The organism is Kribbella sp. CA-245084 (genome assembly GCF_050942355.1).
GTDB lineage: Bacteria > Actinomycetota > Actinomycetes > Propionibacteriales > Kribbellaceae > Kribbella.
Genome location: NZ_CP192053.1, coordinates 6,730,918 through 6,788,588 on the forward strand (window position 1 = coordinate 6,730,918; position 57,671 = coordinate 6,788,588).

Genomic DNA, 57,671 nt, shown 5'->3' on the forward strand with positions numbered 1-57,671 from the left:
AGATACCTCAGGACGATGCCCTCGGAGCGCGCGAGACCGTAGTACTGGATGTATTCGCCGAACGTCATCGCCCGCTCGAACATGTCCCGGACGACCGACTTCGGCGACAGGCCGGCCTCGGCGATCCACGGGTGGGTCTGCCGGTACATCTCCAAAGTTGCCTCGAGCAACTCTTCGAGCGGCTTCGGCCAGCTGATGTCCTCGAGCAGCTCCATCCGTTCCTCGTACTCGATGCCGTCGGCCTTCATCGAGTTCACGGCCTCGCCCTTGGCGTGATGCAGTTGCGCCATCAGGATCGCGCGTGGATCCTCCAGCGTCGCCTCGACCACCGACACCACGTCGAGCGCGTACAACGGGTCCTCGGGGTCGAGCAGATCCAGCGCGGCCAGCGCGAAGGTGGACAGCGGCTGGTTCAGCGAGAAGTCCTTCTGCAGGTCGACCGTCAGCCGCAGGGAGCGGCCGAATTCGTCGGGCTCGTCCAGGCGCTCGACGACCCCCGCAGTGAGCAGGGTGCGGTAGATCTGGATCGCGCGGCGAATCAGCCGGATCTGCGCCCGGGAGTCCTCGTGGTTGTCCTGCAGCAGGTGCCGCATACTCGCGAACGCGTCGCCGTCGCGGGCGATCACGTTCAGCAGCATCGCGTGGCTGACCCGCATCCGCGACTGCAGCGGCTCCGGATCGGCGGCGACGAGCCGGTCGAACGTGTCCTCGCCCCAGGTGACGAAACCCTCCGGCGGCTTCTTGCGCTGCACCCGGCGCTGCTTCTTCGGGTCGTCGCCGGCCTTCGCGAGCAGCCGGACGTTCTCGACCACGTGGTCCGGCGCCTGGACGACGACCGTGCCGGACGTGTCGTACCCGGCCCGGCCCGCCCGGCCTGCGATCTGGTGGAACTCGCGGGCCTTGAGGATCCGCTGGCGGCGTCCGTCGTACTTGCTCAGCGCCGTCAGCAGGACGGTCCGGATCGGCACGTTGATCCCGACGCCGAGGGTGTCGGTGCCACAGATGACCTTCAGCAACCCGGCCTGCGCGAGCTGCTCGACCAGCCTGCGGTACTTCGGAAGCATGCCGGCGTGGTGGACTCCGATCCCGTGCATGATCAGCCGCTGCAGGGTCCGGCCGAAGCCCGAGCCGAACCGGAAGTGCCCGATCAGCTCCTTGATCTTGTCTTTCTCTTCCTTCGTGCAGACGTTGATGCTGGTCAGCGCCTGGGCGCGTTCCAGGGCGGCGGCCTGCGTGAAGTGGACGACGTACACGGGAGCCTGATGCGTCACGAGGAGCTCGACGAGCGTCTCGTGCAGCGGGGTCGTGACGTACTTGTAGATCAGCGGCACCGGGCGTTCGCCGGACGCGACGATCGAGGTCGGGCGGCCGGTACGGCGGGACAGGTCGATCTTGAACCGCTCGACGTCGCCGAGGGTCGCGGACATCAGGATGAACTGCGCCTTCGGGAGCTCGAGCAGCGGGACCTGCCAGGCCCAGCCGCGATCCGGCTCGGAGTAGAAGTGGAACTCGTCCATCACCACCTGGCCGACGTCCGCGTCCGATCCTTCGCGCAGGGCGATGTTGGCGAGGACTTCCGCCGTGCAGCAGATGATCGGGGCGCCGGCGTTGACGGACGCGTCGCCGGTCAGCATGCCGACCTTGTCCGCGCCGAACACGTCGCACAACGCGAAGAACTTCTCCGACACCAGCGCCTTGATCGGGGCCGTGTAGAACGTCCGCTGCCCGTGTGCGAGCGCCGCGAAGTGCGCGCCGGTGGCCACCAGGCTCTTCCCGGAGCCGGTCGGCGTCGACAGGATCACGTTCGACCCGGTCATCACCTCGATCAACGCCTCTTCCTGAGCCGGGTACAACGAGATCCCCTGCTCCCCCACCCAACGCGCGAACACGTCGTACAGGTCGTCAGGCTCGGTCGTCCCCGGCAGTTGCTCAGTCAGCGTCATCGCTACCCATTGTCCCTGACGATATCGACGGCACCCGCGCGACCCGTCTCAGTGGCTGAGTCACGGGCATCTAAGTTGTAGACCACTCGCGCTCGCCGTGAGATCTTTCGTGCATGCAGGCCGCGGGTCGCGAATTTGATTTCTTCGTCTCTTACACACAATCCGACCGCGACTGGGCCGAGTGGATCGCTTGGACCCTGGAGGATGCCGGACATCAGGTACTTATCCAGGCATGGGATTTCGTCCCTGGCAGCAATTGGCTCGCCTATATGCAGCAAGGCGCGTCACGTGCGGACCGGATCATCGCCGTGCTCTCGGATGCCTACTTACATTCCGAATTCGGCGAAGCGGAGTGGCTTGCCGCTTGGGGGCAGGACGCACAGGGGACGGTACGAAAGCTGGTGCCGGTCCGGGTCGCCGACTGCGATAGACCTGGATTATTGAACGGCGTGGTCAGCACCGACCTCTTCGGACTCAACGAAGTCAAGGCCCAAAGACGCTTGCTCGACGCAGTCGGCAAGGCCATCTCCGGCCGGGCCAAACCAGCGAGTAAGCCAGGGTTCCCGAGCCAGGACCGCGCACGGATTCCTCCCGGTCGGGTTCCTGATGCACTCCCGACCGTGTGGAAGGTTCCGTCGCGCACTCCGACCTTCATCGGCCGGCAGGAGGAGCTCGATCGGCTGGCGTCCGAGGTGGCTGCGGAGTCACGGGTCGTCGTCCAGTCGATTCGAGGTCTAGGCGGCGTCGGGAAGACGCAACTGGCGATCGAGTTCGCGCATCGCCAGGCCGGACAGTATGAACTCGTCTGGTGGATCGATGCCGAGAAGGAAGCCACGATCCCCGGCCAGTTCGCGAGGCTGGCAGAGGAGCTCGGCCTGGAACCGAACACCGACCCTGAGAAGCTTCGGGCACTCGTCCACCGAGCACTCCAGGGCCTCGCAGGCTGGCTGCTGATCTTCGACAACGCCGACCGGGTCGAGGCAGTGCAACCGTGGCTGCCGACGATACCGCTGTCCACCGGCACACCGGGGCACGTCATTGTGACTACCCGACGCAGCGGCTTCGGCGCGCTGGGCGAGGTCCTGGAAGTCGATGTGCTCGACATGGATGCCGCAGTCGCTCTGTTGTCGGCGCGCGTGAGCAATCTCGACCAGCGCCTGGCCGCGCAGATCGCGGAAGCGCTCGGTCGACTGCCACTGGCGCTCGAGCAGGCGGCTGCCTTCCTCGTCCGTAGCCAGATGCCGGCCGGCGAGTACCTGACACTGCTCGACCCCAGCACCACGATCGCGACGGTATGGACGCTCAGCTTCGAACGGATCCTGAACGAAAGCGCCGCGGCCATGCAGCTGATGGATATCTGCGCCTACCTTGCACCGGAAGCGATTCCGCTGGATCTGTTCACTGGTCATACCGATTTGCTGCCCGGCCCCCTCTCCGACGACGCGCAGGACCGGTTGGCCTTCGGCGAGGTCATCGCTGTTCTGGTGGACTACTCGCTGGTGAAACGCACCGGGAACAACCTCCAGATTCACCGTCTTGTTCAAGCGACGCTTCGCTCCCGACACCGAGCTGGAATCATCGCAGACAGTACGAGCAGGCCCCAGACGCCCTCGGCGGTAGACCAAGGAGTGCCGCGGCCGAATCCGTGGATGGACGCCCTCCAGTTGCTGCACAGGGACACGCCGACCACTATCATCGGTGCGCCGGAGAACTGGCCGCGGTGGGAGCAACTTCTGCCCCACGTTCTGGCGGCGACCGGCTACGCGGAGGACCTCGCGGCCTCGGCCGGTGCGCAGGCCACTATGCACACCGCATGGCTGCTGGCCCGCGCGGCGATCTATCTCCAGGTCCACGCCAGGCCCTCGGATGCACAGCCCCTGGCGGAGCGAGCTCTGCAACTCGTCGAGCAGACGCGCGGCCCCGCCGACCCCGACGTCGGGAAGATCCTGAGCCTGCTGGCCACCATCCTTCGTGATCTGGGTGACGTGGCAGGAGCGGAACCTTTGATGCGACGCGCGCTCACCATCGCCGAAGCCACCTACGACTCCGAGCACATCGACGTTGCAACCCGCCTAGGCCTCCTGGCGCGGATCTTGCGCGACCTCGGAGACGCGAACGCGGCGAAACCTCTCATGGAGCGCGCCCTACGCATCACCGAAGCCATCCACGAGCCGAACCACCATGCGGTGGCGACTCGTCTCAGCAGCCTGGCAGGGGTACTGCGCGATCTCGGCGAGGCGGAGGCCGCGAAGCCGTTGATGGAGCGATCGCTGCAGATCAATATGGGTAACTTCGGTGCCGAGCATGCCACCGTAGCTTCGGACCGGAACAACCTCGCTCTGATCCTCCGCGACCTCGGCAAAGCCGCTGAAGCGAAGCCGCTGATGGAACAGGCGCTCCGGATCAAGGAACTCACCTACGGTCCCGACCACCCGGACGTGGCCAGCGGGCTCAGCAGCCTGAGTCAGATCTTGCAGGACCTCGGCGAGACCGAGACAGCACGCGAGTTGATGGTACGAGCGCTTCGGATCCGGCAGGAGACGTACGGCCCCGAGCACCCCGAGGTGGCAAGCAGCCTGAGCAAGCTGGCTTCCATCCTGCAGGATCTTGGTCGTCAGCACGAAGCAACCGAGCTGATGAAGCGAGCGCTGGAGATTCATGAGCGGACCTACGGGCCCGACCATCCCACTGTGACCACGTTACGAAACAGCTTGGCCGGCCTTGCGGACAAGGAGGACGAGGATGGCTGAATCGGCGGACGTGGTCCTGGCGTACTGGTCGGAACACCGCCAGCAGCTCAGGCAGTCGGAGTCGCAGCGGGCGGTTCTGACCAACTACGTCCTGTTGATCACAACCGCAGTCAGCGGCTTCGTCGTACAACAGAACTTCAGACCGTCCACGGTCGCCTTGTCGCTCTTCATCATCGTCATCGGCATCTACGGAGCGATCTCAGCCGCCAAGTATCACGAACGCGCTGAGTACCACCTCTCTCAGGCACGATCACTGACGCGCGCACTCGTAGCTCTCGGCGCCCTGGGCGATCACGCGGGAGCCCTAGAGGCAACCCGAGAGGTTCACCGAACTAACTACCCCAGACTGAGCCGGCTTCGCCTCCACAAGTTGTGGACCGGTCTGCACCTGGCGATAGCCGCTTACGGCGTGGTCTTGACCATCATCACCTTGCTTCTCGCTGCCCGGTAGAAACCGCCCGAAGACGTCTTCGAGCGGGGCGATCCCTGGCCGGCGGTGCTGGGGCTTTCGACCGTTCGGCTCGGGGAAGGGGCCGTTCGTCGCCTAAAGCTGTGCAAACGATTGCATGTATGGATATTCGGGAGTGACTTGATGAGCATGACTTCTTCCACGTGGCGCCGGATGGGCGCGAGTTTGCTGGTGACGGCGATGGGGGCGGCGGGCCTGGTGGCTGCCGCTTCACCTGATGGAGACCCGATCGGGTCGGGGCCGGTGACGACCTGGGGCGCGGCCGACGACATCGCGGGTGGGACGTTGAGCGATGTGACGGTGCGGAACGTCCTGCGTACTTCGGTCGGCGGGAAAGACCTGCGGATCCGGATCTCGAACGGCAACGGTGATCAGCCGCTGGTCTCGGACTCGGTGTACGTCGGCCGGCAGGACGCCGGTGCGAGCGTGGTGCCGGGGTCGAGCCGCCGGCTGACGTTCGGCGGCAGTACGTCGGTGACTGTGCCGCCGGGGGCGATGGCGATCAGTGATCCGCTGCCGGGGAACGTGCCGGCGGTGACGAGTCTGACCGTGAGCCTGCATGTGGTCGGGACGACGGGCGTGATCACAGCGCACAACCGGGCGATGCAGCACAGCTACAAGTCCACGTCCGGCGATCACGCGGCCGACGAGACGAGTACGGCGTACCAGACCGAGTCGTCGGCGTGGTACTTCGTGAACGCCGCGATCGTCGAGGCTCCGCAGCAGGTGGAGACGGTGGCGACGCTCGGCGACTCGATCACCTCGTCGGTCGGTACGACGATCGACACGAACCGGCGGTGGCCGGATGTGCTGGCGGATCGGTATACCAAATTGCCGGAGCCGCGGCGGTTGGCGATCTCCAACGAAGGGATCTCGGGGAACCGGGTGCTCGGTGGGGTGGCGAAGGCGGGGAGCGCCGGGGCGAGTGCGCTGGCCCGGCTGGACAAGGACGTGCTGACGAAGCCCGGCGTACGCACCGTGCTGGTGCTCGAAGGGATCAACGACATCTACGCCGGCGCGACCACGGATCAGCTGATCGCGGGGTACCGGCAGTTGATCGAGCGGGTACACGCGTCCGGGCGCTGCATCGTCGGCGGGACGCTGACGCCGATGGGGAGCTCCTTCGTCTACACACCGGAGAAGGAGGCGATCCGGCAGGCAGTCAACACGTTCATCCGCAGCAGCCGTGAGTTCGACGGGGTAGCCGACTTCGACGCGGCGACACGTGACCCCGCGGATCCGTCACGCCTCGCCGCGGCGTACGACGGCGGGGACGGCCTGCACCCCAACGATGCGGGCAACAGGGCGATGGGCGAGGCACCAAACCTAGATTCCCTTCGCTGCAAGTAAAAGAACCGCGTCCACCGCCCTAGCGGGCGGTGGACGCGGGGTTGAGAGAGCAAGCCTGCGCCGAGTCAGTTCTCACCGAGCCGACGTCCGACCCGGCCAACCGCCGACCCCCGACCGCCGACCGACCGCGCGGACCGGCCGGCGGCCGGCAGGCGGGGGCCGGCCGGCTGGGGGGCGGGCTACTTTCTGCCTTGGATTGCTAGGGCTTGTTCGTAGTCGTGGCGGATGGCGTCGGCGCCGGACTTTCGGTAGTCGGCTACGGCTTCGTCCCAGGAGTTGAGGTCGGCTCGACCGAGTTGGATGTCCTTGGTGATGGCGTCCATGCGGGTGTCGAGGATCTTGCCCTTGGTCGACTGGGTGGGTGAGTACAGACCGTACGTCGGCGACAGGATCGCCGTCGGCAGCACCGCCTTGAAGTGGCCGTACGCAGTGTCGACAGCTTCCGGATGGCCCGGGAAGTACGCCGGGTACGGCCCGTCGGCGAGGTACTGGATCGGGAACTCACCGAGACACACCTCGCTGCCGCCCTCCTTGGTCAGCACCGGATCGGTCCCGTTCAGCGTGTAATGCCGCCCGGGCAGACCGAACTTGCGGAACAGGTACTCCTCCGTCCCGAACGGCGCCGCCATCCAGTTCAGGATCCGCAGCAGCAGCTTCGTGCGCTCCGGCGAACCCGGCCGGATCGCGGCGATCGAGTTGTTCGGCGAGCCGAGCAGTACCCGTCCGACCTTGCCGTCGTCGGTCCGCGGTACCGGGATCGAGATGCTGAAGCTGTCGTCGGTGGCACGCCGGTAGAAGCTCTGGATCGACGAGTACGTGTCCTGCGTCATCACCGCCGACCCCTGGGTGAACCAGACCTTCTGGTTGTTCTTCGCGACGCCGTCCGGATGGATCACGCCGTCCTTCACCATCTGCCGGGTGATCGCCAGCATCTCCTTGTGTTCCGGCAGTTCCCGGCTGTGGACCAGCTTCCCGTCGCGCACCTCCCAGCCGTTGGGCAGGCCGAGCATCGCGCTCACGGCCGCGGTCGGCGGCACCGCGAAGCCCCACCGGTTCTTCTTCCCGTCGGTGACCGCCTTCGCGACCTTCTGCAGCTCGTCGACGTTCGGTGAGCCGAGCTCGACGCCGAGCTTGTCCAGCAGGTCCTGCCGGGCCAGCAAGGTGTTGGTCGACATCACCCCGCGCTGGATCGGTACGGCGCGGATACCGCCGGAGAACACGCACCCGCGCCACGACGCCTGCGGCGCGTTCGCCAGGAACGGATACTCGAGGATGGCGTCGCCGGACAGGAACTCGGTCAGGTCCTGCGCCCGCGCCTCCAGGAACTGCGGCAGGTACGCGAACGACCCGTCCACGTTGAACACGTCGCCCAAGGTGTCGCCGGCCACCGACGTGGCGAACTTGTTGACGTAGTCGGTCGCCGCCGTGATGGTCAGCTCGAGTGGCGACCCGAGCCTCCGGTTCAGTTCCTGCCAGTACTTGTTGCGATCGGCGGTCGGCGGAATCGGGTTCGACGTCAGGGTCGATCCCGCCACTTCGCTCCCGTCGCCCGGTACGGCGCTGGTCACTTTCTGCGGATCGGCCGGGAACCGGTAGAAGCAGTCCGGCATCAACGGATGGCTCCGCGGCAGGTCGGGCTTCGGCCCGTCGAACCGCTTGTACGTCGGCAGCGCGACCGGCTTGTTCAACGCCGCGATGTCGTCCGAGCGGGTCACCGTGGAGCACCCGGTGACGCTGACGGCGGCCGCTGCCAGCGACCCGCCGAGGAGGGTCCTTCTGCTGACGTTCATCCCTTCACCGCCCCGGTCAGCATGCCCTTGGCGAAGTGTCGCTGCAGGAACGGGTACACGATCAGGATCGGGACGAGCGATACCACCAGGATCGCCATCTGGATCGACTCCTGCGGTGGCAACTGATCGGCCGCCGCGCCACCGAGATCACCGCTGCTGAGCTCGGTGTTGTTGATGACGTACGTCCGCAGTACCAGCTGCAACGGCCACTTCGCGGTGTCGCTGATGTAGAGCATTGCGTTGAAGAATGCGTTCCAGTACCCGACCGCGTAGAACAAGCCGACCACCGCGAGCACCGCCCGGGACAGCGGCAGCACGATCGACCAGAAGATCCGGAAGTCGCCGGCGCCGTCGATCCGGGCCGAGTCCAGCACCGAGTCCGGGATGCCCATGAAGAACGACCGGAGCACGATCACGTTGAAGCCGCTGATCGCCGTCGGCAGGATCAGCGCGAACAGCGAGTCGAGCAGCCCGAACTGCTTCACCACCAGGTAGTTCGGGATCAGGCCCGGGCTGAACAGGATGCTGAACAACACGATCATCAGGATCGGTCGCTGCCCGAACGACCCCTTCCGGCTGAGCGAGTACGCCAGCATGGTCGACCCGGCGAGACTGATCAGCGTGCCGCCGACGGCGATCACCACGCTGACGAGCAGGGCCCGCTGCACCACTCCGCCGTTGAAGATCGCCTTGTACGCGTCCAGGTGCAACGCGTCCGGCCACAGCACGAACCCACCAGAGTTCGTGACGTGTTGCTGGCTGGCGATGCTGGTCGAGATCACCCCGAGGAACGGGATCACGACGACTGCACAACAGACGACCAGTACGACGGTCTTGAGCACCCGCGACGACATCGCCGGTCCGTCGTCAATACCCTTCTGACTGTGCACATTTATTTGGGTACTCATTTCTGGTACACCCCCGCCTCACCGAAGATGTGCGCGATCTTGTTGGCGCCGACCACCAGGACGACGGCAACAAGTCCCTTCACCAAACCGACCGCGGCGGACACACCCCATTGGCCGGCCAGTACGCCGTTGTTGTAGACGTACGTGTCGAGTACTTCGGAGGCCGGTCTGCCGACCAGGTTCTGCTGCAGGATGATCTGCTCGAAGCCCACGGTCAGCGAATCGCCGAGCCGCAGGATCAGCAGCAGGATGATCAGTCCGCGGATACCGGGCACGGTCACGTGCCACAGTTGCCGCCATCTGGAGGCCCCGTCGACCCGGGCGGCCTCGTACAACCCGGGATCGATCTGGGTCAGCGCGGCGAGAAACAGGATCGTTCCCCACCCGGTGTCCTTCCAGATCACCTGGCTGGTCAGCAACGCGATGAAGCCGTCCGGGTTGCCGAGGAAGTCGATCGTGCCCATCCCGTGCGAGCGCAGGAAGTTGTTGATCAGGCCGCTGCCGCCGAGGATCTGCTGGAAGATCGCGATCACGATCACCCAGGACAGGAAGTGCGGCAGGTACAGCACCGACTGCACGATCCGCTTGATCCGCTCCGACAGCAGGCTGTTCAGCAGCAGCGCCAGCGCGATCGGCGCCGGGAACACGAAGATGACCTGCACCAGGGTGATCAGCAGCGTGTTCTTGAGGGCGTTGAGGAACTCCTGGTCGCCGTTGAAGATCACGGCGAAGTTCTCCAGGCCGACCCACGCACTACGTCCGAACGGGACGAACGGCAGGTACTCCTGGAACGCGATCAGGTTCCCGAGCAGCGGCAGGTAGTGGAACACCAGCAGCAGGACCAGCCCGGGAAGAGCCATCAGCAACAGAATCTTGTCCCGGCGGGCCCGCGCCCACCAGGACAGCGGCTTGCCGCTGGACCGGCTGCCGGACCTACTGTCCGTAGCCGTGCCCGGTGGACCGGATCCCGGCCCGGCGGCGCCTTCTTTCGATGTGGGGCGGCCGGTCCGAAGACCGGACATTGCATCGGTTCGAGTCACGCGAGACTCCCTGGATGGTTGCCGTCGCTCCCGGACGGGAGAGCGCTTTCCGTTCCCCTTTGTTCGATATTGTCGCGTCTTGGGGTGGAGCGCAGCTCCGGGCGGTGCGTCACGCGGGAATCGGCAGTGTCTACCGGAAGTTCGGCGGATCGGGCCGGTTCGACGGGTCAGTCCCGGGAGTGCCAGCGAGGCTCGGCGGCCCCGCGCCTCGCCAGGTGCTCGAGATGCGCCCGGGCCATCCGGACGGTCTGCAGGTTGATGCCGCCGTACGGCCCGAGATCGGTGCCGATGGCACCGGCCAGGTCACGGACAGTCAGCGAACCCTGCGTCCGCAGCAGCTCCGCGGTCAGGGTGTCGACGTCGTTCACCCAGGCCAGGCTCGCCTCGATCAGCGCGCGGCCGGCGGTCGCGTCCACCGGGTCGCCGTGCGACGGCACGAGCGCGTCGAAGTCCAACTCGAGGAGCCTGCGCAATCCGTTGGTATACCGAATCACATCGGTATAAAGCGGCGCGAGCCACACCGCACTATCGAGGAACGGCCGGCCCCGCCCCTGCACGTCGTCGAAGGTGAACAAGGTCCGCGACGGTTCGTCCAGTACGGCGATGTGTCCCGGACTGTGCCCGCTGGTCGTGATGACCTGCAAGGGACGGTCACCGGGCAGCCGATCCCCGTCGCGCAGCAGAACGTCGATCCGGACCCGGTCGTCCAGCATCCCGAGCAGCTCGGACCGCTCGTCCTCCGACAGCTCCATCGCGTCCGGGTCCGAACCCCACAGCTCGGTCAGCAGCCGCTCGTTGTCCTCCAACCACCCGGCTTCCAACGCCGGCGCGGCGAACCGCGCCCTGCTGTGCTTCTGCAGTACGGCGTTCCCGCCCATGTGGTCTGGATGCGCATGACTGTTGACCACCAACGTCAGATCCGACAGTCCCATGCCGAGCGCCGCCAGCTCGGGCGCCGTCGACGACTCCGGGGTCGACGCGATCCCGGAGTCCAGCAACACCACCTCGGAACCCGCGTCGATCACGTACAACCAGAGCGGCAGTCCGCACACATGCGGATAATCCGTCGCCAGCCGGTGAATGGCCGGCGCGATCTCGTCAGGCACAAGCTCACCGTCCTTCGAAAGTTCCGGTACGCCGTTCCGCGAAGGCAGCCCGTCCCTCGGTGGCGTCCTGCGTGCCTAGGGCAACAGCCTGCAGCTCGCGCTCGTACTGGATGGCCGACTCCAGGCCCATCGACCAGGCGGCGCGCAGGTTCGCCTTCGCGGCGGCGGCCGCGACCGGTGGCCGCGCGGCAATCCGGTGCGCCAGCTCGGTTGCGGTAGGCAACAATTCGCCGGGCCCGACGATCCTGCTGACCAATCCGATCCGCAACGCCTCGACCGCGTCGACCGGATCGCCGGTCAGCAGCATCGCGGCCGCGTCGCTGGCCGGCACCGAGGCCGCGAGCAGCGCCGTCACTCCCCCGCCGCCGATCCACCCGAGCTTGATCTCGGCCGCCGCGAAACTCGCCGTCGACGAGGCGAGCCGGATGTCGCACGACAGCGCCAGCTCGAGCCCGCCGCCGTACGCGTAACCGTTGACCGCGGCGATCACCGGCGTACGGAGCGAGCGCAGGGCGTCGCAGTAGTCGCGCCGGTTCCGGAAGTGCCACGGGCCGTCGTACCGGTCGAGCTCGCCGATATCGCTGCCGACCGAGAAGGCGCGCTCACCGGCGCCCGTCACCACGACCGCGCGGATCGACGGGTCCTCGTCGATCCGCGGAATCAGGTCGAGCAGCTCGGTGCTCATCGAGCGGGTGGCCGCGTTCAGCTTGGCCGGCCGGTCGAGGGTGAGCAGACCGACGTACCCGTCCTGCTCGAAGCGAATCCGCCCGTCATCCATGACGCACCTTCCCGTAGTCCTCCTCGATCCGGTCGACCGCGCGAGCCGGGTCGTCGTCACTGTCCAGCAACTCCCGCACCCGCTCGGACAGCTCGTCCTGGAATCCGATCCAGCCGTCGAACCGCGGCCGGACGTACGACGTCCGCAGGGTCCCGAGCGTCGCCGAATAGTGCCCGTTCCACGCCCGATCCACCGCCTCGGACTCCCAGACCGCCGCCGTCGCGGACTGCCCACCGACCGCGGACACCAGCTCCAGTTGCGTACGCACGTCGAGCAGTCCGCGCACGTACTTCGTCACCGCGAGCACCTTGGAATAGGCGCGCGGCGTCACGGCCAGCCCGGTCCCACCGAGCGTGCCGTTGCCTACGGCATCGTCGGCTCGAAGCCGAGGTGCAGCGGACCACGCCAAGGCGACACGGTCCGGTGTGGTCCGGCCGTAGTACGCGTAGCTGTAGACCAGCGGGCAGCACGCCGGCTCTCGGCCTCGGCCCGCTACAGCCAGGAGCTCATGGATACCGATCGGGTCGAGGTCTGCGAACGCCTGCTCGCTGCGGGACCAGACTGCGCGCAGTACCTCCAGCGCTTCCACGGCACGCCGTCGATCGAGGAGGTGCTCACCAGTGCGATCACCAGCCATGCCCAGCAGCATCAGCCCTGCATGCGGCCCGGCAACGCACAGTACGACGCTCGATAGTTCCAGCACCTCGGACCAGGTAGTAGGTGGTCCCAACCGGTCCGGTCGGTAGAGGCAGGCCTGCGTCGCCGCGTCGAGTGGGAGTGCCCACCCGTGCCCGTCCACCTGATAGCTCTCCCAGGTCGGCTGCACCGCCCGCGACTGCCACACCGCCAGGTCCTCGGCCGAGAACACATCCTCCACCGGCAGTACGGCACCGGCTTCGATCGCCGCGCCGAGACCGGGATGATCGATCACCAACAGGTCGTACCGCTCCGCCAGCTCCATCAACGGCGTGGACTCGAAGCCTGACAACAGCTGCCGGTCCCACTCCACCTCGACACCTGGACACGAGTACTCCGCCAGCGGCCGGTAGCCGCGTGGATGATCCCAGGTCAGTCCGCGCAACCGCACTGTCACGGCGACACCACCGCGCCGCGCTCGAACAGTGCTCGGCGTTTCGCCGGGGACAGGCCGAGCTCGGTCAGCAGTTCGTCCGTGTGCTCACCCACCAGCGGCGCCGGTCGATGTACTTCGGCCGGCGTCCGGCTGAAGCGGTACGGGAACCCAGGGGTCGTCACCGTGCCCTCGGTCGGGTGCTCGTACGTCACGAATGACTCGTTGTGCAGTACCTGCGGGTCGGTGCGCAGATCGTCGTACGAGAGAACCGGGCCGCACCAGACGCCGCGTTCGCGCAGTTTGAGCAGCCAGTGCTCGGTGGTCTCCCTGCGCAGCGCGGCCGACACCGCTGCCGCGATCTCGTCGCGACGGGCGAACCCGTCGCGCTCCGCGTCCAGTCCGGCGAGCTGTGGAGCATCCAGCACTTCGGCCAGCACCGGCAGGTTCGCGAACGCCAGCGAGATATACCCGTCAGCCGTCGTGAAGATCCCGTACGGCGCTCTGATGTAACTGTGCGCGTGGACCTCGTCGGACCGCGTCTGCGGTACGCCGCCGACAGTGTGCACCGACAGCTCCTGCATCTGCAGTGCGATCACCGCGTCCAGCATGTTCACCTGAACGAGCTGTCCTTCGCCGGTGCGCTCACGGTGTAGCAGAGCGGCCAGCACACCTTCGAAGGCCGTGTACGCCGTGACGGCGTCCGCGAGGAAGTACGGCGCCGCAACGGGCGGCTCGTCCGGTCGGCCGGCGCTGAACAGCGCACCGCTCATGGCCTGGACCAGCAGGTCCTGTCCGGGCCAGTCGGAGTACGGACCGGTCTCGCCGTACCCGGAGATCGAGACGTAGACGAGCGAGGGCTTCAGTGCGCGCAGGGTCTCGTAGTCGACCCCGAGTCGTGCGGCCACACCGGGCCGGTAGTTCTGCAGGAACACGTCGGCCGTGCGCACCAGCTCATAGAGGAGCTCGCGCCCCTCCTCCGACTTGAGGTCGACGGCCAGACTGCGCTTGTTGCGGTTCAGGGACAAGAATGACGCGTTCACCTCGTTGCCGACGGCACCGCCGGCGGACGTGTGCCGCTGCCACTCACCGGACACCGGCTCGACCTTCACGACGTCCGCGCCGAGGTCACCGAGCCGCATCGCCGCCAGCGGCCCGGCCATCGCCACGGACAGGTCGAGCACCCGGTAGCCGCCGAGGATGTTCATTGCGCCGTCCATCCCGCGTCCACCGGCAGCACCGCACCCGTGATGAACGACGCGTCGTCACTGGCCAGGAACGCGATCGCCGCCGCGACCTCCTCCGGCTGCCCGATCCGGCCGAGCGCATGGTGCCGGTCGACCATCGCCTGCATGGCGCCCGGGTCGCCCTCGCCGCCCACCTTGCCGTTGCGGATCAGCGGCGTGTCGATCAGCCCGGGCGCGACACAGTTCGCCCGTACGCCGGCCAGGCCGTGATCCAGCGCCATCGCCCGGGTCAGGTTCTCCACGCCGGCCTTCGCCGCGCAGTACGCCGACCTGTTCCGCTCGCCGACGGTGCCGATCGCGGACGAGATCGTCACGATCGCACCGCCGCCCTGCTCGACGAACCGCGGCAGGACGGCCCGGCACGAGTTGTAGACGCCGGTCAGGTCGACGTCGAGGATCGTCCGCCACTCGTCCGGGGACGTGTTCGGGACGGTGTCACAGACGTCGACACCGGCCGCGCTGACCAGTACGTGCACGTCACCGACCTCGGCGACCACCTCCAGCGTCCGCTCGAGGTCGGTCACGTCGAGCTCGTACGCCTTGCCGCCGACCTCCGCCGCGACCTGCTCGGCCGCGGCGAAGGAACGATCGCAGACGATCACGGTGCCGCCCTCGGCGGCGAACCGCCGGGCACTGGCCGCGCCGATCCCGGAGGCACCTCCGGTGATCAGCGCGACCTTGCCCGAGAATCTCTCGGTATCCATAGAACTCTCAGAACTCTCAGGGCTTCTCGTAGGGAAAGGACGGCAGTACGCCGATCTGGTCGTACTGCATCAACGAATCGTCGAACCCGGCTTCCCAGCTCACGTTCGCGAACGTGTCGCACGGTCCGGCGGACGGCCCGTGGTACGGGTCGCTCGCGATGTTGGTCACCTTGATGTCCGAGAACGCGAACCCGCAGCCGCCGAAGTCCATGTGCACGCCGTACGGCTTCGCGTCCGGCATCGACGGATCGGCGTTCGCGTCGTCGACGATCAGCTGCGACACCTTGGCGTCCGGCGTGTACGGCGGCTCGTTGCGGACGCCGTACGCGTAGAACGGACCGGTGTCGCCGCTGTCCTGTGCCAGATGCGACAACCGCACATGGTGGACCGTGTTGCCGCCGGTGTAGTTGTCCGCGTTCGGGATCTCCGGCCGGGACTCGATGCTGATGCCGTACCGCGCGCCGTGTTCGACGACGGTGTGACTGACCTCGTTGCCGCCGCTGTTCATGATCTCGACGCCGGCCGAGTCGCCCGGCACCAGCTCACCGATGTGATGGATGTAGTTGTTCGTGAAGGTGTTGCCATGGGCAACATCACCTTCGCCCGGGTACCCGCCCTCGACCTTGATGCCGTCGTTGCCGAGATGCTCGAGCAGACTGTCCGAGACCGTGGTCTTCTCGTTCGCGAACAGCAGCTCGATCGCGGTGAACCCGGTCTGCTGCAGATGCAGTCCGGTGAGTTTGACACCGCGGGTGTTGGTCAGGGTGATCGCGCCCCACTGGTTCCGCGGCATCTCGATCTGGGTGTCGTACTTCGGGTACTTGTGCTTGATCCCGGAGTCACCCGTCCCGTTCCAGCCGTACCGGTACCAGTCCATGAAGTCGGTGTGCTGGATGGTCAGACCGTCGAGTGTCAGGTTCTCCACCCGCCGGTTCACCGACGCGCCCTCGATCGAGAACACCTGGGTCTGGGTCGGCCGGTAGACCGTCACACCGTCCATCGTGCCGCCGGCCGGCTTGTAGTACAGCGTCTTCGCCGGGTAGTCCAGGTAGTACTCACCGGCCTGGTCGAGCAGGCTCAGCGAGTTCTGGACGTAGTAGCGGGAGCCGCCGCCGGAGTTGATGAAGCCGTACCGCGCCGGATACACCAGCGTGGTGCGCTTCTTGGTGAAGTTGATGTCGAGCATCGGGATCGTGTCGGTGAACCACGACCACGAGCCGCCGGACCAGACCGTCACCTGCGCGGGCCACGACGTACCGAGCCGGAGGTCCCAGGACGGGTCGATGTCACCGGTGTTGAACCCGAGCTGGTCGTGCACCGCTTCCTTGGTCGGGTCGAACAGGATCGACCGCAGGTACGGCGCCCACTTCTCGTCGGACTCCCGGTTCGGGTACCGGGCAGTGGTGGCCCGCTTCCCGTCGGCGTACAGGCTGTAGAACGGCTGGCTGACGTCGACCGGCGCCTTGAAGATGCCGTCCTTGTACGGCGTCCAGCTGGTCACCTCCCGGCCCGCCTCGAACACGGCCTTGCCCGGACCGTCGACGCTGCGATACGTCACGTTCGAGTCGCGGTCGTCGAAGGTGATTGTCCTGTCGACCTGGTACGTGCCGGCCTTCAGGTTCACGACCGTGGTACAGCCGGCGTGGCTGCGCATCCGCAAGGTGTCGCGGGCGTGCTCGACCGTCTTCCAGGGCTTCTTCTCACTGCCCGGGCCCTGGTCGTTGCCGTTCGGCGAGACCCACAGCGCGTCACACCGGGTGGCCTCGTTCTTCGGGCCCGCTCCCAGTGCCGAGCCCGCACCTATCACTGCCAGGGCGACTCCGACGACTACCCCGCCGAGGACCTTCATCCGCGTCACCGGCCCGCTACGTCGTACGGGAAGGTGGGTAGGACGCCGATCTTGTCGTACTCCATCTTCGACGCGTCGAAGCCGGTGTCCCAGTCGGCGTTGGTCACCTGGTTGCACTGGTAGGACTGGTACTTCTGGTCGGTCACCTTGCCCACCTGGACGTTGCTGAAGGCAAATCCACACCCACCGGCGTCCATGTGGACACCGCGCGTCCCGCCGGCGTCCGGCATCGACGGGTCCGGGATGACGTCGCCGATCACCATCTGGTCGACGCTGTTCTGGATCGGGTGCGGCTCCTGGTTGTCCACGCCGTAGGTGTAGAAGGCGCCCATGTCGCCGCTGTCGAGGCCCATCTCCTCCAGCTTGATGTACTTGAACGTGTTGCCGTTCGCGTACTGGTCGCCGTCCTTGACCTCAGGCCGCGACTCCAGGCTGATGCCGTAGCGGGCGCTGTGCTTCACCTCGACGTTCGTCACCGTGTTGTTGCCGGTGTCCATCAACTCGATGCCCGAGGCATCACCGGGGACCAGCTCACCGATGTGGTCGATGAACACGTTCGAGATCGTGTGGTGGTTGCTCAGGTCGCCTTCACCCGGCCACCCGCCCTCGACCTTGATGCCGTCGGCACCGATGTTCTCCAGCAGGCTGTCGGTGATCTTCGTGTGGTCGTTGGCGAACAGCAGGTAGATGCCCGTGAACCCGGTGTCGGACAGGTGCAGCCGGCTCAGGTCGATGTTGCTCGTGTTGGTCAGCGTGATCGCACCGAAGCGGTTCCGCGGCATCTCGATCTGCCGGTCGTACTCCGGGTACTTGTGTTCGACACCGGCGTCCCCACCGGCCACCCAGCCGTTGCGGTACCAGCTGACGAAGTCGGAGTACTGGACGCCTAGACCGTCGAACGCGACGTCGTGCAGCCGGTTCTGTGCCGACTCGCCCGCCAGGTTCAGCACGGTCTTCACCGTGGGCCGCAGCACCTTGACGCCTTCCATCGTGCCGCCGAGCGGCTTGTAGTAGACCTCACCGGCCTTGTAGTCGAGGTAGTACTCCCCCGGCTGGTCCAGGAAGCTCAGTGAGTTCTGGAAGAAGTACCGCGAGCCGCCGTTGCTGTTGACCATGGCGTAGCGGGTCCAGTACTTCAGTGTGGTCTGGGTCTTCTTGAAGTTGGTGTCCAGCAACGGGATCGTGTCGGTGAACCACGACCACGAGCCACCGGACCAGATCGTCACCGACGCCTGGCTCATGTCCCACGTGGGGTCCCAGTCGCCCGGGTTGCCGTAGAGCCAGTTGTGGACATCCATCTTGTCCTCTTCATAGAGGACGGAGCGCAGGTACGGCGACCACTGCTCGTCGCTGCCGCGGTTCGGGTACCGGGCGTTGGTGGCGCGCTTGCCGTCCTCGAAGAGCGTGTAGAACGGCTTCGACGCGTCGACCTTGGCCTTGTAGATGCCGTCCTTGTACGGCTCCCAGCCGGTGATCTCCTCGGCGCCTTCGAGGTTCGCCTTGCCGGGACCGTCGACGCTGCGGTAGACGACCCGATGGCCGTTCTTCCCGGAGTCCTGCTCGTCGAAGTCGACGGTGTTCGCGACCGGGTAGTCGCCGGCCTTCAGGTTGACGGTGATGTCGCAGTTCATCCGGTCGTTGAGGTGCTTGTTCCGGATCTCGTCACGGGCCCGGGTGATCGACTTCCACGGGCTCTGCTCGGTGCCTTTGGCGGAGTCGTTGCCGTCGGTGGCGACCCAGAAGGTCTTGCAGTCGACGGCACCTGCGGGTTGGGCGTTGAAGTTGATGGCCGCGACGGTCACCAGGGCAGCCGCGACCACCCCGGCGCCGACGCTGAGCGCCGTACGCCTGGTTCTGTTGGACATGTTGGGCGGGGTCCTCTCCTCGGAGGTCAGTCGCCGGCGTTGCCGTTGTGGCTGCGCCAGCGCTCGTACTCGAGACGGGTCTTCTCGGTCAGGGGGTAGTAGTCACGCAACGGGGCGCCCTCGTCGATACGGCGCCGGCTGAACTTCTCCCAGGCGTCGTGCTCGGCCGCCGCGTCGACGACCGACTGCGCACGCTGCCGGGGTACGACGACCGCACCGTCGTCGTCGGCGAGCACCAGGTCACCTGGCAGCGTCAGGACGCCGCCGACCGCCACCGGGACGTTGTACGCCCACGGGAACAGTTCGGACTGGGAGGCATAGTGCGGGGTGGCGCCGGTCGACCAGATCGGCACGTCCAGCTCCGACACCCTAGGCAGGTCGCGGATCCGGCCGTCGACGACGATGCCGGCCCCGCCGCGGAGCTTGAAGTAGCGGACCAGCATGTCGCCGAAGCAGCCGGTGGTGTGGCTGCCGTAGGCCTGGACCACCAGGACGTCGCCGGGCTGGATCTCGTCGAGCACGGCCCACAGCGCCGTACTGCGCTCGATGTACTCCTGGGTCTGCCCGTCGGCGATGTCCTCACGTTGCGGCATGAACTGCAGGGTCAGCGCGCGGCCGACGACCTTCTTGCCGGGGAACATGCTGGTCGGACCGTCGACGAAGGTCCGGCGGATGCCCTGGTTGTGCAACCGGGCGCAGGCGGTGGCCGACCCGATCGCGGACAGCCGCTCGACCAGGCCGGGATCGGATGCCGGCGGGTTCTCGCCGCGCACCGGTAGGTCCCAGACCGGCGTCACCGGGGCTTGCTCCGTGCTGCTCATATATCTCCTCAGTAATCTCTATTGGCCAAGCGCCAGATGGGCGGCGCGGTAGGTGTTCGGTGTCAGCCGCAGGTCCAGCCGGATGCTCCGGCCGGGCGGCATCGTCACGTCGAGTCTGTTGCTGCTGACAACAACCGTGCGGCTGCCGACCGCCGGCGGGGTCGAGGTGTACGCCGGTGACGGTCCGGGGTACTCCCCGGTCGCAGTCGAGATCGTTGCCTCGTCGATGCGGTCTGTTCCGAAGCTCCCGGCCTGAACGACCACTCTGCGGGTCTGGGTCGCGGACAGGTTGACCAGCTGCAGACCGGTCCGATCCGGCTCGACCGTGTCGACCAGTGCGGCCACGTCAGGTGGCAGACCGGGTCGTCCGCGGTCGGCGTCCAGGTAGAGCACACGCATCGGCAGCAGTCCGCCGTTGTACAGCAGCTGCGGCGTACCTGTGGTCAGCTGGAGCAGCGCCTCGGTGGCGACCGGGTTGTGGCGTTGCCAGTGGTGGATGTTCAGGTCGGCCGGCTCGACGGTGTCGACAGCCATCAGGTCCATCCGGCGTTGCACCTGCGACAGTGCGACGCCCAGCATCGCCTCCGGGTAGCCGGGGTTGTCCCCGGCCAGGTAGGCGAGCCATGGTGCTTCGTGGCCGGCGTCCTCCTTGTTGCGGAAGTCGCGGACCGTCCGCCAGTCGTAACCGCTGCGCTGCCGCAGCTTGGTCAACCGGTCGCGGTCACCCGACTCGAACGCGGCCTGCCACAACCACATCGGCAGTCCGAGCTGGGGTGGCTGATAGTCGAACCAGCCGTCGTCGTTGTGCCGGTTCGGGATCAGCAGGGTCGGGCTGGCGCAGTCCTCACCGAGCTCAGCCTCCCAGCGGTCCCGGATACTCAGCTCGGTGTCGTCGACGGCGCCGCTGATGCCACGCTCGTACAGGTGGTCCAGCAACTGCCGGGCGAAGTCCAGCCGCTTCTGGTCACCTGTCAGTACGACGCCGTTCAGCGCCGCGATGCACGCGGCCGAGCCGACGCTGTAGACGCCGTGGGGCCAGTTCCAGCCGTAGTTGCCGCCGTACCAACGTCCGTCGTGGAGCTCGCCGACGATGCCGTTCGGGCCGACGTTGTCCGGAAGCAGTCCGCCGTTCGCCTTGGCCCGCTCCTCCCAGGCGTCGAGGTACTCCAGCGTCCACGCGGCGAACCGGTCGCTGTGGTCGTAGAGCCAGGCGTTCGCAGTCAGCGTCGTCGCCGCCAGGTTGACCGCGGAGTCACCGGCACCGAGCCGGCGGATCATCTCCGCGCCCATCAGGTCCGCGTTCGCCGGATCCTTCAGGTCGTCCCAGCTGCCGATCCCGGGTACGCCGGACAGCGGCAGCCCGAAGATCGACATCTTCGCCTGGTCGGCGCCGAACGTGTGCCACTCGTCATTGATGCCCCAGCGCGGACCGCCGGCACCGTTGTGCGGTGCGCGGATCGTCCGCGTCGCCGGGTCGTAGTTGCCGGCCGGCGAGCCCGGCAGGTAGAGCTCGGCGAACCGGTACGCGCGTTCGCGGAACACCTCGTCGGTCGGGTCGGCGGCACACAGCGAGTAGAAGAAGATCATCGACTCGCCGATGTGGAACCAGTCGTACCCGCGCTCGAACTCACCGGTCAGGAAGCCCAGGTCGGTGAGCTGTCGGGTCACGCCTTCCCAGTGCCACTTCGACACGTCGATCAGGTCGTCGGCGCCACCGAGCTGGTAGAGCACCGGCCAGTTCACGAACGCCTCGTAGAAGTCGTCCGCGCCGTCCCGGCTCTGCATCGGACCGGCGTACCGCAGGCTGCCGTCCGGCAGGCAGTAGCGCTCGCGGAAAAGCCACCAGCCCTCGTCCATCACGTCGAACAGGCGGCGCTGCATGATCGCCCAGGCGGGCGGCGTACCGATCGGGGTCTCGGCGACAATCGGTTCGGCTATCGGCTCGTTCATCCCTTGGTCGCCCCCGCGGTCAGGCCGCTGATCACGTGCTTCTGGAGCAGCACGAAGACCACCAGCAACGGAGCCACCGCGAGCAGCAGCGTCGGGAACACCACCGTGTAGTCGGTGGAGTACTGGCTCACCGCGGCGTACACGCCGGTCGTCACGGTGTAGAGACCGCTGCCCGGGCCGAGGATGATCTGCGGATTCACGAAGTCGTTCCAGACCGAGAACGTGTTCAGGATGACCATCGTCACCACGGCCGGTTTCATCAGCGGGAACACGATCGACCAGAACACCCGGTGTTTGCCGGCTCCGTCGACCGCGGCCGCCTCGTCCAGGCTGACCGGGATCGTCATGATGTAGCCGGCGTACAGGAAGATCGAGAACGGCAGCGTCAGCGTGGTCTCGAACAGCACGAACCCGGGAATCGTGCCCATCAGCCCGAGGAACTTCAGCGTGTAGACCACCGGGATCACCAGCACCTGGCTCGGGATGAACGTGCCGGCCACGAACAGCAGCAGAAGCATCCGGTACCGGCGCTCGCTGCGCCGGGCGATCACGTACGACACCGGTCCGGCGAGCGCCACCGAGAGGACGTTCACCGAGACCACGAACAGGATCGTGACGGCGTACCCCTTGAGGATGTTGAAGTCGGGGTTCGTCGCCGCCTTCTTCAGGTACTGCGTGGTGAGCTGATCCGGCGACAGCGAGAACGGGTGCGCGAGGATGTCCTGCTGCGACTTGAACGCGCTGACGACCAGCAGGTACATCGGCACCAGCATCAGCACGCTGACCAGCACCATGAACGCGACGCGTCCCCAGCCCTTTGTTCGCAAGGGTTTCAGCTGCACACTCGCCACCCGCGGCATCCGGAGCGCGCTCATGCCTGCACTCCTCGGTCGGCACGCGCACGCAGCCGCGCAACGGTCAGGGCGAGTCCGGCGGTGATCACCATCAGTACGACGCTCTGCGCCGAGCCGAACCCGAGCGCGTTGTTGTGGAACGAGTCCCACAGGATCAGGTACGCCGCTGTCTGGGTCGATCCGGCCGGTCCGCCGCCGGTCAGCGACACCACCAGGTCGTACGTCTTCAGCAGTGTCACCAGCGACAGCACCAGATTGACTGTGACGACCGGTGCGAGCGCGGGCAGCGTGACGTTGAAGAACGTCTGCCTGGCTGATGCACCGTCGATCCGCGCGGCCTCCAGCAGGTCACGCGAGATGGTCTGCAGGCCGGCCAGGTAGAGGACGACGTTCACGCCGAACCCCGCCCACACGAGCACGCCGATGAGGCTGGCGAGCGCCCAGTTCGGATTGGACAGGAAGGGCAGCACCTCCGCGCCCTTCGACGTCAGCCATCCGTTGACGACTCCCGACGTACCGAGGACGGCGCTCCACAGGAAGCCGACGACCAGTGCGCTCAGGACGTGTGGGTAGAACAGCACGATCCGGAACAGCGCGTTCAGCCGGGAGGCGCCGTTCACCAGCAGGGCGAAGCCGAGTCCCAGCACGCTGAGCAGGACGGTGCCGACAGCAGCGATCAGGAGCGTCACCCAGCCCGCCCGGATCGCCTCGGCGCTATGCGTCAGGTTCACGTAGTTCTTGAGCCCCACGAACGCCGGGTTCGCGCTGTACCCGTCCCAGTCGGTCAGGCTCAGGTAGAGCGACAGACAGACCGGGACGACCAGCATGACGACGAACAGCACCAGGGCGGGGCCGACCATACTGAGGGTCGTCAGCCGGGCTCTCACGATTTCGAGCCCATCCAGGTGTTCATGCGGGTCGCGACGTCCTTGGCGCTCTTCCCCGTGTAGAGGCTCTGGACTGCCTTGTTCCACTCCCCGTTGAAGCCCTGCGGCAGGGTGCTGGCGCCGTACCCCTCACCCTGGGCGACCTGCTTCGGCGCCTGGTCGAGGATGTCCTGCACCTGCTTGCCGAGCGGCGACAGCTTGTCGGTGAAGCCCTTGCGGAAGTTGCCGTCCTGCGCGAGCTGACTCTGTACGGCGCCCTTGTCGGTGACCAGCCACTGCACCAGTTTCACCGACAGGTCGCGCTGCTCGGTCGACTTGAGCACCATGTACGGCGCGGCCATCGTGACGCCCTGCGGGCCCGGCGACGGCTGGCCGGCGGCCGGCGGGGCCGCGAAGACGCCGAGGTCGAACGCCGGCTTCGCGTCGTCGGCGGTCCGGACGAACCAGCTGCCCATGATGTACATGCCGGCCTTGCCGGACAGGAAGTTGGTCTGCGCGCCGACGTCCTTCAGGCCGAGCGCGTTCTTGTCGACGTACCCGTTCTTGATCCAGGACTGGTAGCGCTCCAACAGCGGCAGCATGGTGTCGCCGAGTTGGAGGCCCTTGGCGTTGACCTTCTGGTACCAGTCCGGGTGCTCGGTGGCGATCGACGGGTCACTGAGCTGCAGCAGTTGCAGTCCGGTCACGTAGTCGCCGGCGGTCTGCAGCGGCAGGTAGCCCGCCGCCTTCAGCTTGCCCATCGCGGCGGTCAGCTCGTCCAGGTCCTTCGGCGGCGCAGTGATACCGGCCTTGGCGAACGCGTCCTTGTTGTAGAACACCAGCGACTGCGCCTGCTGGCCGACGCCGACGGTGTAGACCTTGCCGTCCAGCGCGGCCTGCTCCGACAGCGGAGTGTCCTTGGTCCACGCCTGGTCGGTCAGGTCCAGCATCTGCGGCGCCAGCACCTTGTCCGCCATCAGCGTCTCGACGACATCCGGCGCGTTGCCGGCTGCGAGCAGCTGCGGCAGCGTGTCCTTCACACCGGAACCGGTCGGCGCCTCGATCTTCACGTCGACGCCCGGGTTCGCGTCCTCGAAGGGCTTGACCAGACCCTCCCAGTAGCTCTTGGTGAGGTTGGGAGTGATGTTGACCAGCATGCGCACTTCACCGGTGCTGTCACCAGCAGCACCCTTGGTGTCGCTGAAGCCACCACCGCAGCCGGCCGCGCCCACCAGGATCACGACGGATGTCAGCAGACCGAGCCTGCGCTTGAACGTACGGGCTACCGAACGAGCCATTTCGAGATCCTCCTCGGATCGTCCCGGCGTCGGGGGCGGCCGGGCGTCGTTATCGAGTGACGATGCAGAGAACCGCGCCCGAGTGTCAACGTTTACGCGGCAAAGTGGACGCCCTGAGTCAGAAGTCCGTGCCAGATAGGGTTGGCAGAACGCTGTGAACGGGGTCACCATGCAGCCATGCCCGATGCCGGAAGACCCAAGTCGCCGCTGACCCTGTCGGTGGCCGAGCGGACCGCGCTCAGCCAGCTCGCGGCCGCCCCGCGGACCACCGACGCGATGCGGCTGCGGGCCCGGATCGTGCTCGCCAGCGCGGAGGGCCGCTCGAACAAGGCGGTCGCGGACCTGCTCGAGGTCACCCCGGGCACGGTCGGCAAATGGCGCCGCCGGTTCCTCCGGATGGGCATGGCCGGTCTCGACGACGGAATGCGCAGCGGCCGTCCCCGGATGGTGGACCGGGTCCAGCTGGGTGGGATGGCGACGGCATCGATGGCCGATTCCGGACATCGCCTGTCCACCCGCGAGCTGGCAGCGACGTACGGCGTCTCGCAGTCGACGGTCGCGCGCCGGCGCCGGGAGGAGGTCCAGCACTACCGATCTGGATCAACGGCCCGCGGCGACATCGGTTTCAGCCACCCCGCGCCGCCGTCCTCCAGCGACCCCGAACTGCTGTCCGACCGGGTCTACGAGGCGATCCGCGGCTGGATACTGTCCGGAGAGCTCGCCCCGGGCATGCGGGTCGTGGAGTCCGAGATCGCCCGTGTCCTCGGCACCAGTCAGACTCCGGCCCGGGAAGCGGTACGCCGCCTGGCGCACGAGGGGCTCGTCACGTACCGGCCGCGGCTGGGGAACTTCGTCACCGAGATCTCCCAGGTCGAGGCCCGTGAGGCGCGCGAGGTCCGCGTCCTGCTGGAGTCCGCGGCGGCGCGGCGGGCCACCGGGCACGTGCCGCCCGGGGAGCTGGACCTGCTGCGGATCGAAGTACAGCGGATGTCCGAGGCTGCGGATCACCACGACATCGGTGCGTTCCGGGAGGCCGACCTGCGGTTCCATCGGCAGGTGCTCGCGACCAGCGGGAACTCGATGCTGCTGCGGGTGTGGCGGACGCTGGAGCCGGCGCTGTGGAGCCTGCAGGTCGTGTCGAACGCGATGTACGCCGGTGACTGGGGACTGATGGCGCGGCGGCACGTGGACCTGATCGAGGTCCTGTCCGGCACCGACCCCGAGGACTCGGCCCGCCTGTTCGCCGCCCACGCCCGCGGCGAAAGCTCCATCACCAGACCGGCCGGCCACCATGACTGACCTCCCCACTCACCTCGTCGATGCCCACGTCCACGTCTGGGATCTCGCCCGGCGGTCACTCCCCTGGCTCCGTACCGGACACCCGCTCCGCCGTGACTTCACCCTCGAAGACATCTCCGACGACGTGATCCTGGTGCAGGCCGACGCGGACCCGGCCGAGGTGTACGACCTGCTGGCGTTGGCGCCGCAGACCCCGTCCGTGGTCGGGGTGGTCGGGTGGTTCGATCTGCTCGACTTCCCCGACCGGCTGCCCGACGACCCGCGGCTGGTCGGCGTACGCAGTCCGCCGACGGACCAGACCGATCCCGACGCCCTGATCGATCCCGCGCATCTGCGCGGTGTGCAGGCCGCCACCGACGCCGGCCTCGCCGTCGACCTCCTGCTCCGCCCCTCCGCGTTGATCGGGGCGGCCCGGCTCGCGTCCGCCGTACCCGAAGCGCGGCTGGTGATCGACCACCTCGGCAACCCGACCGCTGTCACCCCCGACTGGCTCGCCGGACTGCGGGCGCCCGCCGAGTGCCCGAACGTCACCGTCAAGCTGTCCGGCATCGCCCACCTCCCGACCGACGACCTCCGCGCGATGGTCGACGTCGTCCTCGAACTCTTCGGCAGTGAACGGTTGCTGTTCGGCTCGGACTGGCCCGTGTGCACGCTGGCCGCCGGCCGCGCCGAGGTGATCCGCCGTACCGCAGCACTGCTGCCGCCCGCAGCGCACAACGACGTGTTCCGCGGCACCGCCCAGCGCATCTACCGCCCCAGGGAGACCGCCCATGAACGAGTACACCCGCCGCCAGGTCCTTAGGACCGCAGGCGCCGCGGCCGGCACCGCCGCTGTCGCCGGCTCGCTCACTCTCACCCCGTCCGCCGCCGCTGCCGTCCCGCCCCCGGGCAGCGGCGCCAACCCCCTCACCCTCTGGTACACCCAGCCCGCCACCGAGTGGCTGCAGGCGCTTGCCATCGGCAACGGCCGGCTCGGCGCCATGGTGTACGGCGGAACCGCCGCCGAGCAACTGCAGCTGAACGAGGACTCGATCTGGGCCGGCGGCCCGCACCAGTACGACGACCCGGTCGGCAAGGAGGTGCTGCCGGAGATCCGCCGCCTGATCGCCGAGGAGCAGTACCTCGACGCGCAGAACCTGGCCGACGAGCACTTCATGGGCCGTCCGACCGAGCAGATGCAGTACCAGCCGGTCGGGTACCTCTCACTGGCCTTCCCCGGTATCGACGCGGCTGCTGTCTCGGCGTACCGGCGGGAGCTCGATCTGACCACGGCGACCACGTCGGTCAGCTACGAGCACGCCGGTGTGCGCTACACGCGGGAGGTGTTCGTCAGCCATCCCGCGCAGGTGCTGGTGATGCGGCTGACGGCCAGTCAGCGTGGTGCGCTCACGTTCGACGCGACGTACAGCACCGAGCAGGCCGCGACGCCGGCACGGTTCGACGACAAGACGCTCGCGCTGAACGGCATCAGCGGAGACGCGGAAGGGCTGACCGGGTCGGTCAAGTTCTGCGCGCTGCTGCGGGCGTTTGCCGCGGGCGGCACCACTACGGTTGCCGATGGCAAGTTGTCGGTCGCCGGTGCGGACGAGGTGACGCTGCTGTTCTCGGTCGGGACCAGCTACCGCAACTACCTCGACGTCGGGGCTGACCAGGTGGCTCGTGCCGTCGCGCCGCTGACCGCCGTCGGCCGTCCGGCGTACGGGCGACTGCGGCACGAGCACGTGGAGGACTACCAGCGCCTGTTCGGCCGCGTGGACCTCGACCTCGGTACGTCGGACTCGATCGCGCTCCCGACGGACCAGCGGATCGCGGCGTTCCGCAACGGCGGCGACCCGCAACTGGCCGCGCTCTACTACCAGTTCGGTCGCTACCTGCTGATCTCCAGCTCACGCACTCCGGGGCAGCCCGCGAACCTGCAGGGCATCTGGAGCTACAAGATGCTGCCTGAGTGGCAGTCCAAGTTCACGCTGAACATCAACTGCGAGATGAACTACTGGCCGGCCGGTCCCGCCAACCTGGCCGAGTGCTGGGACCCGCTGTTCCAGATGATCGGTGAGCTGTCGGAGTCCGGCGCCCGCACGGCAGCAACGATGTACGACGCTCCAGGCTGGGTAGCGCACCACAACACCGACGGCTGGCGCGGCACCGCACCTGTCGACTTCGCGTACTACGGTGTCTGGCCGACCGGCGGTGCGTGGCTCTCGCTGCTGTTCTGGGAGCGCTACGAGTACACCGGCGATCTGGAGATGCTGCGGAAGTACTACCCGGTGCTGCGTGGTTCGGTCGAGTTCTTCCTCGACCAGCTGCAGACCGACGCCAAGACGGGCTGGCTGGTGACCAGCCCTTCGCACTCTCCCGAGGTCAAGCACCACGACTACGACAACGTCGGCGTCAGCATGTGCGCCGGACCGACGATGGACACCGAGATCCTGCACGACCTGTTCAAGGTGTTCGGACAGGCGTCCGCGTTGCTGGGCAAGGACTCCGCGATGGCAGCGGAGGCAGCCGAGGCACGGTCCAGGCTGGCACCTCTGCAGATCGGGTACCTCGGTCAGATCCAGGAGTGGCTGATCGACTGGGAGGAGGCGGCTCTGGAGACGAGTCGACATGTCTCACACCTGTGGGCCGTCTTCCCGAGTGATCAGGTGACACCCCGCAGTACGCCGGAACTCGCGGACGCGGCGCGCAAGTCCCTGGAGTTGCGTGGTCCGGCCGTAACCGCCGGCTGGTCGCTGGCCTGGAAACTGAACCTGCGGGCCCGGCTGCTCGAGCCGGACAACGCGTACAAGCATCTGACGCAGTTGCTCGGTCCCGGCCGGACAGCTCCTAACCTGTTCGACCTGCACCCACCGTTCCAGATCGACGGCAACTTCGGCGGCATCTCCGGGATCACCGAGATGATCATGCAGAGCCACTCCGGTGAGGTCGCGCTGCTGCCCTGTCTGCCGTCGGCGTTCCCGACCGGCAGCGTGCGGGGCCTGCGGGCGCGTGGCGGCTTCGAGTTGGAGTTCGCCTGGTCCGGTGGGACGCTGACGAAGGCCCGGATCCGGTCCCTGCTCGGCAACCGGCTGCGGCTGCGGACCGGTGCGCCGGTCGATGTGAAGTCCTCGGCCGGCCCGGTGGCGTTCGGACGCCCCGAAGACGGCGTCGTCGAGTTCCGGACCCGTACTGGTGTCGACTACTTCATCGAGCCGCGCGCATGATCCGACTTGCTCTACCTCTCCTAGTCACATTGCTGGCAGCAAGCACCTCGGCGTTGCCCGCGGTCAGCCATCCCTCCACTGATGATTCTTTGACAACTGCATGGCATGACGGTGCCTTGCGTACTGACACGGCCGGGCTGGTGTCGCGGTCGGACCTGGTGCAGGAAGGACCGGCCTGGCAGACGTACCAGGCGATGCCGTTGGGCAACGGCGTACTCGGTGCCGCTGTCTGGGCTGAGAAGGGCTACAGCGCCCAGCTGAACCGCGTGGACACGTTCCCCGACCTCAAGTCGGCTGGGCGACTCGTCGTACCCGGTCTGGACTCGCTGATGCGTGCTGACGACTACAGCGGCAGGTTGGCGCTGTACGACGGCCAGCTCGTGCAGAGCGGCGGTGGGATGACTGCGCGTTCGTACGTGCGGGCTGATGCGGATCAGTTCGTTCTGGAGGTCACCGGCGCGGATCCATCCAAGACGCAGACAGCTGACCTCAAGTTGTGGGCCGGCCGGACACCGGCAGCCAGCGCGAGCGGCGGGATCGCTGCGCTGGCAGAGACGTTCCACGACGCGTCGTCCGGCAGTATCACCGGTGCGGTTGCTGCGTTGACCGCGCAGGCTTCCGGCGTGACAGCGTCTGTTGTGGACCCGCTGACGGTTCGGTTGACGTTCCGGCCGCGCCAGGACGGGAGTTTCCGGCTAGTGGTCGGCGTACCGTCGTACCGCGGTGGTGAGCTGCGGACGGCCGCCCGTAAGGCAGTGGCTGAGACACCGAGTCACCACCTGCAGTGGTGGCACTCGTACTGGGCCAAGGCGGCGCCGATGCGGATCACGTCCGCAGACGGCTCCGGTGAGTACGTGGAGAACCTGCGGACGCTGCAGCTGTACACGATGGCGGCGTCGATGCGTGGCGACGTACCGAGCACTCATGGCGCGGTTGTACGGATGTTCTCCTCATCGCAGGACCAGGCCGACTGGGCGCAGGACTCGTACTGGCACTTCAACCTGCGCGAGTTCGTGGCCGCCAACCGCGGCGCGGGGATTGCCGAGTTCAATGCGCCGTACTTCAAGTTCTACCTGGACCGGGCCGAGCTGATGCGCGAGTGGACCCGCACCCACTGGATCGGCGGCGAAGGGCTGTGTCTGCCGGAGTTCATGCGGTACGACGGCACCGGTGACGGCTGCGACAACACGCAGGAACCGAGCTGGACGCGGAGGATCCTGACCAGCGGGCCGGAGCTGGTGAACAACATCTGGGAGCAGTACCGCTACACGGGCGACAAGGCGCTGCTGAACCGGAGCTATCCGTTGATGCGGGATGTGGCCAGGTTCTACCTGTCGGCCATGACCGTCGGCACCGACGGGTACCTGCATCTGGAGCACGTCAACGCGCTGGAGGTGCAGTGGGACACCAGCGACCCGGTGCCGGATCTGGCGGCGATGCGGGTGACCTTCCCGATCGTTGCCGACCTGGCGGCGTCGCACGGTGACACCGCACTGGCCGCACAGCTGCGTGCGGCGGTTGGGAAGCTCCCGCCGTTCCGGACTGTGCAGCGTGGCGGTGAGGAGGTGCTGGCATGGTCCGGTACGGACGAGGAGGCGCACAACACGCAGAACCCGGAGATGGAGGCGCTGTGGCCCTGGGGAGTCTTCGACGCCTCCTCCTCGTTGATGCAGGCAACGTTCCGGCAGCGCGTGTACCCGCAGGACAAGGACTGGGGGATGGACAGCACCTGGGCCGCACGCCTCGGGCTGTCCGACGAGGTGAAGCGCCTGCTGTTGAAGGGCATCGCCGACTTCCAGATCTACCCGAACGGGTTCACCGTCCACCGCACCGGCCAGGAGGCCGTCCGCAACCACAGCTTCTACAACGAGTGGGGCGGTGTGCTCAGCATGGGTCTGCAGGAGGCGCTGGTGCAGTCGTACACCGGGGTCGTGCGCGTCGCGCCGGCATGGCCGAAGGACTGGGACGTGGCCGGCTCGGTACAGATCGAGGGCGGGCACCGGATCAGCACCGAGGTCCACGACGGCGTGCCTACGGTGGTCGGGATCCAGGCCGGGAGCCGGGACACGCTGGAGATACGCAACCCGTGGCCGGGGCAGAAGGTGCGCGTGACCGACTCGCACGGACACGTGGTGGATGCGCCGACCTCTGATGAGGTGCTGACGGTCCCGGTGTCTCCGAACACGTCGTACACGCTGGAGCGCGTCGCCGTACCGCTGTCCTCGTTCTCCTACGCACCGCTGACCGGACAGCCGGCGACCACGGTCAAGACCGTCGGGAACCGGGTGCTGGGCATCACGAAGAGCGAGCCGCCGCTCGAGAGCGACCTCGTATCGGTGGCGGCGCCGGAGAAGCTGTCGAACCTGGTGAAGGCGCAGACCGGTGCACCGATCTATGTGGATCGCAGCTACACGATCACCGACCTACCAGCCGAGCTGAACGGACAAGCGCTGGTGCAAGGGGCGAATGACGACTCGAAGGCGACCACACCGGCCGACTACCTCCAGCTGAGGCCCACTCGGCCGGCGACGGTCTATGTCGCCTTCGACCCACGCGGTGAGAACGTTTGGTGGCCGTCCTGGCTGTCGTCCTTCACCCGTACCGGCGAGACAGTCGGCACTACCGACCAACGGCTCATCTTGTTCAAACGCGACGTCCCGGCCGGCGCCCTGTCGCTGGGCCCGAACTCCGGCGTACCGGACAAGGGCAACTCGACCTACGTAACCTTCGTAAGGCCGCAGTGAACGTGATACGACACTGAGCATGTCAGCCATGCACCCGACGACTACGACTGCCTGTCCTGGAGACTGGTCACCGGCGAGGAAGACGACCTCACGGCGCAGCACGACATCGTGCTGCGCCGTGAGCACAACTGTTGGCTGGCGGTTGACCTACGGCCACGCGGCCTGGTCCACCTGTTCGCTCTGAACCCGGATCTCCAACTCCACCCGAATCGCCGGCGCCAGCCGACCGACGTCCACGAGCACCGCCTCCTGCGCGCGGGCGGCGAGCCGTACAACGCATTCGGCCACCAACGCCGGCCACAAAGCGTCTCGGCGCGGCTCGTCCGTACCGACCAGACGTACGACGAGTGCGTCAACCAACTCGAGCTCCACCCACCGCCCTGCCGGCACCCTCGAAGCCGACGCGCGATCGATCCACCAGACCCTACTCAGCTGCCGCTCGTGCGACAGAGGCCCTTCGTCCGGCCGGTGCCGTTGGTGCGGCGGGTGCTGTTCGGCCGGCGCTTGTTCCTGCGGAGGAGGCGGGGTGGGCTGCGCGCCTGGGGTCAGCGACAGGGTGATCGGCGTACGTCTGCTACTGCCGGACAGCTGCAGCTTCGCCTCGGTCTGGACGACCGGGCTGAGGGCGTCCAGCGAATGCGCCACGAAGTACCCGTCGGGCGCCTGAGCCACGATCCGCGATAACGGACCCGCAAAGCTGATGCCCCGCTCGTCGTCGTGCAACTCCGTGAAGAGAATGCGAGCCTGCGGGAACGAACCCCGCAGAATGCCCAGCGCGTTAGCACTCACGACCGGCGTGAGCACGATGTTCGCCGTACTCGGCGCAGACTTCAGGTCAACAACCGCATAACCCGGCCCGAGCATGTCGCTAAGCTCCGCCCGCGCCACCTTCGACAGCTGCATAGCCGTAACCACGACCACCGCCGCCCCCAGCCCGGACTCCGGCCTATCCATCGGAGCGCAGCGCAGCCGACTTCAGATCACAACAGGTCACCGGGTCCCCCCTCGGTCAACTGCACATCCATCTGGTGAGCCCGCCGAGCATATCCGCCCAGGCACGCGAGGAAGCCGCACGCGCCGGCCGCCGTCCCCCGCATCCTCCTGCCACCGGCCGCTCTCGCAGACCAGGACGCGGCCTCCACGCCGCGCGTGGAGCCTCCACACGCGCTCACCGACCAGGCTCAGCATCAGCACCGCACCCACCGCCCACCCCCCAGCATCAGCAGAGCTGCGATATGGGGCACGGGCATCGGCTGCTCGGGAGGGGTGTGGGCGGCGGGGTCAGATGGTTACGAAGGAGGGTGGGCCGGTGTCAGCGGCGTCCGGTGCTGTCGGTCGCCAGACGGCGAACCGGGCGGCTTCTGCGTAGGTGGCAGCGTCCGCGTTCCAGCGCCTGGCGTGTGCAGGGGTCCTGGTTGCGACGGGCGAAACGGTTCCGCCCCACGGGTCGGCCGACGGGGTCGGCGACGGCGACTGTGAGTCGGCGGCGGAGTTCGAGCCGAAGGCAGGTGGACCAGAGCACACGAGCGGTGGTGGGTCGGCCCAGGCGGGGCGGTCTACGTGGACTGCGCCGTCGGTGATCGTTACGGTCCAGCGGCCGTTGTGAAGGTCTGTGTGGTCCCGGCGGCAGAGGAGGACCAGGTTGTCGATCTTCGTCTCGCCACCATCGATCCAGGAGATCAGGTGGTGGGCGTCGCACATGATGGGCGGCGCTCCGCAGACCACGCAGCCGCGGTCGCGGGTGTTCAGGGCGCGGCGCATCGCTCGGGTGACCAGGCGTTCGCGGCGGCCGACGTCGAGGGGTTCGGAGTCCGTGCCGAGGACAACAGGGATGACATGGGCGTCGCAGGCCAGCCGCCTGATGGCCGCGGCGGACAGCCCGTCGCCGTAGACGGTTCGGCCGATGGCGTCGGCAGTTGCTGCCTTGAGGTCCTGCAGGTCGATCGTGACGGTTATGCACGCCTTCGCGCCGTAGCCTGGTACGCGGCCCGTCTTCTCGACGACCGGTCCATCACCGGCGCCATCTCCGCGAGCCGATGTCTGGGTGCCTGGACCTGCACCAACACCCGCCCCGGCACCCGCTCCGGCGGAGGCGGTGTCCCATGCGTTGGCGGCGATGGTCAGGGCTGCGGAGAGGGCATCGGCTTGGCGCTTCTCGCGAGGCCGGGGGTCTTGTTCGCCGTCGGCGGTCTTGTGGGGCCGGGCGCCGGCGTGGACCACCGCACGGAGGAGCTCGGCGTTCTCGTTGGCAAGGTAGCCCTTGAACTTCACGCCCTTGTCGGCGTTGGTGAGCGTCAGCGACTCACGCTCGTATGCCTTCTTTTCTTCGGGTTCCGGGCCGTCGGAGTCCAGGAGGTTGCAGATCTCCTTGGCCGCGGCCCGGAGCTCAGCGGGCGCGAGATGGGCGGCCAGCTGCACCAACTGCTCCTCGGCGACGTCGAGGTCGTCGACCGGCACCCGCGAGCGAACCCGCTCCAACTCGAACACGATCGCCGCTGCCTGGGCCGTCTGCATCGGTCGCACCACACGCACACCTTCATCGCCGCCGCCCGCGGGCTCCCCGGCACCCGTGACCTCTCCCGCATCCGTTACCTCGCCGGCATCCGCGGTGCTGTCGCGATCAGAACCCTGCGCAGCTGGAACGTCCGGACTTTCGATGCCGTCGGCAAGCGCTGTGGCGATCGCGCTGTATCTCGGCAAGGCCCGGGCCAGGCGCACGTCGCGCCAGGCCTCCGCGCGGTCGCGGCGGTGGCGGCGGGAGACGAGTTCGACGGCGTCGCGGGCACCTAGCTCCTGGGCATGGCCGGTGTCCTCGATGCGGGCGATGAGCTGGAGCCGGACGTTCTGCAGACGGATGATCTCGGCGTCGACAGCGTCGAAGGCGGGCATCATTTCGCCTTCGCTCAGCGACCACACCGGTCGTCCGTCGAGAACATCCATGCACCCAACGGTACCTACGCCATCCGACAGTTTTCAAAGCCGAAATCCCTTGTTTTCAAGGGATCTGGTGATCCTCAGGACCAGCCGATCGCGGCTTGACGGCATGGAAGCCGAGGGTGTAGGTGTACGGGGCCACCTGCAGGCTGTCGCGCGTCGGTGGGCCGCAGGAGGCTGAGCCGAGGCCGTTCTGAGCGAGGTCCAGGTTGACGTAGATGTGGTCGCGCGGGGTGAGGTCCGAGCGGTGGCGGGCGGTTTCCAGGTCCTCGGTGGTCCAACGGCGGGCTGTCAGTTGGAAGAGCGGTGCGCCCGTCACGCGAAGACCGTTGCCATCGGCATCGGTCAGTTCGGCCCAGCGGACGTCGGTGCGGGCGCCGTTCTCCTGCGGTACGACGTACGGCGTCTGCAGCTCGTCGACCGTGCACTCGTACCGTCCCACACGGGCAGTTTCGCGGCTGTCGGCGTACGACTCGCCGGGACCGCCGCCGTACCACTGCACGTTCTCCAGCGTCCGCGGAAGGGTCATGCGTACACCGACGCGGGGCCAGCTGCCGCACCGTGGGGTGACGGCGGTGCCGGCCCACTCTCCTTCTGGCTGTACGTCGACGGTCAGCTGGAGTTGATCGTCGTAGGCTCTCCAGCGGTAGGTCGTGCGTACGGCGAGGCCGAGGCCCTCGGGTGCGACTCTCGCACGTACGAGTAGGCCGTCGTCCTGCACCTCGACACTCTCGACCCGATGGAGGAGGCGGTCGAGGCCGGCAGCTCGCCACTCCTGCGTGACGCCGTTACGGCCGCCCTGGCCGTTGTCGTTGTCGGTGGGGGCGCGCCACAGGTCCAGCACGAGGCCGTCGACCTGATGACCGAAGAGCCGGGTCAGTTGCCCGGTCGCCCGATCGAACTCACCGCCGCCAAGACGAAGCACCTCTCCATCCTCCAGCAGCACAGCCGTAGGCGACCCCTCAAGCACACTCGCCGCCTCCGCCGCCTCCGCCGCCGCAGGCGCGGCGGGTGGTTCCACTGGGAACTGTGCCCAGGCAACCTCATGTCCCGCAGCAGCCCAGGCCGTGTCCTTCGCGAGCACGGCCCGCACGGTCAGCAGTTGTTCATCCGTCGAGAAAGGTGCTGCGGGGGTGGGTAGGTCAGCCGACCGGCCCGGGGAAATGTCAGGAGCTTCGAGGTGGCCGGAGGCAACTTCTGTGCCGTCGGTGGTGATCGACCAGACGAGGGTGAGGTCGTCTACTCCGGTGAAGGTCCGGTGGTTGTGGACGGTGAGCGGGTCGGGGCCGGTGATGCGGATCGGTTCCAGGACCTTCTTGTACTCGAGCAGGCCGGGCGAGGGGGTTCGGTCGGGGAAGAGCAGGCCGTCGATGCAGAAGTTGGCGCCGTGCAGGCGTTCGCCGAAGTCGCCGCCGTACACATGGTCTGTTGCGCCGGGCAACAGTAGGCCGTGGTCGATCCACTCCCAGACGAACCCGCCCTGCAGGCGCGGGTAGTGCTCGAGGATCCGCTGGTAGTCCGCCAACCCGCCGGGACCGTTGCCCATGGCATGCGCGTACTCGGCCAGGATGAACGGCAAAGCGCGTCGCCGGGCCTCCAGGTCCGGGCGATCGGCGGTCTCGTCCGGCACGTCCTCGGTGCGGGTGCCGATCGCCTCGAGGTCCTCGAGCGGCGGGTACATCAGGCTGTAGAAGTCGGAGAACTCATACGTCCGGTCCCGTTCGTAGAACACCGCCCGATCCGGATCCCGCTCGCGGGTCCACGCGGCCAGCGTGCCGAAGTTCCGGCCGCGGTGGCTCTCGTTGGCGAGGGACCAGATGACGACGCTCGGATGGTTCTTGTCGCGCTCGACCATGCGCCGCATCCGGTCGAGCATCATCGGGGCCCAGTCCGGGTCGTCGGCCGGATTGCCGCGCCAGTCGGTGTAGATGAACCCGTGCGTCTCGATGTCGCACTCGTCGATCACCCACAGTCCCAGCTCGTCGCACAGGTCCAGGAACGCCGGGTGCGGCGGATAGTGCGCCGTGCGGACGGCATTGACGTTGTGCTGTTTCATCAGCACCAGGTCCTGTCGCATCGCCTCGACGGTCATCGCGCGGCCGCGGCGTTCGTCGTGCTCGTGCCGGTTGACCCCGCGGAAGAACAGCGGGCGGCCGTTCGCGGTGAACAGTCCGTCGACCATCGCCACCGTCCGGAACCCGATCCGGAGCTCGACCGTCTCCCCCGGCACGTCGACGGTCGCGTCGTACAGCCTCGGTTCCTCGGCAGACCACGGCTCGACCGCGTCGATCGCCACCGATTCGCCCGGTGCTGCGACGATCCCCAGTTCCGGCACTCGTACGACGGCATCCGGGACGGTCTCCACCCGCAGCGTGCCGGCACCGGTCAGATGGTCGTACGACGCGTGCACGAAAACGTCGTCGATCAACGGGCGCGCGAGCAGCGTGACGTCGCGGAAGATGCCCGGTAACCACCACATGTCCTGGTCCTCGAGGTACGAGCCCGACGACCACTGGTGGACCCGGACCGCCAGCAGGTTCCGCCCGGGCCGCAGGTGCTCGCCCACGACGAACTCACTCGGGAGGCGGCTGCCCTTCGCCGTACCGACCTCGATGCCGTTGACCCACACCTTGAAGCACGAGTCGACTCCCTCGAACCGCAGGACCGCGCCGTCGACCGGCCAATACTCGGGTACGTCGAACGTGCGGACGTGATCGCCCGTCGGGTTGGCGTCCGGGGTGTACGGCGGATCGATCGGGAACGGGAACGCGGTGTTGGTATACCGCGGTCGCTCGTGCCCTTGCAGCACCCAGTGACCGGGGACCGTCAGCGCGCCCCAGCTCTCGTCGACCGTTGGTATACCATCCGGCGCGCCGTCCCAGAGCTTGAAGCTCCAGCTGCCGTTCAGGTCGATCCGCGGCCGTGACGACCGCAACCAAGCCCGCGGTTCCCGCCCCCCGGTGCTCGGGGACAGATCCTCGAAGTACCTCACTGCGCCTCCTCGAGCACCACGACATCCCAAGCCCCCAGCACAACAGCCTCACCCGGACCGACAGGTAGCAACTGCTCGACCCGCACCGGTGGCCGAACCGTGAGCTCTTCCCCGGACCAGTTGTGCACGAACCACAGGCGTTTACCTGCCGGATTCACCGCCGACATCGCCGTCACCGAAGGCCCCCACAACCGCGACTCGCCATACAACGAAGCCGAAAGCTCCGCATCGGGCACCGTCCCCACATAGGTCACCCGCCCGGCCCCGAACGGCTTGGTCGTCACCACCGCCCGCTGCCCGCCTCCCGGATGCTCGAACGAGGCAAGCACCTCGGCATCGTCGACAACCAACCGCTCGGCCCACCGCGTCGCACATCCGCGCAATCCGCGCAGCCCGCGCACAGCCACGCCCTCGGCCAGGTTCTCGAACTCCTGGTATACCAAACCCGCCGCCTCCCGAAGCCGCGGCGGCGCACCCTCGGCTCGCGGCCGAGCCTCCAGATCCGCGTACCCCGTCCGCGGCCCGAGGATCAGATGCCCGCCGTCCCGCGCATAAGCGACCAGCCGATCAAGCACCGCATCCGAAGCCACATAAAGCCCCGCAGCAACCACAACCGGCGCCGACAACGCAGCCTCCAGCCGCTCGACCGGCACCACCCCGGGCTGCAACCCCGCGTCCAGGATCCCCGCGTAGAACGCCGCCACGATCGTCCGGTACGACGCCTTGTCCGGTATACCAGCCGGTGTAGCCAACGGCGGCTGGAACTGCATCGCCCAGTCGCTCTCGTTCGACCACAGCACCGCGACGTCGACATCAGGCGTCAGCCCGACGATCGAAGCACCCGCCGCGGCGAGCTCACTCCCGAGCCCGGCGATCTCTTGGTATACCCGCCCCGGCTCCAGCCCGTGCCCGAGAATCCCACCCCAGAACGTCTCCGCCCCGTGATGGATGGAATGCCAGTGCCAGTACTCCACCATCCGCGCGCCACGCGACACCATCGCCCAGGCGAGCTGCCGGAGCTGACCGTCGTACGGCGGCTTGTTCTCGTGCGACCCGCCGATCGACGTCGCATTCGTCTCGGTCACCAGGAACGGCTCACCCCGCGACCCGTACACCCGGTCCGCCGCCAGGAACAGGTCGGCCACCGAACGCCCGATCCACCCCGGTGACAGCCGCGACGGCACGGCCGGCCGCGTCAGCCCCTCCTGGACATCCACATAAATGTTGCCCGCCGCAACATCCAACCGCGACGTCAGCGATACGTCGGCCACCGCCGGCCGGTCGTACGCCAGGCACGTCGTCACGAACTGCCCCGCCCGCCGCAACTCCCGAACCAACCCGGCCTGCCACCCGATGAACTCGGCAGTCCGCGAAGCCTGGAACCGTCGCCAGGCCAGGTCGTACGACGGCGTACTGTTCCCGTCCGGCCGCCACAACTCGGACCAGTCGCTCAAACGATGCGACCAGTACGTCAGCCCCCACGCCTCGTTCAGCGTCTCGACGTCGCCGTACTCACGCCGCAGCCCAGCCACGAACTGCGCGAAGGCGGCCGAGTTGTGCGCCAGCAGCACCCCGGGTTCGTTGTCGACCTGGTAGCCGATCACCGCCGGATGGTCGCGATACCGCTCCACGATGCGCCGCACCACCCGCTCCGCATGGAACCGGAACGCGGGCTGTCCGTAGTCGATCTCCTGCCGGATCCCCCACGGCACCGGTACGTCGGTACGCCGCTCGGCCGCGATCTCGGGATGCGCGCGCTGCAGCCACGGCGGTACGGCGTACGTCGGCGTCCCAAGGATCACCCCGATCCCGCGTTCCCCGGCGCCGTCGAGCACAGGGCGGATCCATTCGAGGTCGAAGACTCCGTCGCGGGGCTCCCACGTGGACCAGACCGACTCACCGACGCGGATCGCGTTGATACCGGCCGCGACCATCAGATCGAGGTCGACCGCGGTCCGATCACCGACCGAGTGCGGCAGGTACTCCGGGTAGTAGGCCGTCCCCAGCACGACATGTGGCGGCAGCATGCAGTAACGCTAACCGACCACCAGCCGCGCGTGCAATCGTTTGCACACAGGGATTTCTCAGCCGACCTTGATCCGCGCCCGCCGCCGTGCCGGTCCCGTGCTGGCCCGGACCACGAGCTCCGGGGTCAGCAGGTCCGGCGCCGGCCAGTCCGCGCCGTCGAGCCGCGCGGTGAGCTGCTGCCAGGCGAGCTCCCCCAGCTTGGCCCGCTCGTTCCGCAATGAGGTCAACGGCGGCCGCGAGTACGCCGCGATCGGAATGTCGTCGTACGACGCGACCGACAAGTCGGCCGGGACCTCCACGCCGTTGTCGTACATCCAGCTCAGCAGACCGATCCCGACCAGGTCGTTGAACGTGATGACCGCTGTCGCCCGGCTGGCGAGGACGGTCGGCCCCGCGTCGTACCCATGGTTGCCGGACCAGCCGCCGTCGATCTCGTCCAGCGTCACGTCGAGAGCACGCGCCGTACGACGAAGCGTCCGGCGGCGTTCACCGTCGGACCAGGAGGTTGGCGGACCGCCGACGTACAGCACTCGCCGGTGGCCTAGACCGGTGAGGTGCTCCAGCAACAGCCGGCTGGCGGCGCGGTAGTCGATCGCGACAACCCCGGCGTTCTTCACGTTGCGGTTGATGCACACCACCGGCACCGGCTGCGCGAGCGCCTTCTCGAGGCCAGCCCGCGTGAGACGCGAACTGCAGAGCACCAGCGCGCCCGAGTAGTCGACCAACTCGTCGACCAGTCGGAGCTCCTCCGCCGGATCCTCGCTGCTCTCACCGATCAGCAGGCGGTACCCGCCCGCCCGCGCGGCGCCGTTCAAACCCTTCAGAACCTCGGAGAAGAACGGATTCGTCAGGTCGGGCACGGTGACTCCGACGGTCAGCGGGCGGCCGAGCTTGAACTCCTGCGCGCGTTTGTCGGCGCGGTACCCGAGCTGGCCGGCCACCGTGCGCACATGGGCGACCACCTCGGGCGAGATCAGGTCGGAACCGTTCAGCGCTCTCGACACCGTCGAGACCGACGTGCCGGCCTCCCGCGCGACGTCGATCAATCGAACCCGTTCCGCCACTGTCGTCCCCTAAGAATTGCCGATCCGCACATTCCGGATCGTGACATCGTCGGCGTACTGTACGACAGCTTCCGCCGCGACCTCGTCGAACCGGCTGTCGGTGATCGCCACCGCACGGATGTGCTGCGTCTCCGCACCCACGATGCGGTAGGCCCGCTCGGCCCGGGCCACCCGGACCCGGTCGAAACGGATGTCGCGCACCTCGGGGAACAGCGACTGGTCGCCACCTCCCTGATAGCTGAAGGTGATTTCCAAAGGACGATACATCCAGGCCCGCGAATCCACATCGCGGACGTCGACATTGTGGACATAGCCGCCGCGGGTCGACGTGGACTTCACGCACAGCAGCCACTGCAGGTACGCCTCCTCGGCGGCCGGGTCGGCCGGCGCGGACAACCGGCGTACGAACACGTCCTCGACGCCGCCGCTCATCTCACTGCCGACCGCTACCGCGGCTCCTCCGCTGACGAAGGTGCAGTCCTCGACGATGATCCCGCGCGACGGCAGACCGAGCCGGCGACCGTCTGCGTCGCGGCCGGACTTGATCGCAATGCAGTCGTCGTGGGTCGCGAACGTGCAGTCCCGGATGAGTACGTCGGTGCAGGACTCGGGGTCGCAGCCGTCACCGTTCGGACCGAGGTTGTTCACGGTCACGCCCTGCACGGTCACGTTGCGGCACTCGAGCGGGTGGATCGTCCACATCGGCGAGTCCTTGACCGTCACGCCCTCGATCAGCACGTCGGTGCAGCGGAACGGCTGGATGAAGCTCGGGCGCAGGTAGTGCCCCTCACCGAACACGCGCTGCTCGACGGGAACCTGCTCGTCGTTCATACGTTCGAGTTCGGCCCAGTCGGCGCGCTGGTTCGGCAGGCCGTTGTGCCAGCCGTACTGGCCGCTGCCGATCAGGTACCACCAATGTTCGTTGTCACCGGCACCGTCCAGCACTCCCTTGCCGGTGATCCCGATGCCGGTCTGTCCCTCGGCACGGATCAGCGACGAGTAGTTGTACACCTCGACGCTCTGCCACCGCGTCCGGACCACCGGCAGGTACGCCGCGGGATCGGTGCTGAACCGCAGCGTCGCCCCCTCCTCAATATGCAGGTCGACATGACTCAGCAGTGTGATCGCACCGGTCTGCCACACGCCAGGCGGTACGACGACATGCCCGCCGCCGGCCTGATGGCACGCGGAAATTGCGGCGGCGATCCCGGCGGTGGCGTCCGCTGGGGTCGCGCCGTACGCGGTGATCGGGAACCAGGCGTTGCGGAATCGGGGCGGCCGGATCCTGGACCGGACCAGACCTTCGACGCTCAGATCGGCGGCGGACGGCAGGCCGATGCCAGCAGCAACGACTCCGCCGAGACCGGCGCCGAGCAGTTGACGACGAGTGGGACGCATGGGCGGAGGCCCCTTTCTCAGGACACGTGAGGTAAAGCTTTGCCCGCAAGTATCCAAGAGATTCCGGCCAGGTCAAGACTCGGCCCGCACCAGACGTTGACACTCCCGGAGTCTGCAGGCACGATCGGTTGCAATCGTTTGCACGCTAGGAGGCCGCGGATGACCGCCCCTGTTCGTCGCCGTACTGTCCTGCTCGCTGGCGGAGCTTTAGCCCTTCTCGGCGGCGGCACCGCCCCGGCCGCCGCCGGCCCCGCCCCTGATGCGCAGGTTGCGGCGATCCTGCGCCGGATCAGACCGCCGCGCTTCCCGGACCGTTGGTACGACATCACCGACTTCGGTGCGGTCGGCGACGACACCACGGACTGTACGGCGGCCCTTCGCGCGGCGATCGAGACCTGTCACCGGCGTGGTGGCGGTCATGTCGTCGTACCGAAGGGCGACTACCGGACCGGTGCGGTACACCTACTGAGCCGGGTCGATCTGCATCTCGCGGACGGCGCGCGACTGGCGTTCAGTCAGGACCCGGCGGCTTACCTGCCGGTCGTGCCGACACGCTATGAGGGGACGGAGTGCTACAACTACTCCGCTTTCGTCTACGCGTACGGTCAGCGCGACATCGCGGTCACAGGTGCCGGAGTGCTCGACGGGCGCGCCGATGCGACGCACTGGTGGGACTGGACCGGCGGACCGCCTCCCAACGAGGGTCCGGACAAGACGCTGCTGATCCAGATGGCTGCCGACGGTGTCCCGGTCGAGCAGCGGGTGTTCGGCGACGGGCACAACCTGCGGCCGAACCTGTTGCAGTTCAACCGGTGCGAGAACGTGCTGCTCGACGGCGTCACGGTCAAGGACTCGCCGATGTGGAACATCCACCCGGTGCTCTGCCGCAACGTGACGATCCGCGGCGTGACCGTCGACAGCCCGGACGGGCCGAACAACGACGGTATCGACCCCGAGTCGTGTACCGACGTACTGATCGAGAACTGCACGATCTCGACCGGTGACGACTGCATCGCGTTCAAGTCCGGTAAGGACGCGGACGGCCGGCGCGTCAACGTGCCCGCGCGGTACGCCGTCGTACGGAACTGCGAGATGGCCGACGGCAACGGCGGGGTGACGGCCGGCAGCGAGACCAGCGGCGGCGTGATGGACATCTTCGTCCGCGACTGCCGGATGAGCAGCCCGCACCTCGAGCGCGCGATCCGGATCAAGAGCAACCCGGATCGCGGCGGCACCATCGCGAATATCGACGTACGCCGGGTCTCGGTCGGGCAGGCCGCCGACTCGGCGATCGAGATCGTGCTCAACTACGCCAACGTCACCACCGGCGAGTTCCCGCCGGACGTGCACGGAATCAGCATCAGCCAGCTCACCGTGGCGTCCGCGCCGCGCGCCCTCAACCTGCTCGGCCTCGCCGACGACCCGCTCCGCGACATCCGCCTGCACCAGTGCCGCTTCGACGCGATCACCGACGAGAACGTGATCCAGAACGTCGAAGGTCTGCGGCTGGATCAGGTGTGGATCAACGGCGCCCCCGTCGACAACTGAAGGAGCCCCAGATGGACAACCTGAGCCGCAAGAACTTCCTGCGCCTGGGCGCCGGAGCCGCCCTCGCAGCCGCAGCCACAGACCTTGCCACCAGTCCCGCCGCCGCCTCCGCCGGCGGCGGCGGGGTGGAAGGCGGAGCGGCCGGGGGTGAGGCCGCAGCCGGTGGTGGTGTGGTTCATGATCCTGGGCCTGGGTGGGGGCAGGTGGGCGAGATTCTTCGCAACACCCAGCCGCCGCACTTCCGCCCCCGAGACTTCTCGATCACGGCCTTCGGGGCGGTCGCCGACGGCGCCACGCTCGCGACCGACGCGATCGCGAAGGCGATCGACGCCTGCCACCGCGCCGGCGGCGGGCGCGTCGTCGTGCCGGCAGGAACGTTCCTGACCGGCGCGATCCATCTCAGGTCGAACGTGAACCTGTTCGTCTCCGCGGGCGCGACGCTGCTCTTCAGCACCGATCCGGCGAACTACCTGCCGGTGGTGCTGACCCGCTTCGAGGGCGCCGAGTGCATGAACTACTCGCCGCTCATCTACGCCCGTGATTGCGAGAACATCGCGGTCACCGGCTCCGGCACGCTCGACGGCGGCGCGACCTGGGACAACTGGTGGTCCTGGGTGACCCCTTCCGGCCCGGACGCGCAGGCGCTGCAGCAGATGGCCGAGGACGGCGTACCCGTGGCCGAGCGGGTGTTCGGCGCCGGCCATCACCTGCGGGCCGCGTTCATCGAGACGCAGTCCTGCCGCAACGTGCTGATCGAAGGCGTCACGATCGTGCGCTCGCCGTTCTGGGAGATCCACCCGGTGCTGTCCCGCAACATCACCGTCCGCGGGATCCACATCGACAGCCGCGGACCGAACAACGACGGGATCGACCCGGAGAGCTCGCAGTACGTGCACATCCAGGACTGCACGCTCGACTGCGGTGACGACTGCATCGCGATCAAGTCCGGCCGCGGCGCCGACGGTCTGCGGATCAACGTGCCGTCCGAGAACATCCTGATCGAGAACTGCACGCTGAACATCCGGTACGGCGCGATCACCATCGGCAGCGAGATGACCGGCGGCGTCCGGAACGTGTTCGTCCGCAACTGCACGATCGGCAGCCCGAACCTGTACTTCGGCCTGTACATCAAGACGAACTCGGTGCGCGGCGGTTTCGCGGAGAACATCTACCTGCGCGACCTCGACATCTCGAACCTCACCAAGGAGGTCGTGTCCTGCAACTTCTACCGCAGCGAGGGTGACGTCGGCCCGCTCACGCCGCGGGTGCGCAACGTCGAGCTCCGCAACGTGAACGTCGGGCACGCCCGGAACGCGTTCTCGATCTTCGGGTACCCGCGCTCGCCGATCCAGGACTTCCGCCTGATCGACTGCACCTACACCAGCATCGACGCGGCGAGCTCGATCCAGGACACCCAGCTGACCTTCCGCAACTTCCACGTGAACGGCCAGCTGATCACCGACCCGGCGCAGCTCCTGTGACACCTGGCTGGTCGGATGCAGACCGCATCCGGGCCGACGTCCGGCCGCCCGAATTCCCGGCCGTCGATTTCCCGATCACGTCGTACGGCGCGACGCCGGGTAACGCCACCGCCGGAATCGCGGCCGCCGTCGCGGCGTGCAGCGAGTCCGGCGGCGGTCGCGTCGTCGTACCTCCCGGAGTTTGGTATACCAAGGCGATCCGTCTTCGCTCGCAGGTCGAACTCCACATCAGCGAAGGCGCGACGTTGCGCTTCAGCACCGACCCGGCCGACTACCTGCCGGTCGTGGAGACGCGGTACGAAGGTCTCGAGGTCCTCAACCACTCACCGATGATCTACGCGAACGGCTGCACCGACATCGCGATCACCGGGACCGGCACGCTCGACGGCCAGGCCTCGTCGGACAACTGGTGGAGCTGGTTCCACGAGTGTGACGAGGAGTTCAAGCGTCTGCGGGAGCAGAGCTGGTTTGGTATACCGCTTCAGGATCGGGCAGTGGGCCATCGGCTGCGGTCGAGCTTCGTCCAGCCGTTCAACTGCACGAACGTCCTGATCGAGGGCGTGACCGTCGTCCGTTCGCCGTTCTGGCAGCTCCACCCGGTGCTGTGCCGCAACGTCACGATCCGGGACGTCGTGATCGACTCCCAGGGCCCGAACAACGACGGCATCGACCTGGAGTCGTGCCGCTCGGTCGTTATCAGCGGTTGCACGATCGACGCCGGCGACGACTGCATCGCGCTCAAGTCCGGCCGCGAGGCCGACGGACTCCGCGTGAACGTCCCCACCGAGGACATTCTGATCGAGGACTGCACGCTGCGGGTCAAGTACGGCGCGATCACGCTCGGCTCGGACCTGACCGGCGGTATCCGCAACGTCTATGTGCGCGACTGCCGGATCGACGGTCCGTACTTCGCTCTGTACATCAAGACCAACGCCGTTCGCGGCGGTTTCGTGGAGAACGTCTACCTCCGCGACCTCACGGTGGCCAAGGTGCTGAAAGAAGTTGTCCAGTGCAACTTCCATCGCGGTGAGGGCGAGGCCGGCCCGCTCATCCCGTCCGTCCGGAACGTCGAGCTCCGCGGCGTCAAGGTCGAGCAGGCCCGGAACGCGCTGCTGTTCCGCGGCTACCGGCATGCCCGGATCGAGGACGTCCGGCTTGTCGACTGCGACTTCACCGTCGACCAACCCAGCACCGTGCAACACACGGTGCTGGGCTTCGACAACGTCACCGTCAACGGTCGCCCGATCAAGGACGTTCACCAGATCCGGTAGTCCTCAGGGCAGATGTGCGCAGTGGACGTCGAGATCCCACAAGATGACCGACAGGGCGTACGGGCTGATCGCGTGCAGCTGGTGGGTCGCGTCCTCCAGCAGCTCCCAGTGGCCGTTCGACTCGTTGCTAACGGCATCGGTACCGATGACGGCGATTCGCTGCCGGACGGCAGCCTCGTACGAACGGTGCCCGACGCCGTTGAAGCAGCAGTCGTCGAACCGGTTCAGGATCTGCATCTGCCGCCGGTTGCGCCCGACGGACGCGAGCGCGTAGAAGTCCGGGAAGTCGGCCAGCTCGTAGAACCCGGGCTGCATGTCCAGCCGCTGCTCCCAGTCGCCGCGCGTCGGGCTCGGCTTCGGTGACCCGGGCCGGACGAAGAACGGCAACGAGCCGGCGGTCGGGTACGAGCGAGTGATGCGCGTGTCGAGCGCCGGGTACACCGTGGTCGCCCAGCCGCCGCCGGACAGTCCGATCATCTGCACGGACGACGGATGGTATACCGCCTGGACGTAGTTCGTTGCCACGGCCAACGGCGTGAGGAACAGCGCGAGCGGCGAATAGTTGTCCGAGGCCCATTGCGGCAGGTCGTTGTGCGACGGCTGCAGCTGCACGGTCGGGTCGTTCGGGTCCTGGAGTGTCTTCGGGTTCCAGTGGTAGAACGGCATCGCGAAGAGCAGAACGGTATACCCGCGGTCGAGCAGCGCCTGGGTGACCGGCTGCATCGTCTCCGGCCCTTCACCGTGACCGTTGTGGTAGAACGCCACCCGGCGGTGCGTGCTGTGCGCCGGCTCGAGCAGGAACACCGTGGACACGTATCCGAACTCCATCGCCACGTCGAGCTTGTCGCACCGCCGCACGCCAGTAAATGCGGGCAGCTCCGGTGGTATACCAACGTCCCGCTGCACCGTCGGCAGCCCGGTCGGCAGTACGCCGGTGTCCTTCCACACCTGTGCAACCAGCTGCGGACGGAGCGCGTCCGCGTCAGCCGCCGTGTGGATCTTCATCAGGTCCTCGACGTCGACGCCGACGACGACCTCCGGCAGTGTCCTGTACGTCGCTGCGTGGGCTGCCGCGATCTCCTGGTTCACCGGCGCGACCGGACGCGGTGCCGGATGCGGCTCCACTCCCCCAGCCGGCGCTGCGGGTGAGTCCCCGGTCGGTGCTGCGGGTGAGTCGGCGGCAGCCGCCGTCGACGGCCATCCGGTGGCACTGCCTGCTGTCACGGCGAGGACACCTCCGAGGACGCTGCGACGATTGACGTTCTTCATGGTGGATCACCTTTCGGAGCGGGGAACGACCGGGTGCCATCCGGCGAATACCGAGGACGGGTCGCGCAGCTGGGCTGCCTCCTCGTCATCGAGCTGCCGGGAGCAAGCCAGTCGTGCGGTGGTGTCGAGCGGCTGACCGGCCAGATCCGTGCTGTGGTACTCCCAGAACCGGATCTGGCCGGCGGCCGCGCAGTCGTTGGGGCTGGTGATCTGCCAGCCGGTCTTCTTCACCTGGCTGTCCATCGCGGAGTCGATGAAGACCACCTGGCTGGTCGGGAACCGGCTGAGCTCAGCGCGCGCCAGGAACACGCTGTCGTCGGGCACTCCGGGCCCACGGGTCAGCCGGACCCGGACGAAGATGTGGCCAGGCCCGTCGTCGATGTTGCGGACCTGGTTGTAGTAGCCCTCGTGCAACGCCTTCAGCTCCGAGTCCTGCATGAAGATGCCGCCGGTCCCCCAGACGAAGTCGACGTCACCCTCGACGTAGCTGTTCGTCACGAAGGTCTGGCCCTGCAACCGCAGGCTGTCCTGGTATCCGAGGATGCGGACCCGCGCCAGCACCATCCGGCTCCCGTTCCCGAAGAACGCCTCCGCCTGCGACCCGCGGTACGGCGTGAGGTTCTGCACGGTCACGTCCGTCATCGTGAAGTCGTCGGCGAAGACGGCCATCGCGGCGCGCCAGCAGTTGAACCGGTCCGACTGCGGGATCACGCGACGCTGACAGTACGACTGCTCCTGCGGGACGTTGCCCATCGCGGAGTCGCCGTTGAGCAGGTTGTTGTTCGGGTAGCCGATGACCGTCCGGCCGGCGCCCGCCCCGCGGATCGTGATCCCGGGTTTGGTCGGCGGCACCCAGACGAGCTCGCGGTACAGACCGGGTGCGACGTCGATTGTCGATTTGTGGCCCTCAGCAACGAAGTCGATCGCGCTCTGGACCGTGCAGAAGTCCTTGCCACGCCCGACAGTCAGGTGGCCGTCGCTGTTCGGATCCTGCTGCGTCCGGAAGCGCCAGTTCTTCACACCGGAGTTGCCGACCACGAACCCGGGATCGACCGTCACGTAGTACACCTGTCCGCCCGCCAGCCGCTGGTGCGGGTAGACGGTGACCGTCCGCCCGTCGACGACGACCGCCTGGTACGTCCATGTGTGCACCTGGTCGAAGTCCGTCCTCGCACCACCGACCGTCCGCTGGTACGACGACAGCGCGGCGAGGTCGATCGTGTCGACGACGGCACCGTTCGCCTGGTGGATCTCGAGCTTGCCGGTGACTCCGAGTCTCACCGGACCTTGGAAGGTGAGACTGAGCGGAGTGTCGGAGCAGGTGGCGTCCGCGGGGCCTTGCGGCGCGAGGTTCGGCGTACCGATCGGGCCGGTGGACCAGCCGGTGAGGTGCTTGAGGACGGTGGTGAGTTTCGCGGCGGCTACCTCGTGACCTTGCACGTTGGGGTGGGTGCTGCCGTTGAAGTCGTCCGGTCCGAGCCAGCCGGTGGTGTCGACGTACACGATCCTGCGGTCGTTCGCGGCGGCGACGGCGGCCTTGACGTCGTCGGCGTGTGTGCCGTTGAACGGGCGCAGGGCAACGATCAGGGCCTGCGGGTCGGCGGTGCGGATCTTGTCGAGGTAGGCGGCGTACGCCGGAGTGAACTGCGCGCTGTCGTAGGCGGCGTCGTTCGTACCGAAGTTGACGACGACCGCACCCGGGTCGAACCCGGTGGCCGGGAAGCCGGCAAGGTTCAGGCCGAACGACTCGGCGGCGGTGCCGACGTTGCCGTGACCGGGTTGCAGGATGCCCTGCTTGCCGAAGCCGACCTGATTCGTGTCCGCGCCGAACGCCTCGCCGACCAGGTGCGGGTACGCCTTCGTGCCGTCCGCGCAATCGCTCCCGAGCTGCGCGCACAGTGCCATCACGCCCTGGGTGATCGAGTCGCCGTAGAACTCGATGTGGTGCTCGGCGGTCGTCGGCAACGGGATCAGCTTCGCGTCCGGCGCGAGCTCGATCTTCTCCAGCACGACACCGGTCTGCAGTGGGACGTTCCAGCGGTTCTCGTACTCGTCGACATCCTTGACCAGGATCTCCGCGGTGTGCGCGACCGTCGGGTCGAGGTCGTCGGCGAAGGTCTTGTGGTCCGCGTCGACCTTCTGAAGGACGGGCGCGCCGCCGTCGATCGCGACGTACAACTGCGCGGGGACGGTGATGGCGGCGGTGTCGAACAACGCGCCGAGGTGCGAACCGGTGAACCGGAAACGCACCGAGGACCCGGAGTTCACCGTGATCGCGACGTCGTCGTCCCGGCCCCAGTGCCCGTCGAGCTCGATCCGCGGGTCGAACGGACCGTACGTCGCCGGGTTCGCCGCGGCCGCCGGACCGGCCGACACCGTCAGCAGGCCGACCCCGGCAAGCACGACCAGACACAGACCGATCAGACGATTGCGCACGGCGATCTCCTCGCGCAGACCACCGCACAGAAAGCCCGGGGCGGTGGGCGGGTAATGGTTTTCCTGGCTACCGTCGCAGCGCGCTCCGGTCGCGTCAAGGGTTCGCCGTGAGAAATCGGGAAAAGGTTTACATCGCCGCAACGGCAGCGATCTTCGCCGTGCTCATGGTCCAATGGCCCGGTGAGACCGCGTAAAGCAGCAGAGGCGACCAGGGACGGCGCCGCATCAGCCGCACCCGCCGCCCGGGCCACGATCCACGACGTCGCCCGGCTCGCCGAGGTGTCGACCGCGACCGTGTCCCGGGTGCTGAGCGGCGGCAAGGCCGTGTCACCGGAAGTCTCCGACCGGGTCCGCGCCGCCGCCCGCGATGTCGGCTACCGCCCGAACCCGGCGGCCCAGACCCTCCTGCGCGGCAGCAGTCGCACGGTCGGCGTCGTCGTACCGGATCTCGGCAATCCGTACTTCGCGGAGATCCTCAAGGGCGTCGCCGCCGAAGCCACGGCTGACGACCAGCACACGCTGGTCGCCGGCACCGAGGAAGACGCGGAGCAGGAGTACCGCTCGGCGATCGAGCTCGCCCGCTGGGTCGACGGCCTGCTGCTGTGCGCGCCGCGGATGAGCACGCCGCGGCTCCGCGAGGTCGCCGAAGCCGCCCGGCGTCTGGTCCTGATCAATCGGGTCCTGCGTCATCCCGCGGTCGGATCGGTGGTCGTCGACTACCACCTCGGCGTCCGCGCCCTGTGCGAACATCTCGCGTCGCTCGGGCACAAGCAGATCGTGTACCTACAGGGTCCGACGGCAGCGTGGTCCGATCAGCAACGCGAGCGGGGTTTCCGCTCCCCCGAGGCGTCGGGTCTGACCATCATCCGGGTGCCGTGCGGCTCGACGCCCGCCGACGGGCGGGAGGCTGTGGACGAGGCGCTCACATATCATCCGACCGCAATGATCTGCTTCAACGACCACGTCGCTGTCGGCGTGCTCAGCCGACTCCGCGAACTCGGGGTCTCGGTCCCGGACGACATCTCGGTGGCCGGTATCGACGACGCTCCGATGAGCGCCCACACCGATCCCGGCCTGACCACGTTCGCCGTCTCAACGGTCGAGCTGGGCCGGCAGGCCTGGGAGCGTTTCGCCCCGAAGGTCTCCACCGCCACCACACACGTCCGCGGCGAACTGGTCATCCGCTCGTCGACCGCCCGCCCGGCCGGCCGTCGGGTCAGACGCGCGCGGTGAACCGGTAGCTCCCGGGGACCGCACGGCACAGAGCGGCGTTAGGCATCGGCTCGAGAACCTCCAGACCGGCTGCCTCCGACAAAGGCTTCCCGGCTTCACGCACCGACTCGGGATCTGTGGTCGGGATGTGAATCGTCGCGTCCGCTCCCGGCGGAATCGCCACCTCGAGGGTGAGCACACCGTCGGCCACCTCCCAACGGGTCGACACGCGCCCGGACGGAACGTCGTACGACGCTGCCGCCCACGTCAGCCGCCCACCCGGCCGCGGCCGGATCACCAGCTCGCGGAAGCCGATCGACTCCGGCGACTGGCTGATCCCGGCGACATCGCCGTACAGCCACTCGCCGACCGAGCCGAGGGAGTAGTGGTTGAACGAGTTCATCGCGACCGGGCCGAACCCGCTCTCCTCGGTCCACCCGTCCCAGCGCTCCCAGATCGTCGTCGCGCCGTGCTTGATCGAGTATCCCCACGACGGATACCGGTCGTCGTGGAGCAGCTCGTACGCCAATTCGGCGTACCCGTATCTCGTCAGGATCGGGCACAACAACGCGACGCCGGCGAACCCGGTCGTCAAGGAGCGTCCGCGCCGTTCGAGATCCGCGACGAGATGCTTCACCGCCGCCTGCTCGGACTGCTCCGGCAGCAATCCGAACGCCAACGGCAGCAGGTACCCGGTCTGGGTGTCCCCGCGAACCTTGCCCTCGGCATCGACGAACTCTGCCACGAAGGCCGCCGCAATCTCCCGGTGCAAGGCGTCGTACGCCGCTGCCTCGTCCGTCAGCCCGAGGACCCGGGCGGTCGCGGCGGTGAACTCGACACTGCGCGCGAAGTACGCCGTCGCGAGGACATCGCGATCGGTAGTGACGCCGACCTGCAGCCAGTCGCCGTAGTGACCGCTCGTCCGCCTCCGCCAGATCAGATCCGGGTTGGCGCGATGCACGTAGTCGACCCACTGCCGCATCACCGGCCACGCGGTGCGCAGCACCCGCTCGTCGCCGTAGATCCGGTAGAGCGACCACGGCACGATCGTCGCCGCGTCCGCCCAGGCCGGCGTCCCGTGCCGACCGGTGATGACATGGGGAATCACGTCCGGGATCGCGCCCTCGTCGGTCTGCGCCACCGCGAGGTCGGCGAACCAGTTCTCGAAGAACGTGAGTACGTCGGCCTGGTACGCCGCGGTCGGCAGGAAGATCTGCGCGTCTGCCGTCCACCCGAGTCGCTCGTCACGCTGCGGGCAGTCGGTCGGGACGCTCACGAAGTTGCCGCGCTGACCCCAGCGGATGTTGCTGAGCAGCTGGTTGACGCCCGGATCCGAGCACTCGAACCGTCCCGCCACCGGTGTGTCCGAGTGCAGCACCCGGCCGGTCACGTCCTCGGTCGTCAACTCGCCCGGATACCCGTCGATCTCGACGTACCGGAAGCCGTGGACGGTGAAGATCGGTTCGAAGAACTGCTCGGTCGCGCCGGCGCTGACGAAGTAGTCCGTCGCGTCTGCGGTCCGGAGGTTGGCGGTGTACAGCTCGCCGTCCGCCTGGATCATCTCTCCGTGCCGCAGGCGGATCCGATCACCCGCCTGGGCGCCACGGACCCGCAGGCGGACGCGGCCGGCGAGGTTCTGCCCGAGGTCGACGACGAACCGGCCGGACTCCATTTCGGTCACCGCGATCGCCGCGACGTCCTCGGTGACGCGCACCGGCTCGGTCGTCGTCGCGATCACCGTCGACACATCGTCACCGAGATCACCCGCCGGCGCCCAGCCCGCGGCGTCGTACCCCGGGCTCGACCAGTCGCCGAGGTCGAGCCTCGCGTCGTGCGACTCGCCCATCAGCAGGTCGGCGAACCGGATCGGCCCGACGCGTTCGACCCAGCGCCCGTCGGTCGCCACAACCGTCCGGGAGCCGTCGGGATGGTCGACGACGAGTTGCGCGAGCAGTTGCGGCTTCTTGCCGTAGTGGTGTGCGTGGCTGCGCGTGTCCCAGCCGACGTACCCCGACCACCAGCCCTCGCCGAGGACCGCGCCGATCACGTTCTCCCCTTCGTGGAGGAGGTCGGTGATGTCGTACGTCTGGTAGGTGACGCGCTCGCGGTAGTCGGTCCAGCCGGGGGTCAGCTCGTCGTTGCCGATCCGCTGACCGTTGGCACTCAGCTGGTACAGGCCGTGGGCCGTCGCGTACACGCGCGCTCGCGTGACGGGCTGCGTGAGCTCGAACGAGCGTCGGTAATGCCGCGGCGGGGCGATGGTCGCCTGCCGCACGGTCCGCGGCTCGACGCGATCGACCGGCGGTTCGAAGTACGGATCGGTTTCGTAGTCATGCTCGATCCAGTGCGCTTCCCACTCGTCAGCGTGGAACAGACCGGTCGCGAACCCCGCCTCGGCCGTCGACACGCCACCGGCCGCGTCCCGCACGTCGAGCCGCCAGACATAGTCGGTCTGTGAGGTCAGCGGTGCCCCGCCATGGTCGACGTACGTCTCCCGGCCGCTCCGCCACCCGCTGTCCCATACCGGCACGCCGTCGCGCAGCACCCGCACGCGGAACGCATCCTGCCGATCGCCACGGGTCGGTGACGCCAACCGCCAGCTCAGCCGCGGTCGCGCCGTACCGATCCCGAGCGGATCGACGCGGTGCTCACAACGCAGGTCGTACGCCGTCAGCGTCGTCAGCGTTGTCCCTGCCGGCGCCTCGGACAGCACCCAGCCAGTTGTCGTCACCAGGACCACTCCGTCTCGGGTCGGTGCAGCTCGTACTCCCGCAGGCCGCCAGCGTGCTCCGGGCGGTCGCCGTACATCGGCCGGGACGTCCCCGGCGGGTCGATCGCGATCACGTCGTCGCCGCGCCACGTCGTCCGGAACTCGTTGTCTGCGGCAAGCTCCGTGGTGGTCTGCTCAACCATCGGGAACGTCACCGTGATCCGCTCCCCCGGCTGCGCGTTCGGGATCGACAAGTACCCGTCCGGCGCCCAGATCCGCTCGGCGCCCGTCCACTCGTCGTCGCCGCGGCTCAGCTTCAGCCGCGCGTAGCCGGCCCACTCGGGGATGCGCACGCGCAGGTCGTCGATCGGCGCGTTGACGTGCAGCTCGACCTTGCCCTCGACCGGCAGATGGCTGATCACGTCAACCGCGTGGTGACCACGGTTCAGCAGGAGGTTCACCCGGGTCAAGCGGCTGTCGCCGGTGACGATGCTGTTCCACGCCCAGAACAATCCACGAACCCCGGACCCGACACAGCACGCCTGGACGTCGTTGGTGTGCCCACGCCCGAGCGGTACGTCGGACACGTAGTCGTTCGGAGCGCCATACCCGCAGAATGCGCCGAGGACCCGCTCGCCGACGTTCACGTACGTCCGCCAGCCCGGCTCGTCCTGCGAACGGTCCGGCGCGGACTCCACCCAGCTCACGTCCTGCAACTGCGAGGCAGCCAGGTGGTTCCGGACGAAGCGCTCCACGACCGCCCAGTACGACGTCAGTCCGTTGCCGGCCAGCGTCGCACCCAGGCCGATCAGATCGACGAGTGAACAGGTCTCATGCTCGTACTGCTGGTCGGCCAGGTCGCCCGGCGTCCAACCGAACCCGGTCGCCTGACCGAGCACCCAGTCGTAGCTGCGCCGGACGAACCCGGTGAGCCCGTGGTCGCCGGTGTGCCTCGCCAGCCGCGCCAGACCTTCGAGCGTGCCGACGCGGGTATGGAAATGGCCGCTGCGATACGCACGGGCCGGGTTGAAGCTCCCGTCGGCATTGAAGACACCGCTCTTGTCCACGATCAGGCGGGCGAACCACTCGCACAGCTCGAGCGCGTCGGTGTTGCCGGTCGCCTGGTGGTAGCGCAGCAGCGGCATGATCAAGCGGCCCGAGAACGACGCCGGGTCGGGCGCCAGGTGCAGGTCGATCGCGTTCGACGAGGGCCAGCCGTCCTTCGTGTACTCCGACGCCGGGTAGAACCAGACGTCACGCTCCTTGATCGCGATGCGCTTGAGCGCGGCCACCTGACGGTCCGCGGCGCGCCGGGCCTGCGGATCGTCGGCCGCGACCACTGCGGTGGTCATGGCGAGCAGCGTGGCTCGCTGGTCGATCAGGTTGGCGTTCGGCAGCCAGTGACCCTTGGGGTGCGCCTGCCGGTAGGTCAGACCGTCGTCACCGAGCAACGCAAACAGCCGCTGCCGGTACTGCTCGGCGATCGTGTCCCACCGCGGATCCCAGTCCTTGCCGCCGGTCATCTGGCGGGTCAGCAGGATCGCATCGGTAAGCCGGCCGTGACTGGAGCCGTAGTCCCAGTCGCCGTGGTCCATGCGGGCAGGGCGAGCCAACAGGTTCGCGCTGAAGAACGGGATGCCGTCCCGGTCGTCGTCGGCCAGACCGGTCACCGCGTTCATCGCCAGCGCGGCCCGTTCTTCGAGCAGCAGGGTTGCCGGGATCGTCGCCATAGGAAAACCTTTGCCTTCTCAGCAGGCAAAGTCAACCGGCTATCCACAGGCTGGCGGATCCGCCTTGTTTTCTTGAGGTTTGACGACGCAGACTGGGCGGACCCGAGCGAAGGAGAGTCCGATGAAAGCAGCCGTCCTTGAGACACCGAGGCACGTCTCCGTCGTCGAGGTCCCGGATCCGGACGCGGGTGACGACGTCCTGCTACGGATGCGTGCGGTCGGGTTGTGCGGCTCCGACCTGCACACCTGGGCGGGTCACCATCCGTTCCGCAAACCCCCGGTGGTGCTCGGTCACGAAGGTGCGGGCGAGGTGGTCTCGTCTGGTGACCCACGCTTCCGGGCCGGCGATCGGGTCGCGGTCATGCCGGCGCTGTCGTGCTGGGAGTGCACCCGCTGTGAGGCGGGGAATCCCCATCTCTGCAGGCACAAACGCGTTCCGGGCCTCGGCTGGGCCGGGATGCTGAGCGAGTACTTCGTCGCGCCCGCTCGCGTCCTGGTCCCGCTGCACGACGACATCGGGTTCGACGAGGGCGCGATGATCGAGCCGGTCGCGGTCGGGTGGCGGGCCACGTCGGGCGTGCGAGCCGGCGATGCCGTCGCGGTGCTCGGAGGTGGAGCGATCGGGAGTCTCGCGGCGGCAGTCAGTCGGCATCGCGGTGCGCGGATGGTCATGGTGAGCGACGTCAAGCAGCACAACCGCGAGTTCCTGGCGTCGCAGGGCGTCAAGCTCGTGGTCGATCCGATCGCGTCGGACCTCGTCTCTGTCGGGGTGGAAGCGAGTGGTGGTGACGGCTTCGACGTTGTCGTGGTGGCGTCGGGCCACCCGAGTTGTCTGGCGGAGGCGTTGGCGTTGTGCCGTCCGCGCGGGCAGGTGCTGCTGCTGCCGATGTTCGGCGGCGCGCTATCGGTCGATCTCAATCCTGTGGTTCTCAAGGAGGTCACGGTGCAGGGCTCGACGATCTACACCCCGGCCGATTTCGCCGCGGCCGCGCGGCTCGTCAACACGCGCGCGCTCGACGTACGGCCGTTTATCTCTGCGGTCGTGCCATTGGGTCAGGTGCCGGAGGTGCTGCTAGCGATCGACGCTGGAGCCGATCACCTCAAGACGCAGATCGACCCGACCCGATGACCACCTCCGAGGTCGTCGCCACGTATCTGGTCGAGACCTATTTGCCTTTGGACCAGGTCGCCGAGGTGATCGCGGGTGAGCAGTCCACCGGCACGTTCGTCCGCGTGGCCCGCGAAACCGCCGAGCTCCGCGAGCGCTTCGCCGCCCGGGTCCTGTCCGTCGAAGAACTCCCACCCACCGAAAACCCCGACCTCCCCGGCGCCTCGGGAGCTCCAAGTCACGGCCCGGGGGCTCCGAGTGGTGGCCCAGAAGCTTCGAGTCACGGCCCGGGGGCACCGGGTGGTGGCCCAGAAGCTTCGAGTCCCAGCCCGGGGGCCTCGGGTGGTGGCCCGGAGGCTTCGGGTCGCGGCCCGGCGGCTTCGCGTGGTGGCTCGGGTGCCGGGAAGCGGAGTGCGCGGGTGCGGATCGCGTTCGGGTTGGACAACTTCGGGCCGTCGCTGCCCAACATGCTCGCGGCCGTCGCGGGGAATCTGTTCGAGCTCCGCGAGGTAGCCGGCCTCCGGCTGCTCGACCTCGACCTCCCGTCGGAGTTCGCCGACCGCTATCCCGGCCCGCAGTACGGCGTC

39 protein-coding genes (2 of these 39 only partly in view) are annotated in these 57,671 nt (G+C 67.7%); 13 read left to right on the forward strand and 26 right to left on the reverse strand.

The features are described 5' to 3' along the window. A protein-coding gene (locus ACQPYH_RS31990) for a DEAD/DEAH box helicase (RefSeq protein WP_432878945.1) crosses the window boundary here: on the reverse strand, positions 1-1,943 show its 5' portion. 559 nt of this gene lie to the left of the window's left edge; the window shows 1,943 of its 2,502 coding nt (coding positions 1-1,943); its start codon is at positions 1,941-1,943; its stop codon lies off the left edge, out of view. A 113-nt stretch (positions 1,944-2,056) separates the two neighbouring features. Between ACQPYH_RS31990 and ACQPYH_RS31995 the strand changes: the two genes are divergently transcribed. The 3 genes from ACQPYH_RS31995 to ACQPYH_RS32005 all read left to right on the forward strand — a co-directional run bounded on the left by ACQPYH_RS31995 (position 2,057) and on the right by ACQPYH_RS32005 (position 6,512). Further along, on the forward strand, positions 2,057-4,693 hold the full coding sequence (locus tag ACQPYH_RS31995; protein ID WP_432878948.1) for a tetratricopeptide repeat protein: 2,637 nt from the start codon (positions 2,057-2,059) through the stop codon (positions 4,691-4,693). Further along, positions 4,686-5,144: a hypothetical protein gene (locus ACQPYH_RS32000; protein WP_432878951.1), complete on the forward strand. Its 459-nt coding sequence runs from the start codon at positions 4,686-4,688 to the stop codon at positions 5,142-5,144. Before ACQPYH_RS31995 ends, ACQPYH_RS32000 begins: the two co-directional genes overlap by 8 nt. Before the next feature lie 141 nt (positions 5,145-5,285). Beyond that, positions 5,286-6,512 (forward strand): SGNH/GDSL hydrolase family protein, encoded by a 1,227-nt coding sequence (locus ACQPYH_RS32005; protein ID WP_432878953.1) that lies wholly within the window; start codon positions 5,286-5,288, stop codon positions 6,510-6,512. Between the two features lie 179 nt (positions 6,513-6,691). On the opposite strand, the gene ACQPYH_RS32010 is transcribed toward ACQPYH_RS32005, so the two are convergent. The 15 genes from ACQPYH_RS32010 to ACQPYH_RS32080 all read right to left on the reverse strand — a co-directional run bounded on the left by ACQPYH_RS32010 (position 6,692) and on the right by ACQPYH_RS32080 (position 24,657). Continuing rightward, entirely contained in the window at positions 6,692-8,302 is a 1,611-nt protein-coding gene (locus tag ACQPYH_RS32010) for an extracellular solute-binding protein (protein ID WP_432878956.1), read from the reverse strand. After that, on the reverse strand, positions 8,299-9,192 hold the full coding sequence (locus tag ACQPYH_RS32015; protein WP_432878958.1) for a carbohydrate ABC transporter permease: 894 nt from the start codon (positions 9,190-9,192) through the stop codon (positions 8,299-8,301). Before ACQPYH_RS32015 ends, ACQPYH_RS32010 begins: the two co-directional genes overlap by 4 nt. A gap of 14 nt (positions 9,193-9,206) precedes the next feature. After that, positions 9,207-10,070 carry an ABC transporter permease subunit gene (locus ACQPYH_RS32020; protein WP_432878961.1) on the reverse strand — a complete coding sequence of 288 codons (864 nt, stop codon included), beginning with the start codon at positions 10,068-10,070 and terminating at the stop codon, positions 9,207-9,209. Positions 10,071-10,417: 347 nt separating this feature from the next. Then, positions 10,418-11,356, reverse strand: a complete 939-nt coding sequence (locus ACQPYH_RS32025) for an MBL fold metallo-hydrolase (protein WP_432878964.1) — start codon at positions 11,354-11,356, stop codon at positions 10,418-10,420. Positions 11,357-11,360: 4 nt separating this feature from the next. Beyond that, positions 11,361-12,134, reverse strand: a complete 774-nt coding sequence (locus ACQPYH_RS32030) for an enoyl-CoA hydratase/isomerase family protein (RefSeq protein ID WP_432878966.1) — start codon at positions 12,132-12,134, stop codon at positions 11,361-11,363. Next, entirely contained in the window at positions 12,127-13,227 is a 1,101-nt protein-coding gene (locus ACQPYH_RS32035; RefSeq protein WP_432878969.1) for a hypothetical protein, read from the reverse strand. The genes ACQPYH_RS32030 and ACQPYH_RS32035 overlap by 8 nt, the downstream gene beginning before the upstream one ends. Continuing rightward, positions 13,224-14,423, reverse strand: a complete 1,200-nt coding sequence (locus ACQPYH_RS32040) for a CaiB/BaiF CoA transferase family protein (protein ID WP_432878971.1) — start codon at positions 14,421-14,423, stop codon at positions 13,224-13,226. Before ACQPYH_RS32040 ends, ACQPYH_RS32035 begins: the two co-directional genes overlap by 4 nt. Continuing rightward, positions 14,408-15,154 carry an SDR family NAD(P)-dependent oxidoreductase gene (locus tag ACQPYH_RS32045; protein ID WP_432878974.1) on the reverse strand — a complete coding sequence of 249 codons (747 nt, stop codon included), beginning with the start codon at positions 15,152-15,154 and terminating at the stop codon, positions 14,408-14,410. The genes ACQPYH_RS32040 and ACQPYH_RS32045 overlap by 16 nt, the downstream gene beginning before the upstream one ends. Before the next feature lie 16 nt (positions 15,155-15,170). Beyond that, positions 15,171-17,003, reverse strand: a complete 1,833-nt coding sequence (locus ACQPYH_RS32050) for a right-handed parallel beta-helix repeat-containing protein (protein ID WP_432878976.1) — start codon at positions 17,001-17,003, stop codon at positions 15,171-15,173. 5 nt (positions 17,004-17,008) lie between these two features. Continuing rightward, positions 17,009-18,868: a right-handed parallel beta-helix repeat-containing protein gene (locus tag ACQPYH_RS32055; protein ID WP_432878977.1), complete on the reverse strand. Its 1,860-nt coding sequence runs from the start codon at positions 18,866-18,868 to the stop codon at positions 17,009-17,011. Positions 18,869-18,894: 26 nt separating this feature from the next. Next, a complete protein-coding gene (locus tag ACQPYH_RS32060; RefSeq protein WP_432878980.1) occupies positions 18,895-19,689 on the reverse strand; it encodes a hypothetical protein in 795 nt (264 codons plus the stop codon). An 18-nt stretch (positions 19,690-19,707) separates the two neighbouring features. Next, positions 19,708-21,639, reverse strand: a complete 1,932-nt coding sequence (locus ACQPYH_RS32065; RefSeq protein ID WP_432878982.1) for a hypothetical protein — start codon at positions 21,637-21,639, stop codon at positions 19,708-19,710. After that, positions 21,636-22,514 (reverse strand): carbohydrate ABC transporter permease, encoded by an 879-nt coding sequence (locus tag ACQPYH_RS32070; protein WP_432878984.1) that lies wholly within the window; start codon positions 22,512-22,514, stop codon positions 21,636-21,638. The genes ACQPYH_RS32065 and ACQPYH_RS32070 overlap by 4 nt, the downstream gene beginning before the upstream one ends. Further along, on the reverse strand, positions 22,511-23,380 hold the full coding sequence (locus ACQPYH_RS32075; protein WP_432878986.1) for a carbohydrate ABC transporter permease: 870 nt from the start codon (positions 23,378-23,380) through the stop codon (positions 22,511-22,513). The genes ACQPYH_RS32070 and ACQPYH_RS32075 overlap by 4 nt, the downstream gene beginning before the upstream one ends. Continuing rightward, positions 23,377-24,657 (reverse strand): ABC transporter substrate-binding protein, encoded by a 1,281-nt coding sequence (locus ACQPYH_RS32080; RefSeq protein WP_432878989.1) that lies wholly within the window; start codon positions 24,655-24,657, stop codon positions 23,377-23,379. Before ACQPYH_RS32080 ends, ACQPYH_RS32075 begins: the two co-directional genes overlap by 4 nt. 177 nt (positions 24,658-24,834) lie before the next feature. Between ACQPYH_RS32080 and ACQPYH_RS32085 the strand changes: the two genes are divergently transcribed. The 4 genes from ACQPYH_RS32085 (at position 24,835) to ACQPYH_RS32100 (ending at position 31,903) form a co-directional block, all read left to right on the forward strand. Next, complete coding sequence (locus tag ACQPYH_RS32085) at positions 24,835-25,956, forward strand: FCD domain-containing protein (RefSeq protein ID WP_432878992.1); 1,122 nt, start codon at positions 24,835-24,837, stop codon at positions 25,954-25,956. Next, positions 25,949-26,758 (forward strand): amidohydrolase family protein, encoded by an 810-nt coding sequence (locus ACQPYH_RS32090; protein ID WP_432878995.1) that lies wholly within the window; start codon positions 25,949-25,951, stop codon positions 26,756-26,758. Before ACQPYH_RS32085 ends, ACQPYH_RS32090 begins: the two co-directional genes overlap by 8 nt. After that, positions 26,727-29,159: a glycosyl hydrolase family 95 catalytic domain-containing protein gene (locus ACQPYH_RS32095; protein WP_432878999.1), complete on the forward strand. Its 2,433-nt coding sequence runs from the start codon at positions 26,727-26,729 to the stop codon at positions 29,157-29,159. Before ACQPYH_RS32090 ends, ACQPYH_RS32095 begins: the two co-directional genes overlap by 32 nt. Positions 29,160-29,275: 116 nt before the next feature. Beyond that, positions 29,276-31,903, forward strand: a complete 2,628-nt coding sequence (locus tag ACQPYH_RS32100) for a glycosyl hydrolase family 95 catalytic domain-containing protein (protein WP_432879002.1) — start codon at positions 29,276-29,278, stop codon at positions 31,901-31,903. A 147-nt stretch (positions 31,904-32,050) separates the two neighbouring features. On the opposite strand, the gene ACQPYH_RS32105 is transcribed toward ACQPYH_RS32100, so the two are convergent. The 6 genes from ACQPYH_RS32105 to ACQPYH_RS32130 all read right to left on the reverse strand — a co-directional run bounded on the left by ACQPYH_RS32105 (position 32,051) and on the right by ACQPYH_RS32130 (position 42,319). Continuing rightward, positions 32,051-32,857, reverse strand: coding sequence for a hypothetical protein (locus ACQPYH_RS32105; RefSeq protein ID WP_432879005.1), 807 nt, complete (start codon positions 32,855-32,857; stop codon positions 32,051-32,053). 327 nt (positions 32,858-33,184) lie between these two features. After that, positions 33,185-34,843: a DUF222 domain-containing protein gene (locus tag ACQPYH_RS32110; protein WP_432879008.1), complete on the reverse strand. Its 1,659-nt coding sequence runs from the start codon at positions 34,841-34,843 to the stop codon at positions 33,185-33,187. Between the two features lie 55 nt (positions 34,844-34,898). Then, positions 34,899-37,829, reverse strand: a complete 2,931-nt coding sequence (locus tag ACQPYH_RS32115) for a glycoside hydrolase family 2 TIM barrel-domain containing protein (RefSeq protein ID WP_432879011.1) — start codon at positions 37,827-37,829, stop codon at positions 34,899-34,901. Then, positions 37,826-39,856, reverse strand: a complete 2,031-nt coding sequence (locus ACQPYH_RS32120; RefSeq protein WP_432879013.1) for a beta-galactosidase — start codon at positions 39,854-39,856, stop codon at positions 37,826-37,828. Before ACQPYH_RS32120 ends, ACQPYH_RS32115 begins: the two co-directional genes overlap by 4 nt. A 57-nt stretch (positions 39,857-39,913) precedes the next feature. Next, on the reverse strand, positions 39,914-40,921 hold the full coding sequence (locus tag ACQPYH_RS32125) for a LacI family DNA-binding transcriptional regulator (RefSeq protein WP_432879016.1): 1,008 nt from the start codon (positions 40,919-40,921) through the stop codon (positions 39,914-39,916). A 9-nt stretch (positions 40,922-40,930) separates the two neighbouring features. After that, positions 40,931-42,319 carry a glycoside hydrolase family 28 protein gene (locus tag ACQPYH_RS32130; protein WP_432879018.1) on the reverse strand — a complete coding sequence of 463 codons (1,389 nt, stop codon included), beginning with the start codon at positions 42,317-42,319 and terminating at the stop codon, positions 40,931-40,933. Positions 42,320-42,478: 159 nt separating this feature from the next. On the opposite strand from ACQPYH_RS32130, the gene ACQPYH_RS32135 reads away from it, so the two are divergent. Genes ACQPYH_RS32135 through ACQPYH_RS32145 form a run of 3 tightly spaced genes read left to right on the forward strand, consistent with a single transcriptional unit; the run spans position 42,479 to position 46,619 of the window. Continuing rightward, the gene (locus ACQPYH_RS32135) at positions 42,479-43,867 is read left to right on the forward strand and encodes a glycoside hydrolase family 28 protein (protein ID WP_432879021.1); all 1,389 of its coding nucleotides are present in this window, start codon (positions 42,479-42,481) and stop codon (positions 43,865-43,867) included. A gap of 11 nt (positions 43,868-43,878) precedes the next feature. Beyond that, positions 43,879-45,348, forward strand: a complete 1,470-nt coding sequence (locus ACQPYH_RS32140; protein WP_432879024.1) for a glycoside hydrolase family 28 protein — start codon at positions 43,879-43,881, stop codon at positions 45,346-45,348. After that, the gene (locus ACQPYH_RS32145) at positions 45,345-46,619 is read left to right on the forward strand and encodes a glycoside hydrolase family 28 protein (protein WP_432879027.1); all 1,275 of its coding nucleotides are present in this window, start codon (positions 45,345-45,347) and stop codon (positions 46,617-46,619) included. The genes ACQPYH_RS32140 and ACQPYH_RS32145 overlap by 4 nt, the downstream gene beginning before the upstream one ends. 3 nt (positions 46,620-46,622) lie before the next feature. On the opposite strand, the gene ACQPYH_RS32150 is transcribed toward ACQPYH_RS32145, so the two are convergent. Beyond that, positions 46,623-47,888 carry a hypothetical protein gene (locus tag ACQPYH_RS32150; protein WP_432879030.1) on the reverse strand — a complete coding sequence of 422 codons (1,266 nt, stop codon included), beginning with the start codon at positions 47,886-47,888 and terminating at the stop codon, positions 46,623-46,625. Between the two features lie 6 nt (positions 47,889-47,894). Continuing rightward, positions 47,895-50,324: a pectinesterase family protein gene (locus ACQPYH_RS32155; RefSeq protein ID WP_432879032.1), complete on the reverse strand. Its 2,430-nt coding sequence runs from the start codon at positions 50,322-50,324 to the stop codon at positions 47,895-47,897. 180 nt (positions 50,325-50,504) lie between these two features. Here ACQPYH_RS32155 and ACQPYH_RS32160 point away from each other — a divergent pair, with 180 nt between their 5' ends. Beyond that, a complete protein-coding gene (locus ACQPYH_RS32160) occupies positions 50,505-51,557 on the forward strand; it encodes a LacI family DNA-binding transcriptional regulator (RefSeq protein ID WP_432879035.1) in 1,053 nt (350 codons plus the stop codon). On the opposite strand, the gene ACQPYH_RS32165 is transcribed toward ACQPYH_RS32160, so the two are convergent. Then, positions 51,541-54,267: a family 78 glycoside hydrolase catalytic domain gene (locus tag ACQPYH_RS32165; RefSeq protein WP_432879037.1), complete on the reverse strand. Its 2,727-nt coding sequence runs from the start codon at positions 54,265-54,267 to the stop codon at positions 51,541-51,543. The two genes, ACQPYH_RS32160 and ACQPYH_RS32165, sit on opposite strands and share 17 nt — an antisense overlap. Beyond that, positions 54,264-55,976, reverse strand: a complete 1,713-nt coding sequence (locus tag ACQPYH_RS32170) for a hypothetical protein (protein ID WP_432879039.1) — start codon at positions 55,974-55,976, stop codon at positions 54,264-54,266. The genes ACQPYH_RS32165 and ACQPYH_RS32170 overlap by 4 nt, the downstream gene beginning before the upstream one ends. 121 nt (positions 55,977-56,097) lie before the next feature. Here ACQPYH_RS32170 and ACQPYH_RS32175 point away from each other — a divergent pair, with 121 nt between their 5' ends. Then, positions 56,098-57,105, forward strand: coding sequence for a zinc-dependent alcohol dehydrogenase (locus ACQPYH_RS32175; RefSeq protein WP_432879041.1), 1,008 nt, complete (start codon positions 56,098-56,100; stop codon positions 57,103-57,105). After that, positions 57,102-57,671, forward strand: partial view of a RuBisCO large subunit C-terminal-like domain-containing protein gene (locus tag ACQPYH_RS32180; protein WP_432879044.1) — the start only. 981 nt of this gene lie beyond the right edge of the window; 570 of the gene's 1,551 nt are visible here — the first part of the coding sequence; its start codon is at positions 57,102-57,104; its stop codon lies off the right edge, out of view. Before ACQPYH_RS32175 ends, ACQPYH_RS32180 begins: the two co-directional genes overlap by 4 nt.

What these genes read in the sequence shown, in the direction of transcription:
- ACQPYH_RS31995 (WP_432878948.1), top strand. Translation starts at nt 2,057, where the DNA reads ATGCAGGCCGCGGGTCGCGAATTTGATTTCTTCGTCTCTTACACACAA.
- ACQPYH_RS32000 (WP_432878951.1), top strand. Translation starts at nt 4,686, where the DNA reads ATGGCTGAATCGGCGGACGTGGTCCTGGCGTACTGGTCGGAACACCGC.
- ACQPYH_RS32005 (WP_432878953.1), top strand. Translation starts at nt 5,286, where the DNA reads ATGAGCATGACTTCTTCCACGTGGCGCCGGATGGGCGCGAGTTTGCTG.
- ACQPYH_RS32010 (WP_432878956.1), bottom strand. Translation starts at nt 8,302, where the DNA reads ATGAACGTCAGCAGAAGGACCCTCCTCGGCGGGTCGCTGGCAGCGGCC.
- ACQPYH_RS32020 (WP_432878961.1), bottom strand. Translation starts at nt 10,070, where the DNA reads ATGGCTCTTCCCGGGCTGGTCCTGCTGCTGGTGTTCCACTACCTGCCG.
- ACQPYH_RS32030 (WP_432878966.1), bottom strand. Translation starts at nt 12,134, where the DNA reads ATGGATGACGGGCGGATTCGCTTCGAGCAGGACGGGTACGTCGGTCTG.
- ACQPYH_RS32040 (WP_432878971.1), bottom strand. Translation starts at nt 14,423, where the DNA reads ATGGACGGCGCAATGAACATCCTCGGCGGCTACCGGGTGCTCGACCTG.
- ACQPYH_RS32045 (WP_432878974.1), bottom strand. Translation starts at nt 15,154, where the DNA reads ATGGATACCGAGAGATTCTCGGGCAAGGTCGCGCTGATCACCGGAGGT.
- ACQPYH_RS32050 (WP_432878976.1), bottom strand. Translation starts at nt 17,003, where the DNA reads ATGAAGGTCCTCGGCGGGGTAGTCGTCGGAGTCGCCCTGGCAGTGATA.
- ACQPYH_RS32055 (WP_432878977.1), bottom strand. Translation starts at nt 18,868, where the DNA reads ATGTCCAACAGAACCAGGCGTACGGCGCTCAGCGTCGGCGCCGGGGTG.
- ACQPYH_RS32060 (WP_432878980.1), bottom strand. Translation starts at nt 19,689, where the DNA reads ATGAGCAGCACGGAGCAAGCCCCGGTGACGCCGGTCTGGGACCTACCG.
- ACQPYH_RS32065 (WP_432878982.1), bottom strand. Translation starts at nt 21,639, where the DNA reads ATGAACGAGCCGATAGCCGAACCGATTGTCGCCGAGACCCCGATCGGT.
- ACQPYH_RS32070 (WP_432878984.1), bottom strand. Translation starts at nt 22,514, where the DNA reads ATGAGCGCGCTCCGGATGCCGCGGGTGGCGAGTGTGCAGCTGAAACCC.
- ACQPYH_RS32080 (WP_432878989.1), bottom strand. Translation starts at nt 24,657, where the DNA reads ATGGCTCGTTCGGTAGCCCGTACGTTCAAGCGCAGGCTCGGTCTGCTG.
- ACQPYH_RS32085 (WP_432878992.1), top strand. Translation starts at nt 24,835, where the DNA reads ATGCCCGATGCCGGAAGACCCAAGTCGCCGCTGACCCTGTCGGTGGCC.
- ACQPYH_RS32090 (WP_432878995.1), top strand. Translation starts at nt 25,949, where the DNA reads ATGACTGACCTCCCCACTCACCTCGTCGATGCCCACGTCCACGTCTGG.
- ACQPYH_RS32095 (WP_432878999.1), top strand. Translation starts at nt 26,727, where the DNA reads ATGAACGAGTACACCCGCCGCCAGGTCCTTAGGACCGCAGGCGCCGCG.
- ACQPYH_RS32105 (WP_432879005.1), bottom strand. Translation starts at nt 32,857, where the DNA reads ATGGATAGGCCGGAGTCCGGGCTGGGGGCGGCGGTGGTCGTGGTTACG.
- ACQPYH_RS32110 (WP_432879008.1), bottom strand. Translation starts at nt 34,843, where the DNA reads ATGGATGTTCTCGACGGACGACCGGTGTGGTCGCTGAGCGAAGGCGAA.
- ACQPYH_RS32120 (WP_432879013.1), bottom strand. Translation starts at nt 39,856, where the DNA reads ATGCTGCCGCCACATGTCGTGCTGGGGACGGCCTACTACCCGGAGTAC.
- ACQPYH_RS32130 (WP_432879018.1), bottom strand. Translation starts at nt 42,319, where the DNA reads ATGCGTCCCACTCGTCGTCAACTGCTCGGCGCCGGTCTCGGCGGAGTC.
- ACQPYH_RS32135 (WP_432879021.1), top strand. Translation starts at nt 42,479, where the DNA reads ATGACCGCCCCTGTTCGTCGCCGTACTGTCCTGCTCGCTGGCGGAGCT.
- ACQPYH_RS32140 (WP_432879024.1), top strand. Translation starts at nt 43,879, where the DNA reads ATGGACAACCTGAGCCGCAAGAACTTCCTGCGCCTGGGCGCCGGAGCC.
- ACQPYH_RS32150 (WP_432879030.1), bottom strand. Translation starts at nt 47,888, where the DNA reads ATGAAGAACGTCAATCGTCGCAGCGTCCTCGGAGGTGTCCTCGCCGTG.
- ACQPYH_RS32170 (WP_432879039.1), bottom strand. Translation starts at nt 55,976, where the DNA reads ATGGCGACGATCCCGGCAACCCTGCTGCTCGAAGAACGGGCCGCGCTG.
- ACQPYH_RS32175 (WP_432879041.1), top strand. Translation starts at nt 56,098, where the DNA reads ATGAAAGCAGCCGTCCTTGAGACACCGAGGCACGTCTCCGTCGTCGAG.